Here is a 54,924-nt window from a genome sequence, read left to right on the forward strand (position 1 = left end):
TAGGTATAGCTCAGGCTGTCCATCAAACTACCTCCAGAACCATTCCGCTGAAGCGTCAGGATATTGCCATTGCCGTCATAAGTGTAATCCTCTTTGTATTTATCGCTGCCATTACCGTTCCAGCTGGTTGTACTATTGCTTAAATCATGCTGGCGCATCCTGGTCAGCCTGTTCAACTGATCGTAAGCATAGGTATATCCCTTAGGTTCATCATTGCTGATCCCTTTTATGGCCACCGTACTATTGCTGATGTTACCATTGAACAAGGCGTTACCTGCTTCGCCTCCCGGCTGCCATTGCATATTATAGGCCAAACCACCACCGATAGGCTGGTAATCATTGGGATAATAACCCAGACTGTAGGCCATCGCATCTCTGGCAATGCCATTGGTGCCGTCTCCACCTTGATCATTGCCAGGCTGAAGCGTATTACCATTCACACCTTTTAACCAGCCCTGTAAAGTATAGGCATAATCCAGGCCTTGCACTTTATGCCCCTCACGTCCTAAATCAACCCTGGCCAATGGTCCATGAAGATAATAGCGATAACTTGCATCCTCTTTACCGGTAACCAGATTCAGCTTGCTGCCAATGCCATAAGACACCATATTCGCCTCAACCCCACTCCAGGCTTCGGTTAACCGGTTTTCATCGTCATATTTGTAAGCGTAATAAAATTGATCATGTTTATCGGCTTGGCCGGCCTCTGAGGGCTGATAAGCTACAAAGTTCACCTTACCACTGGCCAGGTCATATTCGTAATTGATCTTTTTTATACCCAGACCGTTGACTTGCTGGTACAATGTTTTCACATTACCCGAAAGGTCATAATCGTAATAACTTGCATTGATATTATTATTCCCTGCATTTTCTCTGTAAATACTTGCTGCTACACGCTTACGCAAATTAGTCTGCCCCAAGTCAAGGGGAACTCCTCCAATTCCACCTTCCGGTGCATTATCATAAATGGTCTGGGTAAGCTGACTATTACTTCCCGACGACAGGAAGTTTAAATAGCTACTTTGCTGAAGAAAAGCAGGAAGATCCTGTTGTGAAAGGTTGCCGTTTAATTTCTCTCCTACTTCGGTAATGCGTCCCAACGGATCATATTTGGTATAACTATGTTTGCTTAAAGGAGCTTGCCGGGCATTTTGCGAAATCACCAGACGGCTTTGTAAATCATACCAGAACCGGCTTATCCCGGCATCAGGACTTTCCTGTTTAATAACCTGATTGGTGCTATTGTAAGCATAAGTGGTGGTTAAGGTATGTGCCGGGTATAAAGCGTTAAATTGTGTTTCACGGGTGCTATTAGGCGCAATAGCTGTTGGTCCACCCAATTCGGTAGGAACAGCAAAACGATGCCATGCAGTATAGGGACCAAAAGCACTTAAACATCCACTTTCTGCATTACTCTTAATCTCTTCAGCCGTCATCAGTCGCCCGTTATATAACCTTAAATGTTTCAGGCTACTGATATTTTCCGGCAGGGACAAACTTGGAATACTACTGATTGTCCAGGTACAGCCGGCAGATGGTGCCCCTGATACCGCAGGGTGGAGCTTACCATTAATCCACAATTGTAATGCTCCTGAAGCCAGTTTGTCACCTTGTACCACGATATGGGTCCAGGGAAGCAAAGGTTGAAGCGCAGCGATATTCGCAGTTACATGGTTAGAAAGTGTAATGCTAATAGAACCCGCATCTGCCTGTTGCAAGCTGTAGACATCAATATTAAGCAAATTGCCATTGATACAAGCCTGGAACATATATTTCTTATCAGATGTAGTAGCAATCATTTGCCTGAACAAAGTATTATTCTGGTACAACCACATTTCTACAGCCGCATTTCCATCATAAGCAAGCGCATCAGAAAGGCTTTGTAATGCGAGTGGTTTGTTCGCTTCAGTATCCGGTCCGTTATAATTGCAATTATCAGGGACGAAACGTCTGGCATTACTAACCATCATTGTTTCAGTCTCATTTAACACGTTTACTCCCTCTGGTGGTACGGTGCGTATTAAATTGCCTGCCTGATCATAATAATATAAGGTATAATGATAAACCTGCTGCGCCATCAGCATTTTTACATTTGCTTTAGCCGAAGCACAGAGGTTGACATAGGCATTGGTGAATTTATTTCGCTCGTCAAGAATATAAGCCTCATACTCACGCATCCCATTTCCTATTGCAGTTTCAATCAAACTTCTTTCACAATCATAAACAGGCATTGCAACTTCCGTATAAGGAAGTTCATTACACAATTGATTATTACTACCATCACCAAATGCCTTGTATTTATCAAATGTTAAAGAGAATCCCCATTTGTGGTTCATGTAGTTTGAAACAATAGTTTCGTAGTTCGCGGACTCAGGAGTTAAAGAATTATTAAATTCTGCCAGCAAGGCACTCATTGCAGTATTGTATTCGCCTTTGGTAATACAAGCTTTTGAATTACTTTCTAAAAACTGGGGTAAAATAATATCTTTTTCCAGAATAAACCGGCAATTATTACAGGCTTTTAACAAAGCATCAAATTCCGCATGACTTAGCTTCATTGTAGTCCCAAATAGATTTTGAAGATGGGTATAAAACTGTGGGTCACTTAAACCAGCCGGCCTCAGACTAGCAAGTTTATCACAGATGTCTTTGCTGGTATTGGTAATTGTCCGCTCCACAGGTTGATGTCCTGAATTGTATGGATAAGGAGCGTCAATAAGCCAGGGATTTAACAAAGGCGTAAATGCTCCCAATAAATTCTTGATTACATCCGCGAATGTACGGCTTGGAACATTACTTACTCGGATGTATCCTGATGGCAAGCTACTTGCACCCATCGGATGTGCCGTATCACCCGCCAGTATACAAAGGTCAATTAAATGAGCTTTTAGTAAGTTCCGTGTACTTTCTGGAACTTCACTTGCATCTAACCCTGGTTTTAAGCGTTCCATCCAAACATCCGCACCACTTTCGCAGGATGTTTTCACTAAATCGTACAACTGTTCTTTAAGGTCACTCTGAAATTGTTCTGGAGATTGTGAGGATACGTCCGCTCTATTGGGAGCTCCAAAATGTGACCGTTTTGTGAGCAACAATGGAGAACAAGAAACTGGCTCCGGATCATTAGCACAAGGGTTTGTACCGCAGGCAAAAAACAAATCATAATAGTATGGATAAGTAGAAGTGGGACCAGTTAAATAAGCTGTTGTTGTATTAACGGAAGCGGGAATAGTAACCGTCCCTAAATATTGAGCATTAAGGGCGTCAGGATTTCTGTAAATATCCACTTGAACATCATGATTTGGACATGTGACACCATTTTTATAACTAACACTTATAGAAATACCATCATTTTCCCAACCTGGCAATGTGACAACTTCAAAATCCGAGGCAGGACAAGGATTGTAAATGGATGATACCGAATTATTCACCTGTCGATTAGCAACTTTAACTTCTACATATTTTGATACCCAAACATTCTTAAATCTTTTTGAAACATTAGCACGCTCCTGAACAACAAAATACGGTTTGAACTCATAAGCAGTAAAATTAACCTTCGATAAAACTGGACCACTCCCACCACCGAAGGCAGTTGAATCACCTTTTATGATGCTATAGACATTTTTACTGCTCACATCAGTGATTAAAATCTCATTAATTTTTTTATCTGAGTCAGTAAAATTATTGGTCTTTAATTTATCTGTACTTTTGTTTTCTACTGATCCTGCAGATTTCGCAGCAGTCCTGCCCCAACCATTATCACCCACACATACAAATACCCACACATTATTATAGGTGGCTATCAAATTTCCCGAAAGGTGATATATCTTTAAGCACTGATAGAATTCAGCATAACAGTTATTCCCGCTTGGATTAAACGGAGGCATATTATTGTAATCATATCCTTCAATAACAGTATACTCAGTTCTGTAAGCGTAAGACCCTGAATTTGCTACATAGAAATTATAACCTTCATAATCGACGCCGTAAATATGCGTCTCATAAAAACAAGGGACTTCTGTAGTTTCTGTACAGATAAACATCCATACATTGTAAAAATTCTTTGGTGTACCATTTGCAAGATAAACGGTTATGCAAGGATAAAAACCTTGGCTGCTATAGCCATTATTACAAACCCCTGCCGGAGGATTTGGAGGATCTCCAGCCATACCGCTAACAAACCAGTAAGTGTTTTTAATGTTATTCTCCAGATTGCTGAATACATTATCGGCGAGCTGAAGTCCGGATGCTCCCAGTTGAAATTGAACACCACATGGATTCACACCATTTCCCCCATTAGGCGGTAAACTTATTGTTGTTCCTACCGGGCAAGATGCGGTACAGCCTGGACTGCTGCTCCTTGCCTGTTCGAAGTACTTCTGTTTCAATTCCAGATACATATCCCTGTACATTTGCCATTCACGGTCAACAACCCGGCAATCCATTTTTTTTGCACAGTTTTCCCATCTTGCTGAAGGTGCTCCGAATTGATTTGTGGTAGCCGTAGAATCTGCACAGTATAACTGATAATCTACATACTGACTTAATCCTTTAATACTTGCAGTCGGCACCTTAGTATTCAGTTTTAAAACAGTCTGACTGTAGTTGAGCAAGTCAGCTAACATCGCAGGCTTGTATGCCTCACCCGCTGCTCCGACTTTGAAAAAGGGATCGTAAGGGAGTAACCAATCACTATTTGTATCACTATAGGATATACCCACTGCAGTAAAGCCCTCAATTTTTGCATTAGTAGAAGTCTCGCTTACTTTTTCATCCCAGCTTCCAGAAACGGTATTCGCATAACAGAACAGTAACTTACAATATTCAGGATGTTGATCAAGAAACAGTTCGGCCCATTCCGGTCTCCAGTATTTAACCAGTTGGGCTAGCTTAAAACCATTTCTATATGGAGAGATAACACTCCCGTCCTCCAATGTGATTAAGTCTTTCTGATAAAGAGGATCAGTCTCATCCAAATCATTAAACACGCCATTCTTAAAGCGCTTAAACAGAACATTTAAGTCTGTCTCCAGCGGATTCCCCTCATTATCAAACAAGGCATACTGCCCCCCAGGCGAAACATCTGCCAACATTGGGATTCTGTAGCGATCGCAAACACTCGACATGGTGTCGCAGCCATCCTGAAGTGCATATACCGTAGCAGACAACCGAGTATACAACTGATCAATAAATAAAGAATAGGTATTAGTGTCCAGTACACCCATTTCTTTTAATTTTCCATTGAACATACTAGTGAACGCGACTTGAGTCCCTAATCTTTCTTTCGCAGTTTTACAATCCGCCAGACAATCTTCAAATCTGGCTTTTTCCAGTGCATTTAAAATAAACTCAGATTCCTTTTTAAGTTGACCTGTTGCCTGCCCTTCACTTACAAACTCATCTGTAAAATGCTTAATGACCTCTTTGCTCAACTGGAGTTCAAAGGTGATATAGTATTCGCCGATTTTATCAAAGTTGACACTAAGACTATCCTCATGCAAACTTGTTTTTTCAGGTGCGGCAACTATTGATCCGATGGTATCGAACTTCGTTCCCTTTATATCTCCGCAGTCATCCTTTACGGTAATTTTAAGCTCATAATAGCAATTGCTACAGGGCTGAAATAAGCCACCAGGATATCTGCTGATTAATTGCTCCACATTGTATTTCAATGTGCCTGCTCCGATTACAGAGGACAGATAAGTAGTATTCGCCGTTAGTTTTAGTGCAGAACTATTAAAAACGAACTTTCCGGAAGTGATCAGTGGCAGCGTATCACGCTTTACAACGGGCAAGGAAGGTAATGCTTCCAGATTGGCAGGTGTGCTTCCCGTTAGCGCTGTGGCGATTGTTTTTCCTGAAGCATTCACATAACTGATGCTGACCTGTTTGTTCGGATCAACAACCATGTTTTTAAGGTAGTGGCTCGCATCTCCCACGTCATTACCAAAAATTCTGTCGAGTTCCCACTGCTCTGGTTTACCATAAAAATATTTGGTGGTACGGCTATCCTGTACACCTGGTTGAAATGCCGGCCCCACCCCTCCCTGTAATTGAATCCTTCCTGTATTATCTGCCGTGTATTGTGTTACAGATAATGGAAATCCCCCGGCATCGGGGATGTATTTATTATAAGGTCGGGTAGGATCATCTTTAAAAGCATTGGCGTTGTCGGCAGAATAATACAGCGATGAACCTGAACTCTTTTTTAAAGCTTCGGGTAAAGTCTCACAAAATGCCGTATTCAGGTTTAAAAAATTGTATTGTTTTCCTGCTGAATTTTGATTAAAATTTTGAAAATAGTGCAAAGTTTTAGCGAGAGACTCCTGTGCAGGAGCAGGCAAAACACTTGCTGCAACCCTGCCATATTGATCATAAATGTTTTCCTGAACGATAGCTACTTTTTCGGCATTATTCAACGTAACTGTTTGCCTCCCCCTCAGTGTACCGTCAAAATAGGTTACTACCTCTTTTTTCTTACCATCCTCTGCGTAACTCGCCGCATATTGCCAGTTCATTTTAGATTCGTGCCAGCTGGAAATATCCCATGCTGTATACTGACTTGAATTGTCTTTCTGGTAAGACCAGCTGCCCTCCAATCTTATCCCATCTGTAGCATAGGAAACCTGCCTCACCCTAACCAGGATCACATCGGCATTTGATACTAAGGAAATTGTGTATAAAGGAACGGTAGTGGTTACCCTGGTGGAATTATTTTTAAAGAACTGAGCAACTGCTAATGGATCCCCGTTGAAAGTACCATCTACAACACCGTTTAAAACATAAGAATTTTGCTCATTTTTATCCAGCATCACCCATTCAATATCATACTCCTCGCCAGAATATAGTGGTGTCCAGCTCAGTTCTAACTGCGCGTTGTTATTTATTGGTCCCCCTCCGCTTAATCTTTGCGCAGCCCTACCCGGAGCAGAATCATTTTGCAATATGCCATTAACCGATATCGGCATTTGCGGCATAAACTTATATTTCCTGTTAACTACAATCGTACTTGTCAGTTGAAATATTTCGGGTATTTCTGTTCCAAATTCAGGGCTCTGCACATCAACAACATAAACCTTCACATAGTATCCATTTGTAAAGCGATAGTTGTCCATACTCTTATAGACTTTTCCTGATCCCTTTTCATAATTGACATGTAGTTTTACAGAATCTATTAAGGTTGGCTGAGCCTGATCAGGGCTGGAAAAATAAGCTACCCGGAGTGTAATATGAAGGTTAAAACTTTTAGAGATCTCCTGTTCTGAGAGGATACTTAAAGACAATGTATTATTTACCGAGATATTGGTAATCTCAGACCAGATGAAGTTGGGGTTTTTAAACTTCTCATCCTTTACAAAAAGAGAATCGTTCTTTTTAATTGCCCCCTTAATGAAATTCTCATAAGGTTCTTCGGCAGCAAAAGAATTCAATCCCCAAAGGACAAGCAAACAAGTAATAGTAAAAACGTTTCTGAGGCGTGTTATCATCAGTGTATTTTTTAGATCGCAATTAATTCATAACCTTCATAAGCCGGTGCCGGAATCCATGAGGCATTTTTCTTTCTTACAATTTTTTCAGGTCCGTAGGTATTGTGATCAACCTTATTGTGACATTTTACAATATCGATGGTAACGGTTTTATCCTGCGCTTTGTCTTCAGGTGCATACACATTACTTAACCTCACACTAATTTGCTGCGGAGCAAGACTTTCAGGATTAAATGTGACACTGTACAGCTTACAGGTAATGTGGTTATCATTTACAACATTGATGGTTTCTAACTGATCTCCTCTTTTTTTATCAATCAGCTGATAGCCCTCACTTTTTAAATTCCTGATCAATGTACTAAGGTCAGGCAAGCCGGCATTGCCCATCACTTCCTTTTCTTTTCCCACCATTATTTTCTTTAAAATATGATCGACAAATACATAAGTACCATTTCCATTAATGGTTTCAGTTTCGCCAAAACGACAGTAAAAATCCTGTCCTTTTTTACTGAGCTCATACTTCTGATTTACAACAGTTTCCAAACTATCAGCACCATTAACAGAATTAACTATCCCCGAAATAAAAAACTCATCCGCCTTAGCATCCAGCTTTGCACAAACTTTAGCAAATTTTTCAAGGACCACAGGGTCATAATCTTCGATCACATCTACGGATTTTTCTGTGACAACAGCATCTGGTCTGGGAAATGATTTTGGTTTAATATACCTGCCCCAAGCGAAAAAGCTTATACCAGCAATGAGCAGAATGAGGACTGGTATTTTTAAATATTGACTATATTTTTTTCTGTTCATGATTTTATATTTTTTTCCTATAAGAAGAGCGGCTCTCCTTGATCGTGATTATACCTCTTTCAGTTTCTTTTTTAACCCTTGTTAATGATCCCTTGTCATCATATTCGTAAAATGTGGCAAAAGCATTCTCGTCCAATTCTGCCATTAACTTAAAGGTCTTACTACTGTAAGCATAAGACTTCAACTGTGCTTCATAAGGATGAATCCGGATGTCATCTATACGGATACCATAAAAATTCGGGAACAAACTCAGACTGAGACTACCTTTATTACCTGACAAAACAATCGGTCCTTCAATTAATTTCCAACCCTCCACAATTGCTTTACAGGTAAGTTGTATACTTTGAGCAGCCTGGTTCTCTTCCTTTTTACTTAGCGTAATGTTTACACTTCTGTCCGTCGCCTGATCATCTTTTATCCATGCACTAAATAAATATTGTTTACCCGGCCGGGGCTCAAAACCTTTAGGAGACAGACCGCTTGTGGCAATAAGACTATATTCGCCATCTGCGCTTCTTTCTAAATAAGTATTGCTCTTCTTATACTCACCATCGTGAGTAACGGTGGACAAGGTTACTCCGCCAACAGGTAATTCGGCGCTATAATCTCCCGTATGCGAAAAATTAGCATTGCTATTGTCACCCAATTTCATATCCCCACTCATAAAATCGTGATAAACACTTTGTCCAGGATTAAATGCCAACGACCAGCTATCTTCGAATGAATTCACATAGATTTCCCTGTTCATCGCATTTGAAGCTACAGCAGCGGGAAGCTCACCACTAAAACAGAATGTTGCGGCACTGTAACGCTGAAGCGCATCTTTGTTTTCCAGTTCCTGCCCATACTTATCGTAAAGTGTAATGGTATTAGCCGTTATCCAATTACCTGTATTAGCACTTTGTATTAAAGCAGCCTTTAATAAATTGTAGTTCCAATAAGGTATGAATGCATTAATGTAACCTGCATCAGATAAATTAACACCTCTTTTTCCGGCATCAAAAATCCCATCATAGGTCCTGTTGGATTGAAAAACTTTTTGTTCATACGGACGCCAGTTCCCCTTAAGCCCATGTACAAATGGATTGTAATAACTTTCGTAGGTAAAACGCCAGGTTTTAACCCCATCGATGGTACGAAAGCTTTGTAGATTACCCATATTCGGGTAACCCAATAATGAAGAAGTTTGGAAAATGGGATTCAGACTAGCTATACTTGTGGCACCTTGTAATTGTGATAAAGTATTGTTGTAAATCTCAATGGCTATACTACCGGGATTAAAGCCAGGATCGGCATCGTTCCCTGCGTTATATCCTTCCAGCTCAATGCTATGCGTACCTTTTTCCAAATAAACAGGGTAGAGTTGCCAGTACCAGAACGAGTTATAAATATTTGGAATAACAATCTGCCCATTATCAATTGTTATTTTAAGCCTGTCATCCCCAGCAAAGCCAACATAATAATTCCCACTGTTTTCAACATAAAATGAAGTTAAAATTCCGACCGGTTCATTCAGAGTTGGGGCAGGCAACCAAATGCCCACAACATCCATCCGTCTACTTAAGAAGGCATTCTGAAAATCCGTAAAAGTATCACAACCAGGCTGTGGATCTTCGAAATCACAGGGACTAAGATATCTGCATCCATTGGCACCATGAGATGAATGTATGGAAGACTTGAGATAATTGAAGTTTCTGGATGTATTTTCAAATCGCTTGCTTACCTGCCCATTACCATCTACAGGCCATTCATCACTATACAGCGTTGCAGAAGCATTGATTGCTTTTAGGCCGGATGATAAGTTGGTGGTGACAACCGGTTGGAGCTTATCATCCCAAATCGGGTTGTTTAAGCTGACAATACTTCCTGCACTTGCACTGAGCTGGTTTCTAAATGATGATCTGATGACCTTGAAGGTATTTTGTGGGGGCAGGCTTTTAATGAGCTTACCCTGTACATTGATCAATGCGTGATCTCCAGTTCCTCTTGCACTACTGATTACCCAGTATTTCTTTTGGTTTATGACATCTATTAATTCATCTCCTTCTTTGAGTACGGCATTAAAAGGTGCTGCAATTTCATGATAACCATTCAAACTGATATCCGAAAGCAACATACCTAAATTCTGATAACCTCCCCCCATTTTCTGGTAGGCCCAATAAGCTGGGATATTGGTTGTATAATAACTCTTATCAAATTCATTTTGGGTTCTGGTTACTATTGCTTCACCGGTTACACCATCATAAGCTACATTCTCGACCTCTATGGACGAACCGTTTTCCGTTTTTACAACCTTATTCACAATCCCATGATTTTCTATGACCTTAACCGCACAGGCAGATCGGAAGAGTTTGTATTCATTGTTATCATTTACCGGCCAATGTGGGATGGGCAGCGGAAATGCAAATATCCCCGGGATCAGATCAACCCCGATATTTATCGTTTTTCCTGAATTTTTAGATTCTTGCTCCCTGAAGTCAGTAAATAGTTCAATATCCCGGCCTATGTAAACACCTTTTTTCAGATCACCATTCTTATCAATAACATTTACCTTATTATCCAGCTTAGGTACTGCTGCATTAGGATTTACACCAGCATAATGGTAAACTGTTGAAGAGATTTCTGCCTCTCCTTTATTTAATATCCTGACAGCTTTGGCTTTACCGTGCATATCATTTAACTCGATGCTATAGCCCTGGGAAAGTGTCATTTCTGACATACTGTTCGTTTTTACCAGGGAATAAGTCTTCTCCCCTGGGGGATTATACCTTTGGATTGGTATGATCTTAACTTTTACAGGAAAATCCCTTGCTGTATAATATTCATTTACAATTAAACCCGTATTTGGGGTCCCTGGCTCTATATCTCCATTCGCATTCAAATCTTTAACAACAACTCTACTATATCCTACACCCGGGGCCGGGAAGAATGACTCTCCAAAAGGTTCCTCTAGTTCAAAATAATCCGTAATTGCCCCCTTTATTTTCTGCACATAAGGTATCGGCTGTTTGAGGGGATTTTCATCATTACCGACAGGTGGTTCATAACAGGCAACCCCACTACTGATCTTTTTCCCCTGTTCATTGGTCGTATATTCGTAAGACTGGCCATATACACCACGCGGGGCATCTGTTTCCCCGGTAAAAGTTTGCCAGTTGTCTTCAATTTTAATTTTCTGAACCCGTACGCCACCACCAATTTTATATCCGTTAGTTTTACTGATCCGTACAAAACTCTTGGGAAGATCGATATTCATCGCATAGTTTTTACGATTGGCTTTAACATAAAAGTTTTCTTTTAATTCCGTTAAATTTTTCGCAGCATTTGCGACAGCGGTTACCGCGGCTTTAACCGAGGAGGTCCCGTCTCCCACCCGATTCATAAACCCTGGATAAGCATATCTCGGATACTCGTTCTTCATCTTTTGCCAGGCAGAAAAACGAATCGGATTTTCGGTAACCCCGGACTCCTTTATCAGTTCAAAAAATATTGTTGCAGAAGAACCGGAAACATCAACTCCTTTTACTTTACAATAGGTTGAAATAAAATCATTATTTAAACCTTTGCTCAACTGATTGTTTGTTCCAATTGCAACGTTGAACTTCGTATACATATAACTGGAGCCGCTTAGATAAGTATCTTTAAACCAGTTCAACCGTTTTAAATCAGTATCAACGGATGCCGGAGGGAGTTCGTCTAAATGAATGCCGATTCCCTTTGCCTCCTTTAATGAGCTAGCACCAGCCCCACCCACCATTCCTTCAACGGGAACCATTACCGCAGCTTTTTTATTTTGCACATAAGCATAATCATCTGCTTCGTAGGTTACATCGATAACCCCGCCTGTTGGCAATTCTATTTTAGTTAAATGGTATAGCGCTGCGTTTGCGTCAGCTACTGATTTATTCTGAGTAGTGTAAGGGAACTCTTCATTACTCAATAAACCTTGATTAGCAGCCTGGTTTTTATAAGAGCCCCAACGATCGGTAGCCATAGTCGCATACCTCACACTGTTACTGTCGTAGGTAAATTCGTAGGGATGTTCCTTCCCCTTCGGAGAACTGCCATACTCAAACCATACCTTTTTTAAGGTTAATTTCCCATTGTTTGAGCCATTCACATTTAAAGATCCATCAGGAGCCCCTATAGAGTTTGGTGTCCCCTGGCACAATTCATACGAATAAGCGAACTTAACAACCTTAATTGGTTTACTCAGATCCGATTTTGAATACAAACGTATCTCTTTTAGTCGTTTCTGCTGGATCCCTAGATCGCGATCATTATTCCAACCCAAAACCCCAAGTCCGTCCAATCTATCTTCCGTAATAAAATAGGCGACCTGATTTTTTGACTCAATCGAACGGACATAATAGATCTCTTTTTCACCATAAATAATACTCGCTTTATCATCATCCGGATCTGCGAGCAGACCTCTGTTGAGGGTTGCCGTTTTATGAAACGTATTTCCTGATTCACCACGGGTAGCATATGGTGTGCGCCATCTGTAAGTCTCAATTTTTGAATATTTGAACTTCATCCCTGTACCAAGGTCATCATCAGTAATCCCATTTCTTGTTTTATCTACATAATCTGGCGACAGTACCGCTGTTAGTAAATAGCTTGAAGCATAAGCGCTCTGGTCCTCTTTATGATAATAATGATCTATACCCTTTTTATAATCATTTGTGCCAACTCCAGGGTCGAGATTAACCAGATTATCTTTCAAAACGGTATAATCCCGATTGTTCCCCCCAATAGCAAAAGAATATTCCTGCTGCTTCTTATTATATACAGGAATACCGTATACCATACGTTCACCTCCCTGCCCATTTACGGTGATTTCGGAAATGTGGTGCGCCTTTCTTATACCAGCATTTCGTCGGGTCGATACAGGAGGTTCATAAGCCAATATGGAGGGGTTAAAAGTCGCAGAGTCAATAAAATTATAGGTTTGGATTAAACTATCTAAAGCACCAGCATTTGCTTCTCTGGCTGTTAAATAAGATATCGAAGTACTCCTTATTTCTCTTTGTTTTTTGACAATCTGACTGTCGACAGCCACAACATTACTGGTTAAATAATTAGTAAGAAATGACGAATTCGCTGTCTTGGGACTAATCTTCACAGCAATTGCCATGGTATCTTTTAATTTCTTATTAAGGATTTGATCTTCGATATTCTTTTCATCCGATTTTCTGAAGAATACATGATCATATGTTGGATTTTTTTTAGCTTGTGATTGAAAATCACCATTCTTTAAATACCTATTATCAGCTGTCCATTTTCTTGTTGTATTGGCCGTTACCTGTTCAAATACAGTTACTCCTCCGTGTGCATAAACCCCTAATCCAATATCGTATCCCAAAGACGACATATTGGAAACATCTTTCACTTCATTATCTGCAAATGCCCCCGTTCCTCCCCGATACAAGCGGAACTGTCCTGAACCGGTCTGACTATTGTAAGTAAAGATATCCGGTGTATGTATGGGAAGGGCCAAGTTAGGTATCTCATTTACAATTGGATTTTCCTTTTCCCTGATAAAATCCTGAACCGCTTCGCTTTTATCCTTTCCCTGTTCTGCATAAAGAAAACCATATTGTTTATTGATATTGTCTCTGCTAATTACTCTCCGCTCACTTCTGTAGCCAGTAGCTCCACCTCCACCAAAAACTATCCAGGCTGACGAACCAATATCAAAACTAAATGATCCATATTCCGAGTAATATGGAATCTGAACTTTAGGTGCAATGGGCTCTGTATTATAAGATACTATAGGACGAGACATACGATAATTAGATAAACTTGCACCAAGGGTTAAACTCTTTAAACCAGACCGGCTATTGTAACCTAAAGAAGAACTTAAACTGGCTTTTCCTATCCCTTTGGATTTGGTTTCTTCAAGAATAGACATGGATATATTTGGAGAAACATCTACCCCACTAGCGGTATTAGATAATACACCGACTCCCATACTGGCAGTTAACATTCCACTATTTGCAAACGAATAAGAAACCCCTACGTTTGCACCAAGTTCAGCTCCTATACCAGTATAATTGTCACTAAAAATCCCAAAACTAAAGGAACCTCCCAGCTTGGCCTTACCTTTTAACTCTACTTTTGCTGTCAACTTACCACCAACCGTAATTTTGGGTTTGGTATAATGTGTGGTTACTATTGTATCACCGGAAAAATCATCTGGCACGCCTCTTAACTGTCTGCTAATTGCACCAACATTTAAATTCCAACCCAGTCCTACCCAACTAGCTTCATCATCCATACCAACTCCAGATTGATAGTTCAGATTAAGTGGGTAGCCATCGACATCCATTAAAGGGATATTGTATTTAAAATCCCCGGAAAAAAGATCTACCATATCTGATACACCAGCCGGCTGAAAAGACTGCGACTCCGGCTGTCCCGGACCAGAAGTTAATGCAAAGGCACTTAGGGGTTGCAATAAATTAATCATGAAAACCCCGAGTAACAGGAACGCTATACGCTTTGTTGCTTTTTTATTTGATGTATAGTTCATGTTATTTGAAAATCAATTGGTAGGTGGTATTATTGATATATTTACTCTCATATTGTAGCTTATTTGTTTCTTGAGCAGCTGCATCGTCAGAGAACACAATCAGATATTCGAAACAGTTTTTAATGCCATTAGCAATCGGGATAACTGTTTCTGGGAATTGCTTTTCTTTACCCTTCATTTTATAAAAACAGCTATCCATGTTATAGGACATCTGCTCAGTAATTTTTCTATCAATCGTTTCGCCACTTTTTAACTCCGGAAAAATCCTCACCTTATATTCCTGATCATGCCCATCTGAAGAGGATTCTTTACAACTGGCCTGAATCAATAAATCCTTATCCTTGATTTCTGTGATAGAAATACCTTTCGAACAAGAGATAAAAAAAATAACAATCATCAATATTTGTAAATACCTCATTATATATCCTTAAAAATAAACCTTAAACTTTTTGACATTCCATTTGGCAGCGATGCTTTAAGGATATAAGAGTATCCATCCTTAAAGGAGAAATTGTTAGACAAATCAATATTGATCTTGTTCTTCCCTTTTTTAAGTTTAACCTTTGGCAAGCTCCTTGTTTTTTGCTTGGGGTCGGTAATGCAGGTAATGGTATACTTTAAAGGCTGTTCATCGTAAGAGTTAACCAAAGCAAATTTTACGACCCCATGCGCGATATAAAAATTCCCTTTAAAAAGATCATCAATGTCACGGTAACCATTGTCATCTTCAGCGGGCTCCTCTTCCTCCTTGCAATCCAATTTAAATTCCCAAACTTCCGAACGGTTGATAATCGTTTGACCTTTATAAGCGGTAACTTGCCAGGCATATCGTTTTCCCTCGATCAAATCTTTTGATGAAGGTGGATACAATAACATTGGAGTCATGATGCCCTTCTGTTTTACTATGGGCAGATTATAATTTAAGGCTTCAACTGGACTTTGTCTGTCCTTTATCTCTACCATTAGTAACTCATACATCGTACCTATTATGTTTGGCATAGATGGCTGCCAGGTAAGGAGCGGTTGTCTATTACATATTTTATCTTCATTAAAAGGCTCAATCAAGTCTAGCGGCGCTGGCGGCAATACCTCCTGCTCAAAAATCTGCTCCACAATAACCTCCTCAATAGCAACTGCAGAAACCACCGCATAATTATATTCGTAATTGCCCTGAGGGAAATACCCATTCCTTTGAATAAACCCAGCCATATCCCCATTCCCCATCTGAACATTTGCAGATCGAACCGCTGCAGGGGGAATGCCATTGTTTCCGGGAACTATAGTAAAAGGCGGCGTCATTATTCTTAAAATCTTACCACCCTTCTCTTCAGTTACGGTAACCAACAACCTTACATTTCTTTTTTCTGCAGCATTCATAATGCTAGCATTCATTAATCCATCCAGACTTCGGCCATAAACCTCAGGTATAAAATGAACACTCACCTGGGCCGATACCGAGCAGGAAAATGCAATAAAGACAATGAATATTAAAACTTTGTTTAGCATCTTATTTATTTAAAAAATATCTTAAAGACAGTTCTCCTCTTGCTGTCGAAAACAAGTCCGGATACAAAGGATTGATCAAATTTTTCCGCAGGTCAACAAATGCACTCACATCAAAATTCTTAAGCATCGACAGTTGTACATTCTGTCTTACTCCAAGCTGTCTTGCAATACCTTGATTATCGAGATAGGTGACCCCTGAAGAGACGCTAAGGCTCTTTAAAAGCGTATACTGACAGGCAACATCGGCATTTAACATGTCGCCCAAAATGCGAGCTCCCTTGAGTTCCTTATTATAAAACGCATTTCCTGATAATGATATAGATTTCAACATCAGATTTTGCGAGTATACGATAGTCATGAAACCAGTATGGGTAAGCAATGTGGGATTTAACATATCTTGCTTGCCTATGGATAAACGGCTAAAACCATAATGGCCACCGATCTTATAATTGCCATTCATATCAACCTGTACTTTTTTCGAAGAGTAAACTGCATGACTTGCTCCATCGACTTTATTTACTCCGTTTTCGGCATACTTCAAGTTAAAATTATAGTTCTTTGATAATTTCACCCTACTGTCTAACTGCAAATTGTAGTTTCTCCAATGTGCTCCGGAAACAGCACTCATTGGCGTATTTTTTATATCCGTACGTGCATTTAGTACAATCCTATTCTTTAACAGGCTTTTCTTCATATTGCCACCAAAACGCATTCCCATATTCCCATAACCTTGTTGCCCTGGGTTTTGATAGCCCAAACCCGAATAACTAAAGAAAGTATTTCCAGAAAGACCAAGCTTCTTCAGTTGAATACCATGTTTTACACCAATAGAAATAGATTCCATAAAATCGTCCCTAAAATAGTTGCCCATTTTTAGGTCATTATTCAGTACCAATTTATCTGATTCATTAACCGAAAGGTTTTTATACTGCGTACTGGATTTAGACAGTTCTACCGTAAATTTTCCCATGCTGTGCATGTTCAAATCCTGACTAACCATAAATGCGAGGTTAGTTTTAGGCAAAGTATTGAGTTGACTAAAACCACTTGCTGGTTGCTTATCAAACGCACCTACCCAGGAGAGTTTTCCACTTCCAAAAGAGAAATTTGTGGTTGGTATACTTACATAAGTTAAGAGTTTGGGGAAATCGTACAACGAATTCGTGAAATTCGCGTCCTTAGGCATTCCAACATCTTTATTGATACCAAGGCCCAGGTTTACTGGTCCACGGCCAGTTTTAACTGCAAAATTAACACCATTGATCATCATGTCTTTATTCATGATACCCGGCATCCGCTGTCCAAAATTACCTACGTCCAAAGCCTTAATTTTGGAGTAGAATTTACCTATCTGACTGTACCTCCCCTCCTGGTTCATCTCATTTTCAAAAATGGCTTCCAGATCCTTTAAGCTCCCCTGATTTGCAGTGAATTTTTGAAGAAGCAATAATCTTTGCTGATCCAATCCGCTTTCCTCCATTTTTTGTTTAAGGGAAACAATCACATCCGTAATTTCTGCTTTCTTCAATTCAACCTGTTCCTCAACCGCTTTCTTTTTACTCGCTACAGTACTATCAGCTTTATATTTTATCGAATCCTTTTGAGCGATTAAGTCAGGCGCATTATTAGAGATACTATCCGCCTTTTTTTGTGCAAATCGCTTCTGATCTGAAAGCAGGTCATTTACCTTCGCTTTAATCTGATCCTCATTTAAGTTGAGTAATGCAATAAGTTGCTCCTTGTTATTCAATAAGCTATTTAAACGCTGATACCTGGAGGGATCAATAAGAGTAGATGGATTCAATTTACTGGTGATACCCTTTTTTAAGTAAGCGCCAACATCCATACCGGAAAGCTCTATTTTTTTAAACCGAGAGGCTTTTTCTATATCGTTTCTATAGAGCTGCGAAAATTGCGATTTATCTAAATTAACCTTAAAAAGAGCGTCCCTTAAGCCATCTATTCCTTGTAAATCACTCGAATTATTGGATAGATCAATTGCTAATGGAAATTTAAAGAGCTGTATCTGCCCAAATACACTAATATTGTTTAAAATAGGTTCCTTTTTTAAGGATCCGCCTATACCATTTACCAAAGTAGCATTTTCAATACTGAGCTTATTGAATCGAACGGCTCTCCCCTTTTTAATAGAATCCCTAACCGCTAATGCTTTATCTTTAAGCGCCTTAGACTTCTCATTAAATTTATTCTGTATTGCTGTCGTCTTTTGATCAATGGCCGACTTAAAAACCTTACCGTTCTTTAAAGAATCGCGTCCCGAATTTATCTGCTGTTTAAACCCATTGAGCTCTTTTTTTCCTAAAGAATCAGCAGATTTTAATAATGGCTTAACCTGGGCTATAGAAAAGCTATATGAAAGGATTAAACACAAAAAGAAATACCATCTCATTGGGCGCAGGGCTTAGGGTATTTGTAGCAAAATACATTAGCCCGGGCTATCAAAAACTGTTGATCAGGTATTCGATTAAAATTATAAAAACAGATATTCCGCGTCGCAGAAAGAGACTTTCCTTTAAATAGGAAATAGAGAGCCGATGTTAATTCCATATTGAGCAGCATAAAACTGCTTCTTCAAACACACACGATTCGACCACATCAATACCATTTCGAGAAGCGTTAGCAGGTATACTATTAATTAATTTACGCTGAAGATAATATTTAAAAAGAATGAAAACAAAATATATTTTACCATTACCATTTCTCTTGCGCAAATTAAACCACGAAGCAAGTTGTATTTCAAATAGTTAAGTATCATAAAATAAATTATTCTTGTTCTTTGAATATAATTTCTCTGCAATTATTTGGTTACAAAACCGATCATAACCTAAACATTACATTCCCATGTTTTAATCTAAATACTGGATTAATACTTTTGTTTAACAATTTTGTCAAACTCATTTTAATGACCAATAGAGATACAGGTACTGAGCAGTTAATTAAAAACACCGCGAAGCACCTATTTTTTGCCGAAGGCAAGTTTCACGCTACTACACAAGAGATTGCAGATGCCGCCGGTGTAAATCGTACGCTTGTAAACTACTATTTCCGATCAAGAGATGCCTTATTCGACCAGGTATTTAATGAAGCTCAGGATGCCTTTTTAAAAATGATCGATGAGGTAATGGACGCTCCTGTCCCGTTCAAGCAAAAGATAGAGAACCTTATTTCGGTATTCCTAAAAGAGGCTATGCATTTCCCCTACCGGGAACTGTTTATCATTACACAAATGAACAGACACGATGTAATCAATGCAAAAAAATCAAGAGCTCAAAAGGCAAATGCTTTTTTAGAAGAGATACAACGAGAAATGGAGAAGGGAACTATAAAAAAAATGAACCCTAGACATTTCACCATCAATCTTTTTTCTTTAATGGCTTACCCAATGGTCACTGCTCCCCTAAATAAAATTCTATTTGGCCTGAATGACGAAGAGTATACCGCCCTTATGGAAGAACGCAAACAATTAATTTTTGAACTAATATTCCCCTAAATACTACAATATATAAATATGAAAACTAGAATCCACTCTCTTTACCTACTTCCTGCATTGTTGATTATCGCTTCATGTGGAAATGGCGATCAAAAAATGGCCGGGCCTCCCGCCCCTCAGGTACAATCATATCCTGTTGTAGCTTTAACTGCTCAATCTACTTCATTAGAAACAGACTATCCTGCAACATTAGAAGGAATTCAGAATGTAGATATCAGACCAAAAGTTGACGGCTTTATCGAAAAAATATTCGTCGATGAAGGTGCTACCGTTAAGAAAGGTCAGCCGCTTTTTAACATCAATGCTCCACAATACGAGCAACAAGTTAGAACTGCATCTGCGGCAATAAGCAGCGCCGAAGCCGATGTAAACGCAGCACAACTACAAGTGAATAAAACAAAACCACTGGTAGAGAAAGACATCATCAGTAAGTACGACCTTGATGCAGCCATGCTAACACTGCAAAGCAGAAAAGCAGCATTGGCACAAGCTAAAGCCGAACTGGCGAATGCAAAAGTAAACCTAGGTTATACCCACATTACGAGCCCTGTTGATGGAGTGATAGGAAGCATTCCTTTTAAAACTGGAAGTTTGGTGAGCAGCAGCAGTGCCAGCCCGCTAACAACAGTTTCAAACATCTCTAAAGTATATGCTTACTTCTCTTTAAATGAGAAACAGCTTTTAGACTTTTCTCGTCAATACAAAGGCACAAGCCTGGAAGCAAAGCTGAAAAACATCCCAGCAGTTTCATTAGTACTAGCCGATGGAACAACCTATGCTGAAAATGGTAAAGTACAATCTATAAACGGATTGATCAACACAGGAACGGGTTCTGCAAGTCTAAGAGCTACATTTCCAAACCCAATAAACCTTTTAAGAAGCGGTGCAAGTGCATCTGTACGCATTCCACAACATTTGGAAAACGTAATCCTGATCCCTCAGAAATCCACGATTGATTTACAAGGTAAAAAATTCGTGTATGTGCTTGGTGAAAAAGGCCTGATTAAAAATACAGAAATTGAAGTGATGGAATTAACCAAAGGTAATTTCTACGTAGTGACTAAAGGATTAAAAGCAGGTGATAAAATCGTAATGGAAGGCTTCCAATCCCTAAAAGACGGTTCAGAAATTAAACCTGAAGAGAAAAATGCAGATTCAGTTTATGCTGACCTTAACAATAAATAATCTGGTTTTTATAACCTGCTGAATAGAATATATGTTTAAGAAATTTATAGAAAGACCAGTTTTATCAACGGTAATATCCATTATCATTGTAATACTTGGGGTTTTGGGCTTAATCACCCTGCCCGTATCTCAATATCCAGAAATTGCGCCACCAACAGTGCAGGTATCAGCCTCTTATCAGGGTGCCAACGCCGATGTGGTATTGAATAGCGTGGTGGTCCCACTTGAAGAACAAATTAACGGTGTGGAGGACATGACTTACATGACCTCATCTGCAAGTAATGATGGTACAGCCACCATTACCATAAACTTTAAATTAGGTACAAACCCCGATCTGGCAGCGGTAAACGTGCAGAACAGGGTAGCCAGAGCAAGTAGCTTACTACCTGCAGAAGTAATCCGCGCAGGTGTAACGACAGCAAAAAAACAAGCCAGTAACGTATTGATCTTTGCTATTTATAGCGACAGTGCCTCTTACGACCAGAAATTTTTGCAAAACTATGCCAACATCAACCTTATTCCACAAATTAAACGCGTTAACGGAGTTGGTGATGCTAGTGCATTTGGATTGATGGATTACACCATGAGAATCTGGCTGAAACCAGATGTAATGGCAACTTACGGATTGGTTCCTAATGACGTAAGTATAGCACTTGCTGAACAGAATATTGAAGCTGCTCCGGGTCAGTTTGGCGAGCAAGGCGAGCAGTCGTTCCAATATGTGTTAAAATACTCAGGGCGTTTAAAAAATGAAATTGAGTTTAGCAATATCATTATTAAAACGGCAAATAATGGTCAGCTTTTACGATTAAAAGACATCGCCAGAATTGAATTGGGTGCACAAAGTTACGCCAGTTCTGTACGCTTCAATGGGAAACCTGCACTAGGTATAGCTATTAACCAAACAGCTGGTTCAAATGCAAAAGAAGTAATCGAAAATTCAATAAAGATCCTGGATCAAGCTTCGCTCACCTTCCCTAAAGGGGTACATTATACCTCGTTGGTAAACGTGAACGATTTCCTTGATGCATCCATAGAAAAGGTAATTCACACCTTAATCGAGGCATTTATCCTGGTTTTCATCGTAGTATTTATTTTCCTTCAGGATTTCCGTTCTACCTTAATCCCGGCCATCAGTGTACCGGTAGCCATTCTAGGTACTTTCTTCTTCCTTAGTTTATTTGGCTTTACGATTAACCTACTTACTCTTTTTGCGTTAGTACTGGCTATTGGTATTGTGGTGGATGATGCCATTGTAGTCGTCGAGGCCGTCCATGCCAAGCTCGATCATGGATATACCTCGGCAAAAAAAGCGACTATTGATGCCATGGAAGACATTACAGGTGCCATTATTTCAATTACCTTGGTTATGGCAGCAGTATTTATTCCGGTAAGTTTTATCCAAGGTTCATCAGGTGTATTCTATAAGCAATTTGGTTTAACCTTGGCCATTGCCATTATCCTTTCAGCAATTAACGCCTTAACCTTAAGTCCGGCTCTCTGTGCTTTATTATTAAAACCTCATGCCGATGATCACGGCAAAAAGAAGAACTTCATGCAGCGTTTTTATGCAGCATTTAACGCTTCTTTTGATGCCATGACCACCAGATACAAACGTTCAGTAAGCTTTTTAGCAAGAAGGAAATGGATAGCGGGCGCCGGAATTGCCTTGTTTGCTGTTGTACTGGTTTGGACAATGAATACGACTCCAAAAGGTTTTGTACCTAATGAAGATTTGGGTACTGTGATGTCTGACATTTCACTACCTCCAGCTACCTCATTAGAGCAAACTGCTATCGTGATTAAACAAATTGACAGCATTGCGCATACCATCCCAGAGATTCAATTCTCATTAACCGTAGTTGGCCGAAGCATGATCAGTGGATCAGGTAGTTCGTACGGTATGGTAATTGGGAAACTAGTACCATGGAATGAGCGTAAACGCGATGTAAAAGCTATTATCGGCGAACTATTTGCCAAAACGGCTAGTATTAAAGGTGCCAGAGTAATTTTCTTTGCCCCCCCTACGATCCAGGGATTTGGTACCAGTGGTGGTTTCGAATTCCAATTGCAGGATAAAACAGGTGGCGACATCAACAAATTCAATACGATTGGAAACGAATTCCTGTCAGCTTTAAGCAAAAGACCTGAGATTCAATACGCATCAACTTCATTTAACCCTAATTTCCCTCAATACCAGATTGATGTAAATGTTGCTACAGTAAAACAAGCCGGATTAAGCGTTAGTGATGTATTGGGTGTATTGCAAGGTTATTACGGTGGTGTTTACGCATCCAACTTTAACAAGTACGGAAAACAATACCGCGTAATGTACCAGGCTGATGCAGCTTATCGTGCCAATCAGGAAACACTCAACAACATTTACGTTAGAAATTCGAGTGGGCAAATGGCCCCTATCAGCAATTTCATTACCTTGAAAAAGGTATATGGACCACAGGCGATATCACGTTTCAACTTGTTTACTTCTATTTCCGTAACTGGAAGTCCAAATGCAGGATTCAGTTCAGGTGATGCCCTAAAGGCGGTGCAGGAAGAAGCGGCTATCCATTTACCTCCTGGATATGGATACGAGTTTTCAGGTCTATCACGTGAAGAGATGTCGAGCGGTAGTCAGACCATATACATCTTCTTGCTTTGTGTAATATTCGTTTACTTCCTGCTGTGTGCACAATACGAAAGTTATATTCTACCATTAGCAGTATTAATTTCACTACCAATCGGTTTAGCAGGCGTGTTTATATTCGATAAAATATTTGGGGTAGACAACAACATCTATACCCAGATCACGCTGATCATGCTGGTCGGTTTGCTCGCAAAAAATGCCATTTTGATTGTAGAATTTGCGGTAGACAGACGAAGAAAAGGAATGACCATTGTAGGTGCTGCCATTAGTGGTGCTACGGCTCGTTTACGTCCAATCCTTATGACCTCTTTCGCCTTTATCCTGGGACTATTGCCACTAATGCTATCAACCGGAGTAGGTGCATCAGGAAACAAATCAATTGGTACAGGAGCTGTAGGTGGGATGCTTATTGGAACTATATTTGGGATATTTGTAATCCCTACCTTATTTATTGTGTTCCAAAGCATACAAGAAAAAGTAAGCAAAAAATCGCCTTATGATGAAGGATATGGTCCAATACAAGAAACTATCCCATTTCCTGACGTAGATAGCCGCGAACATTAATTTAAAGAACATGAACACCAGATATCATAAATATTATTTCATCATCGGCTTTTCCGTACTGACCTTATCGGCCTGTGTAACGAAGAAGTACGAACGCCCGGCCCTAATCAGCAATGATTTATACCGCGGCAATACCAGTACAGACAGCACTACAATTGCGGATCTGCAATGGAAAACGCTATTTGTAGATGCAGGATTGCAATCCCTGATTGAAGAAGGTATAGGCGGAAACCTTGACCTGAAACAGGCCATTGAAAGAATTAAAATAGCTGAAGCTACGCTACTGCAAAGTAGAGCAGCCTTATTGCCAAGTTTAACGGCCGATGTTTCGGTAACGGATGCTAAGCAATCAAGAGCAGCATTAAACTTTCCTCCAGGCATCAACATCAATACCGAAACTCAAACTTATAAAGCCCAGCTAAGCACAAGCTGGGAAGCTGACATTTGGGGTAAACTAAGCAGCGCAAAACGCTCGGCTTATGCTTCTTTATTGCAAAGCGATGCAGCAAAAAGAGCGGTACAGACTCAGCTTATTGCCAACATAGCCAATGGTTACTACAACTTACTGGCACTGGATAAGCAATTATCTATTACCGAGCAAACCGTCAAAATCAGAGAAAAGGATGTAGAAACCATGAAATCCTTAAAAGAGGGTGCAGTGGTAAATGGTGCAGCAGTAGTACAAAGTGAGGCTAATTTATATGCCGCACAAGTAACGCTTCCGGATTTAAAAAGAAGCATCAGAGAAACTGAAAATGCATTGAGCATCCTTTTAGGAAGAGGCCCAGGAAAGATAGACCGTTCTACACTTGATCAGCAAACTACCTATAGCAATTTACAAACTGGCGTATCAGCACAATTGTTGCAAAACAGACCTGATGTACAAGCCGCAGAATTTGCTTTCAGAGCAGCATTTGAGAATAAAAATGTAGCTAAAGCATATTTCTACCCTGCTTTAACCTTAACTGCAAATGCGGGTTTATCTAGCTTAAGCTTAAAAAACTTTTTCGACAACTCCCTATTCTACAATTTAATTGGTGGTATTACACAACCGATTTTTAATAAAGGTCAGAATAAGGCTCGTTTAAAAACAGCACAGGCGCAGCAACAAATCGCATTTTACAGTTTCCAACAAACCTTATTAACAGGTGGACAAGAGGTTTCTGATGCACTATTTGCTTATCAGACTGCAGCTCAAAAAGAAATAACAAGAGCAAAACAGGTTGCCTCTTTGACGAAAGCAGTTGATTTTACTAAAGAATTGTTACGCTACAGTTCGGCAACAAACTATACTGACGTATTGACATCTGAACAAAGTTTATTAGCAGCTCAGCTTAGTAGCATCAACGACAGACTTCAAAAATTACAGTCTGTGGTTAATTTATATAGAGCACTTGGTGGCGGTTGGAAATAACAGATTAACAAAATCTAAATAACCAGAAACAGAAAGGTATACGATGTATAAATCGTATGCCTTTTCTTTTATCAGTTCTTTTTACCTAGCTTCATCTTCTAATACGATTAAGCTTTATTTTATCCAATGAATATCCTGATAGTTGAAGACGAAAAAACACTGGGTTTAGAAATAGCCGAATTTCTGGGCAAAGAAGGTTACACCATTGAACATGCCTGGAAAAAATCATCTGCTGAAGAAAAAATCTTTGTAAATACCTACGATTTTATCCTGCTCGATCTTAGCTTACCCGGTGGTGATGGTTTTGAACTTTTACACCAGCTAAAGAAAATGCCAGGACGAGAAGATGCAGTCATTATACTTACTGCCCGTGGTGATGTGGACGACAGGATTAAAGGTCTGGAAGCAGGTGCCGACGATTACCTACCCAAGCCTTTCTCCTTAACGGAACTTCTTGCCAGAATGCATGCCATCATCCGTCGTAAGCATAAACTCGTAATGAACGAGGTAAACGTTCATGGTTTTACACTGGATATTAAAAATCATAAAGTGAGTTTTGATGGAGAGCGTATTAATTTAACCAACAAAGAATTTGAGATTTTTAATTACCTAATCCTAAGCAAAAACAGAGTTATATCAAGAGTTAACCTTACCGAACACGTTTGGGGAGATATACTAGAAGTAAACTCTGATTCGAACTTTGTGGATGTCCATGTAAAAAACCTTCGTAAAAAACTGGCTGCTCATGCCACAATAGATTGGTTTGAAACCGTGAGAAGCATTGGTTACCGGATTAATTTTTAAAAAATAATAGCTCAGTTTTATACAAGCAATGCCACTATGAAATTACAATTCAAACTTGCTTTATATAACACCCTAACCAAGATTGCCATTATTACCGTGTTGGGGATCCTGATATTAGTTTCTATCAACCATATCTCGATCAATCACATCCAAAATCGGCTGTTACAAAAAAAGATCCGACTCATTGCCAATCTTTCCAACGTAGAGATAAACGATCTACTATTGCAAAAAACATTTACAGACTACAACCTACTACGTGAGGAATACATCATTCTTAAGGAAATAAAAAAAACAGATCATCCCATAAAGCAGAAGTTTTTACGGGAGCTACGTAGTATTGAAGGGAACCAGGAAGAATTTCAAATCCTAATTACTGACTTTAACTACGAAGGGAAGAGCTATAGGCTCGAACTTGGCGAAACCATGTCCACCTTAGCCCAATTGGAGCATACCATTTCCATGTTCACCTTTGGAATCTTGATTGCGGCCGTTATCCTTACCCTAATTATTGATCTCAGCTTTATGCAATTCTTGCTAGGCCCTTTCTACCAGATTATTGATCAAAAGCTGAATAAAGTAAACGACCCCATTAATTTTAATTATCATCCTGTAAAAACCAGTACCGACGATTTTAAAATACTCGATCAGAGCATCAGTGTGCTGATGAATAAAATTGCGACACTTTTCTTGACCGAAAAAGAGTTTATCGCCAATGTATCTCATGAACTGCTTACCCCTATTTCCATCCTCAATACCAGGCTCGAAAACCTCTTAAATGATGAGCAGCTAAGCCCTGAAGGAGAAAATAAACTATTTGCCTGTTTAAAAACATTAAACCGCTTAAAAGCGATAATAAATAGCTTGTTACTAATTTCTAAAGTAGAGAACCACCAATACGGGAAAACTGATACGATCTCTGTAAAACATACTGTAGAAGAAGTCCATGAAGAACTGGAACATCGCCTGTTGATGATGAAACTTAAAATGCACATTAACCTTACAGAAGATTACAGCTTTACCGGAAATAAGTCACTGTTCCATACCTTGTTGATGAATTTAATCAACAATGCTATCAAATACAATAAGCCATCAGGCTCCGTTGATATCTATAGCGAATCTTCCGTAGAAGGTTATACCCTTGTGATTGCTGATACCGGCCTTGGGATGAATCCGAAACTCGTTCAAAATGCGTTCATCCGGTTTGAAAAACTACAATCAGAAAAAGAAGATAGCCACGGACTTGGCCTGGCCATCGTAAGAAGTATTGCTGCTTTTCACGAAATCAAAATCGATATCACCTCAGAAAAGGGCCAAGGGACGCAGGTGCGCATTGTTTTTCCCAACTAAATTGTTCTTCATCAAATCTTCATTTAGTGTATGCAACTTTGATATAACAAAAAACACTAAATAAATTATAACATGAAAAGAACAATTTTAGCGCTAGCATTAATTGCAACAACTTTCGGCGCATTCGCACAAAACACTACTCCAGCTGCCAAACCTGCAACTGCTACAACTGAAACAGCTAAACATAAGCACAAAAAAGCAGCTAAAAAAGCTGTTGCAACTACTGCCAAAGCTGATGCAAAACCAGTAGAAGTTAAAAAAGCTGGTAAATAGTAATTTCTTAAGTTTTTAGCGAAAGGCCACCTGTTCCATCACAGGTGGCCTTTCTTTTTTTCAATGTACACATCTTTCATTTTGGTTCTAGTTGCCTCGATTAATTCATTAAAACACATATTAACTAGAATAATTCTAAATAAATTTTGTTCGTAACAAAATAGATGCAATATTTGCTGCCGCATAGAATTAATCTAAATAACAATATGAATAAACTTCGACTATTAAATTTAATAACACTGCTCTCCCTATTTTCCATTACAGCGCTTGCCCAACAAAGCAATAGCATAAAAGGACGAGTATTAACAGCCGACGGAAAAGCCGCAGCGAATGTTAGTGTAGGATTGAAGGGAAAAGGGATTGCAGTAACTACAGATGACCAAGGAGAATATAGTTTCGTAAAAATAAAGGATGGCCATTACACCATTCGAGTTTCTGCGATAGGCTTAAAAAGTGCAGAAAAACAAGTAACTGTTTCTGGCAATCAGACAATTAATATAAACTTCAGTTTATCAGAAAGCGCAGACCAATTAAATGAGGTTGTAGTTTCGGGTAATAAAAAGAAATATAAAGTTGATGCCCCCTCTTCCTCATTAAGATTGGATGCACCATTATTAGAAGTGCCACAAAATATTCAAATCATTACTTCCGCTACACTTGCCGATCAGCAAATTACCAGCATGAGTGATGGGGTAATCAGAAATGTAAGTGGTGTAACCAGACTAGAGCATTGGGGCGATATCTATACCCGTGTAAATACGCGTGGTGCAAGGGCCGCAGCTTTTAGAAATGGGATAAATTTAACATCTGATTGGGGTCCACTTACAGAAGATATGAGTTTTGTAGACCATATCGAATTTGTGAAAGGTCCATCTGGTTTTATGATGTCTAATGGTGAACCAAGTGGCATTTACAATGTGGTAACTAAAAAACCTACCGGAAAAGATTTTAACGGAGAAGCCTCTTTTACATTGGGTAGTTATGATATGTACCGCAGCACTCTTGATTTGGATGGTAAATTAAACAAATCTGGAAAACTGTTGTACAGGTTAAACTTAATGGGACAAACTAAAAATTCACACCGTCCATACGAGTATAACGATCGTTATAGCATTGCCCCTGTAATTAGTTACCAAATTGATGATCAAACCTTATTAACTGCCGAGTACAATTATCAGCACGTCAAATTATCAGATCTTGGTTCAGCTTATGTTTTTGCACCAAATGGTTTTGCTACACTACCAAGAAATTTTACTATGTCTGAGCCTGGTTTAGAACCAAACATTGCAAAAGAGCATAGCTTATTTTTAAACATGCAACACCATTTTAATGCCAATTGGAAACTTACAGCACAGTTGGCTTACGTAGATTTTAATCAAAAATCAAGCGATATATGGCCATCATCCGTAGCCCCAAATGGCGACGTAATTCGTGACTTGTACGTCTTTGATGCCGCACTGAATTATAAATTTGGTCAGGTATTTTTAAATGGCCATGCCACTACAGGACCTATTGAGCATCGCATTTTAGTAGGCTTAGATGTAGGTGATAAAGAGCGTTTTTATGATTGGGGACAAACATTTCCACTTGACAATGCCACTAAACCATTTAATATTTACAACCCGGTATATGGCGCTCCTGTAAATGGAATACCTCAATTTGATCGTAGCAAAAGTTTGTATCAAAGAGGCGCAAATAATCGTGTAAATCAATCCTACACTGGCTTGTACGTACAAGATGAGCTTGGTTTTCTAGAAAACAAGATCCGTTTAACACTTGCAGGAAGATATACCTACGTAAAACAATCTGAATATAATTCAGATACAGAGGACAAAAAATTCACCCCACGAGTTGGTTTAAGTGTTTCTATTGATAATCAAACTTCTGTCTACGGCTTATACGACCAAACTTTTATCCCACAAACGGGCTCTATTAAAAGTGGCGAACAACCTAAACCAATTACAGGAAACAATATTGAATTTGGAATAAAAAAAGATTGGTTTGATGGCCGTTGGAACACCACCGTTGCTGCATACCGTATTCTTAAAAATAATGAATTATCACCAGATCCAACCAGTACACCTGCAGCCCCATTCTCTTTACAGTTGGGACAAAGCACTACAAAAGGTATTGAATTTGACTTACGTGGAGAAATTTTACCTGGATTAAACCTGGTAGCCAACTACGCGCTTACAGATTCGAGAGTAAGTAAAGAAACTGAGGTTTATGGAGAGATAGTTCCAGTTGGAACTAAAATAACTGGATACGCTAAACACAATGCCAATGCTTGGTTAAGCTATAAAATTCAAAAAGGAGAATTAAAAGGCGCCGGAGTATCTGGTGGTTTCAGTTACCTGGCCGACCGTAGCACATGGTCATGGGGTGGTTCCGGAACTCAGGAATTGCCTAGCTACTTTAAGCTAGATGGGGGTATTTTTTGGGAAAAAGATAAAATACGCTTAACGGCCAACGTGTTTAACATCCTTGACAAGTATCTGTATAGTGGAGCTTCTTATGGAGATTATTACTACTGGCAAAGTGATCCACCAAGAAATTATAGACTAAGCATTGCTTACAAATTCTAGTAACATCAATGTTGGGTAAAAAGAAATATAGGTTCAAATATTGGACCGGACAAGTACATTTATGGCTCGGATTAACATCCGGGCTATTTGTGTGTTTTTTAGGCATCACCGGATGTATACTGGCCTTTGAACGTGAAATTGAGAATATCACGCAGCCTTACCGTTTTGCCAAAGCAGAACAACGGGCTTTGATGGCGCCCTCTTTACTTAAAAAGATTGCAGATGAGGCATTACCAGGTAAACACGCTCATAGTGTTGGCTATCAACAAGGAAAAGCATCACAAGTTGTTTATTTCGCTGAAAATCCTTCATATTACTGGATTGTGTTTTTGAACCCTTATACCGGTAAGGTGCTAAAGGTTAAAAACATGGATGACGACTTTTTCAGGGTTATGATTATGGGCCATTATTACTTGTGGCTTCCACCAAATATAGGGCAACCTATTCTAGCTTCAGCTACTCTAATGTTTCTTGGCTTACTCATTTCTGGTCTGGTATTATGGTGGCCAAAAAACAAAGCAGCGAGTAAAAAGAGGTTTAGCATTAAATGGAGCGCAAAATGGAAACGGGTAAATTATGACTTACACAATGTACTGGGTTTTTACATGACCTGGATTCTTATTTTTATTGCCATAACAGGCCTGGTAATGGGTTTTCAATGGTTTGCAAAATCTGTTTACTGGATCTCTTCTGGTGGCAAACAAATGACCCCATTTGCAGAAAGTTATTCGGACACCACTTTAGTAAACTCAGCTATAGGTAAGAAACCCGCTATCGACATTTTGTGGGCACAAACTTTAAACAACTTACCTGGTTATACTGGCGGTGTTGAAGTACATGTTCCCGAAAATGCAAAGTCGGCCATAGAAGTAGCCATCAATCCAGATACGGATACCTATTGGAAAGCCAATTATCTGTATTACGATCAATATTCTTTAAAAGAGATGGAAGTTACGCACAGTTATGGTAAACTGGCAAATGCAAGCCTGGCAGATAAAATAACCAGGATGAATTATGATATCCATATTGGTGCAATTGCCGGTCTACCGGGAAAAATAGCAGCCTTTCTGGCCAGTTTAATTGCCGCAAGTTTACCTATAACAGGCTTTATGATTTGGCGTGGACGCAAAAGAAAAAAAGCAGCCCAGGGATAAGTCAGGATATACTTCAATTAAAAACTAAAAAGAAAGGTCAGCTGCTTCATAACAACTGACCTTTCTTTTTTGCCGTATTTTTTTCTAATTTGCATCTCCCCAATCGAAATAATAATGACACAAGTAGCTTTGTTATTGACCAATAGATACCGTTTGCTAAGTATAGCAGCGATATTAGATGTATTTGACACGGTAAACAGCCATTATGAAGCCAATGGCGAAGAACCGCTGTTTAAAGTGAATGTACTTTATGCCGAAAACAGCGACAATCAAATTCCTGTTTTTAACAAGCATAAACCACAGCCTTTAAAATCAGCAGGACCACATGACTTGGTGCTTATCCCAGCATTTTCCTCTTCCGATTTAGCTGCGGCCATCCAAGAGAACCTAGAATTCATTCCATGGTTATGCAAACAACACGAAGATGGAGTTGAAATCGCTTCGTTTTGTACAGGTGCCTTTTTACTTGGCGCAAGTGGTTTGTTAAATGGAAAAAGTGCAACTACACATATCCATGCCAGCACCTCTTTTGCGGCGAGTTACCCAGATGTTTTTTTAAGAGCAAATGAAATAATTACTTACGACCATGGAATATATACCAGTGGTGGTGCTACAAGTACCTTTCACTTATTGTTAAGACTAATTCATAACTATGGCAACAGAGAAATTGCGGTAAGAATGGCCAAAGTATTTGCTATAGATATGAACCGTGGACAACAAAGCTATTTTGGCACCTTCATTCCGTCCAAGGATCATGGTGATGATTTGGTTGCTCAAACACAACTTTGTATTGAAAACCTCTACAATAAAGCGGCTACCGTTGATGATATACTCCAGCAAATACCGGCAAGCAGGCGAAACATTGAACGCAGGTTTAAAATGGCAACTGGAAATACGATGATCGAGTATTTACAGAAAACGAGAATAGAAGTAGCCAAGAAATTACTGGAACAGACCAATCAAAGCATCCTCGAGATTATGTTAAACTCTGGCTACAACGACCTAAAGGCGTTTAGACAACTGTTCAAGAAAAGCTCGGGAATGACTCCGAAAGATTACCGCGACAAGTTTAAAGCGCGGGTTGCATAACTTTCCGAGGGACGTTTTGCACTCCCCTTTTTCCCTTCTATTAATGAATCCAAAATTTTGCCTATTTTTCTGCTATGCATAGCGAAAGCTGTGCAATCCCTTTACAATCTGTTCTAAATCAACAACATTTATATAAAATTTCTTTGTTGAAAAAAGAATAATTATTATCTTTGCCGTCCCACACGGGAAAAGGAGATAAAATTTTAATGGCTAAAAAACAAGTAGCAGAAAAAGAACTAGAGGCTAAAACAGCCGAATTACAAGGCGCAGACGCTCGTCTGGCTGAGAAAGAAACCATTGAGTCAGAAGCTGATTCAGTGTCGATCGAACAGATCAAATCATCATTAGCAACACCAGATCAAGATTTTGACTGGGATGCAGACGACAAAGCATTCGGAAATTACAGTGACGAAGACCGTAAAAAGTTTGAAGACATGTATACCGATACTTTCAATCAAATCAACCAAGGTGAAATCATCAGTGGTACTGTTGTTTCAATCAACAACAAAGACGTAGTATTAAACGTAGGATTTAAATCTGACGGTTTAGTATCAACTTCTGAGTTCCGTGATACACCTGATTTGAAAGTTGGCGACAAAGTTGACGTTTTCGTGGAAGCCCCTGAAGATGCTAACGGCCAGTTAATTTTATCTCGTAAAAGAGCTAAAACCCAAAGATCATGGGAGTCTATTAATGAGGCTCTTGACAATGACAGAATCATCAACGGATTTGTTAAAAGCCGTACTAAAGGTGGTCTTATCGTTGACATCATGGGTGTTGAAGCTTTCTTACCTGGTTCTCAAATTGACATCAAACCTATCCGCGATTACGATGTATACGTGGGTAAAACAATGGAATTCAAAGTTGTTAAGATTAACCACGAATTTAAAAACGTAGTTGTATCTCACAAAATCCTTATTGAGGATGACTTAGAAAGCCAAAAAGTTGAAATCGTATCTAAACTTGAAAAAGGTCAGGTATTAGAAGGAACAGTTAAAAACATCACTGACTTCGGTGTATTCATCGATTTAGGTGGCGTTGACGGTTTACTTCACATCACTGATATTTCTTGGGGCCGCATAGAGCATCCAAAAGAAGTATTGAGCTTAGATGAGAAAATCAATGTTGTTGTTCTTGACTTTGATGACGAGAAAAAACGTATTGCTTTAGGTTTAAAACAATTGACTCCACACCCTTGGGAATCTTTAGATACTAACTTAGCTGTTGGTTCTAAAGTTAAAGGTAAAATTGTTACTGTAGCTGATTACGGAGCTTTCTTAGAAATCATTCCAGGTGTTGAAGGTTTAATCCACGTTTCAGAAATGTCGTGGTCACAAAACTTACGTAGCCCACAAGAATTCTTGAAAGTTAGCGATGAGATCGAAGCTGAAGTTTTAACTTTAGACAGAGAAGATCGTAAAATGAGCTTAGGTATCAAACAATTAACTCAAGATCCTTGGCAAAATGTTGCTGAAAGATATCCTATCGGAAGCAAACATACTGCTGTAGTTAAAAACATGACTAACTTCGGTGTATTCGTAGAAATCGAAGAAGGCATCGATGGTTTAATCCATATCTCTGATCTTTCTTGGTCTAAAAAAGTTAACCACCCTAACGAATTCACTAAAGTTGGTGATACATTAGACGTAGTTGTATTAGAATTAGACGTTGAAAGCCGCAAATTGAGCTTAGGTCACAAACAATTAGAAGAAAACCCTTGGGATACTTTTGAAACTATCTTCACGTTAGATTCAATCCACCAAGGAACTGTTGTTAAAGTAACTGATAAAGGTGCTGTTATTGCTTTACCATATGGTGTAGAAGGTTTCGTACCAACTAAACACATGGCTAAAGAAGACGGTGGTACCATCAAAGCTGAAGAAACTAATGACTTCAAAATCATTGAGTTTAACAAAGATGCTAAGCGTATCGTTGTTTCTCACGCCCGTATCTGGGAAGAGGCTAAAGCTGAAGCTGTTGCAGAAGAGCGTAGTGCTAAGAAAAAAGAAGCTAAAGCTTCTAGCAGTGCAGTGAAAAAAGTTAAAGATTCAGTTGAAAAATCTACATTAGGTGATTTAGGCGTGCTTGCACAATTAAAACAACAAATGGAAGGTGAAGAAAACAAAGCCAAAAAAGGCGAGTAATCTTTAAAGCTTATATATTAAAAAGCATCCCCTAACCGGGATGCTTTTTTTTTGCACTGTATTTTTAGTATTTTGCAATCACACACAAATCCAATCCACTATGAAAAGAATTGCGATATTTTGCCTTTTACTTATGCTGGCAAATCGGCTATCTGCCCAGGAAGTGCAAATCATTCCTCAGCCTGCCTATTTAGAGATCAAAAAAAAACTGGTCCCATTTATTATAAACAAAAACACTAAGATTGTAGTTAAAGACAGCTCTTTATTAAAGTCGGCCAACAATTTAAACGAATATTTAAGCAAGTATTTTCAAATCAAACTTGGAATAACTAGTAAAGACAGCACGGCAAACAGAATCAACTTAGTACTGAATACAAGAGTTAGTGAATTCGATGACGCCTATATATTAAACTCCTCTAAAGAGAATATCTCAATCATAGGAACCTCTAGTCCGGGAGTCTTCTACGGCATACAAACCTTACTCCAACTTTTACCATACAATAAAACCTTTCCAATACACGTTGCTTCTGTCTCAATTGTCGATCATCCCCGCTTTGGTTACCGCGGTATGCACCTTGATGTAAGCAGACACTTCTTCGATGTGGCCTTCATTAAAAAATACATTGACTACCTCGCCTACCATAAACTAAACAACTTTCATTGGCACTTAACTGATGATCATGGCTGGAGAATAGAGATTAAAAAACATCCTAAGCTAACCAGTATCGGTGCATGGCGTAATGGCTCCATTATAGGTTTATATCCTGGAACAGGTAATGATGGCCTTAGATATGGTGGATTCTACACCCAGGAAGAGGTTAAGGAAGTGATCAAATATGCCGCAGACCGATACATCAATGTCGTCCCTGAGATTGAAATGCCGGCACATAGCATGGCAGTATTGGCCGCCTACCCTCAATTTGGCACCGAGCCTTCCAAAAAATATGAAGTGGCCCAGACCTGGGGAATTTTCAATAAGTTCAACAATGTGCTCCAGCCTACCGATCAGACCTTTAAATTTCTGGAAGATGTATTAACGGAAGTCATGAACCTGTTTCCATCCAAGTACATCCATATTGGTGGTGATGAAGGTTCAAAAATCTGGTGGAAACAATCCGCAGTATCACAGCAAATCATGAAGGCGAATGGTATAAAAGATGAAAGTGGCCTGCAAAGCTATTTCATCCACAGGATAGAAAAATTTGTAAACAGTAAAGGCAAAACCATAATTGGCTGGGATGAAATACTTGATGGTGGACTGGCCCCTAATGCGATTGTGATGAGCTGGCGCGGAGAAAAGGGTGGCATCGCTGCTGCAAAACAGAAACATAAAGTAATCATGACACCAGAGGACATGATGTATTTTAACCACAGTCAGTTTTTGAAAGACGATTCGCTTACTGCGTCCAAATATCTGCCGCTAAAAACGGTATATGATTACGAACCCGTACCCGTGGTATTAAATGCTGCCGAGGCTAAATACATCTGGGGTGGACAAGGTAATTTATGGTCTGAATACATTACTAACCCAGCCAAAGTGGAATATATGCTTTTCCCGAGACTGGATGCTTTAAGTGAGATTTTATGGAGCCCTAAGGAAAAAAAGAACTATACCGATTTTCAGATAAGGCTGAAAACCCAATTCAAAAGGTACGACCTGATGAAGATAAATTACAGTAAACGATATTTAGTAAATTAATAACTATATGCCCATAAATATGGAGTCTCCAATTTAAATACATAACCTATTTAAGCACAAGCTGCTACATTCGCATTTTACATTATTTTAATTTAAAAGCGTTTTTATGTATTTGAGGTTCCAAATTTTGGCTATATTTGCATAATCTTTAAGTCAATGCAAAAACGAACACTGCTAGACGGTCAAAAATTCCAGATCACAATTAAGCGACTTTGTCATCAATTAATTGAGAATCACAACGATTTTTCTAATACTGTTTTAATTGGCATACAGCCAAGAGGCAGCTATTTTGCCGATAGAGTTAAACACGAACTCTCGGAAGTCCTGAAAAAAAGCGTCATTCAGAAAGGTAATTTAGATATTACTTTCTTTAGGGATGATTTTAGACGGAAAGATGGAATCGTTTCAGCAAACAGCAATACCATAGATTTTATTATTGAAGGCAAGAACGTAATCTTAATTGATGATGTATTGTGGACAGGGCGGACTATCCGAGCTGCACTTGATGCATTATTAGCCTACGGAAGACCTGCGAAAGTAGAGTTGTTGGTGCTAATAGACAGACGCTTTTCAAGACACGTACCTATTGAGCCGGATTATATCGGGTTACAGGTAGATACGTTAGTCTCGCAACAAGTGCGGGTAAGTTGGAAAGAAACAGAAGGAGAAGACAAAGTTATCTTAATATCAGAAAGCAATAAATAATATGGCAGTAGAAAAATTATCAACCCGACATCTTTTAGGAATCAAAGATATTAACCGGAATGATATCGAATTAATCCTCGAAACTGCAGACCATTTTAAAGGGGTAATTAATAGGACCATCAAGAAGGTTCCTTCGTTAAGAGACATTACTATTGCCAATATATTTTTTGAAAACTCTACCCGTACCAAACTTTCTTTTGAACTGGCTGAAAAACGACTTTCGGCTGATGTAGTTAATTTTGCAGCTTCCTCTTCCTCAGTAAGTAAAGGTGAAACCCTAATTGATACCGTAAACAATATCCTGGCCATGAAAGTGGACATGGTGGTGATGAGACATCCTTATGCAGGTGCAGGTCAGTTTTTAAGCAAACACATCAAAGCCCAAATTATTAATGCGGGTGATGGTGCACACGAACATCCCACACAAGCTTTACTAGATGCTTTTTCTATCCGCCAGAGATTGGGTGATGTTGCAGGTAAAAAAGTAGTGATTGTTGGTGATATACTCCACTCAAGGGTAGCCATTTCTAATATCCTTTGCTTGCAAAAACTAGGTGCAGAAGTAATGGTGTGTGGCCCTACAACCTTAATCCCTAAACACATTGAAAGTTTAGGTGTAAAAGTAGAACACAACTTAATCAAAGCATTGAACTGGTGTGATGTAGCTAATATGCTACGCATACAGTTGGAGCGCCAAGATATCAAATACTTCCCTTCTTTAAGAGAATATGCCATGATGTACGGACTGAATAAACAGATCCTTGACAACCTGGATAAAGAAATCATTGTGATGCACCCGGGCCCGATCAACAGAGGTGTGGAGATTACCAGTGATGTAGCTGACAGTAAGCAATCTATCATCCTTGAACAGGTTGAAAATGGTGTAGCGGTACGCATGGCGGTACTCTATCTTTTAGCTGCTCAAAACGACTAAAAAACCTGCTCAACGCAAATTCAATTTCATAGATATCAGATATTTTTAAAGAGTCGATACGAACTTTCTTTAAAAATCGTTAAACCTGTGTTATCAACACATGTTAATTTCTTATGTTAATAAGACCCATTACTATATCTATATTAGTACCAACCATATTTGAAATCAGATGTCAAAAAAATACTTTTTTATTCCGCTACTCCTAGCAGGTGGCTTTACGGCCGGTTACGCGCAAACCAGTGTACTCGTAAACCTGAACAAGAATTACCAAAGTGGTTTGGAATTACTGGATAATGAGAAATATATAGCTGCAGCGCAACAATTTAGATTGGTAGAGCAACAGCGACAAAAGCCAGGAACCCAACCGGAAAGCAATGCAGAGTTATCATTGCTAAAAGAAAATGCTAAGTTTTATGCGGCCGTTTGTGCTTTAGAATTAGGTAACCGCGATGCCGAAGGTTTATTTCAAAACTTTATTAAAGATTATCCCCTAAATCCAAATACAAAACTTGCTTACTTTCATGTAGGTAAATCCTACTTCGCACAAAAAAACTACGAGAAAGCATTAGAATGGTTCGAAAAAACTGACCCTTCTACCCTTTCTGGTAAACAACGATTGGAATATCAGTTTAAACAAGGTTATGCTTATTTTGAACTGAAAGACATGGAAAAAGCAGAGCCTTTGTTTGAGGCGGTGAAAAAAGAAAAATCACCTTATCAGGAAAGTGCCACCTATTACTTTGCCTATATCAATTACCTGAATAAGGAATATAAAACAGCCTTAAGCAATTTTGAAAAACTAAAAGGCTCGCCTACTTATGAAGCAAGCTATCCGTATTATATCACCTCGATGTACTACCTGGATGAGCGTTACGATGATGTAATCAGCTATGCTATTCCTATTTTAAAAACCTCAAAGCAACAATACGAAGCAGAAATGCTGAGTCTGATTGCAGCTTCTTATTTTGCAAAATCTGATTATATAAATGCAGAGAAGTATTTCAAAGATTTTTATGCAAAAGACAAATCAAACAATAAGAATAACCTTTTCATCTATCAGTACGGTTATTCCTTATTCGAATTAAAAAGATACAGTGAATCGGTAACGATATTAGAGAAGCTGAATACCGATGACACTTACCTGCAAAGCGGGATGTATACGCTGGGCCGGTCCTTCTTACAGTTGAAGAATAAAGAAAAAGCGAGAAGTGCTTTCTTCAGAGCGTCCAGACTTGATTTTGACAAGGTGATACAGGAAGAAGCCTGGATTAACTATGCAAGGTTAAGTTATGAGCTTGAATTTAATCAACAGGCTCTGGAAGCCACTCAAAACTTCTTAAAGCAGTTTCCAACCTCTCGTAAATTAAACGAAGCTAAAACACTATTGGGAGAAATCCTGCTGACCAGTAAAAATTACCAGGCAGCGATAGATATTTTAGAACCTATTCAGAATAAATCGGAAGAAGCCAAAGAAGCTTATCAAAAAGTAACTTACTTCAGAGGACTTGAATTTTATAACGAAAGGGCATTTCCAAATGCATTATCCATGTTCCTTCGCTCAGAAAAATTCCCTCAGGATGAAGAGATTCTTGCTTTAAGCACTTATTGGAAAGCGGAAGCCAGTTATGAGTTGAGAAAGTTTGGTGAAGCGGTAAAACACTTTGAGACATTTTTAGACATGCCAGGCGCCAGCAAAACAGGCGTTTACAACTTCGCAAATTACGCACTTGCCTATTCGGCTTTTGAGGATGAACGTTATGGGAAAGCAGCGACTTACTTCGAGCGTTTTTTAAGAGGTAACGATAAGGATCAGAAAACAGTAAACGATGCGACCATCAGGCTCGCAGATTCATATTTTGTGAATAAAAGCTATGGTAATGCCTTAGTTAACTATAACAAGATTATAGGCAACAAATCTACAGGCGAAGATTATGCATTGTTTCAACGCGGAATGATTCAAGGTCTGGAAAATCAAAATGATGCAAAAATCAGCACGATGCAGAGCTTGCTTCAGCAATTCCCGACTTCAAACTATGCTGATGATGCAGGTTTTGAAATGGCCTATACTTATTTCAACAAAGGTGATCTGGACAAATCGAAATCAGATTTGATTAGCCTGATTAGTCAGTACCCGAACAGTAGTTATGTACCACGTGCATTGGTAACTATAGGTTTGGTACAGTATAACCAAAACCAAGACGATGCAGCGCTTGAATCGTTTAAAAAAGTAATCAGAGATTATGCAAGTACAGAAGAGGCTAAACAGGCTTTAGAATCGATTAAAAACATTTATGTAGATAAAGGAGATTCTCAGGGTTTCATCACCTATGCGGGTACTACCCCATTGGGCAACTATTCATCAGCTGAACAAGACAACATTTTGTTCCAAGGTGCAAACAACCTGTACTTAAAAGGTGATGCTAAAGGTGCTTTTGAAGCCATCAATGCATACTTCGACAAGTTCCCTAAAGCGATACACGATAAGGAAGCTAAATTTATAAGGGCCGAATCGTTGGTAAAATTAGGTCGCCCTAATGAGGCTATTCCTGATTATGAATATATCTTGAACGACTGGACCAGTGATTACACAGAACGCTCCCTGGTAAGTATTTCTAAATTATTCCTCGATCAGAAAAAATACAATGAAGCCATCGTATATCTGAAACGATTGGAAACAACGGCTGACTATAAAGTGCATTACACTTATGCTTTAAATAATCTGTTAAAAGCTTACAATGAGCTGAACATGCCTGATGATGTGTTGAAGTATGTACAGCTAATTAAAGATTCGGACAAAGCTTCTGAAGAAGAGAAAAACAGTTCGGACCTGTATGCCGGTAAGGCTTATTTGTTAAAAGCAGATACGACGCTTGCTGTAAAATCGTTTAACAACGTAGTGAGCAAAACAAAAACACTTGCTGCTGCTGAAGCTAAATATAACCTGGCGGCAGTACAGTATGCTAAACACGAGTATAAAACATCAACTAAAACATGTTTTGATTTGATCAATAATATGCCTTCTTATGATTATTGGGTGGCTAAGGCTTTTATACTGTTATCTGATAACTATGTAGCCTTAAAAGACAATTTACAGGCAAAAAGTACGCTATTGAGTATCATAGATAACTATGATGGCAAGGATGATATTGTGCCTACTGCCAAAGCGAAATTAGAAAAAATTAAATAAGACGAAGCGACATGAGATTGACCAAATTAATATATACAACACTATTTTTTATTGCAGCAGGTACCCTAAATACGGTGGCGCAAGACAAAAAAACGACGGAGAAGAAAACTGAAGAAAAGAAGACAGAAGAGAAGGCAGTAACAGAGGAAATAGAAGTGGTAAGACCTTACAAACCTGTTTTAGCAGAAGCTGTTAAATTAAGAAGAAGTCCGGATTTGAACGATGTTAAAACTTATAAAGCAAAATTCAATTACAGCTTAACTGGTAGAAAGCTTGAACTAAACTCTGATATCAATAAACTACAAGCACAACAATTGGCAGCAGAGAAAGAAACAGAGCTAATTAACAATTATGTTAAAGGTGCTTTTGGTAGCGCATCGACAACACTAGCCGAAGCTTATATCAATATCGGTAGAGATGAGGCTTTACAGGCTGGTGCATTTTTTAAACACTTTGGACAATCAGGAAGCTTAAACAAACAAAGTGCAAACCAGCAGCAGCTAAGTGCTTTTGGTAGAAGCATTGGCGATCTGGTAACTTTAAGTGGCCGACTAAACTTTCAAAGAAACGGCTTGTACTTTTATGGCATTGACAAAGCCAACCCTACTTTAAACCCTAATCCGGAACAACAGGCGTTGAGCTTTCTTGAAGCCGAAGGTGAGCTGGTCAATAAATTCACCAACGATCCTGATGCCTTGAGTTATGCAGCGAAACTGAACGGATATGTATGGAGTGATAAATTTGAGGCAAAAGAAAGTTCGATCGTATTAAATGGTTACCTGAACAAGCGCATCAGCAGTTTAAATTTGGGACTTGCCGCTTCCGCAGAATTTGGTAGCACAAAAGATGCGCTTACTAGTGTTGGTAATAACTTATTAAGGTTAAACCCATACATTAAGCTACAGACTAATGGTGTTAAAATTAATGCAGGAATTAATTTTGTACAGGAATTTGGAACGGTTTCTTCGACCAGGATATTCCCTGCAGTAACCGCTGATTTTACATTGATACCTGATTACTTAGAGATTTTTGGAGAAGTGAAAGGTGATGTAAATCGCAATTCATTGAAACAATTAACGGATGAGAACCCGTTTTTGAATAGCAATATATTTATCAAAAACACTATTGAAAAACTAAGTATCAGCGGCGGTATTAAAGGAACAGGCGGCCCTGGATTTGGCTATAAAGCTAGATTTTATCACAAACGCATTGAAGATATGCCGTTGTTTGTAAACAACTTTAGCAGCTTTAACAAGTTTGATGTGATTTACGATTTTGGCACCATGAAACTAACCGGTATTGAAGGTGAACTATCAGTACAGGTGAGTGACGCCTTAAAGTGGACGGGTAAACTGAATTTTGAGAATTACAAACCTGCAGCGGAAACGCAAAGCTGGTTTAAACCTCAATTGCGTTTAAGTTCTGATTTAATGTATGCCATTACCAAAAAAATATCTTTAAATGCGGCTGTTGCTCTTCAAGACGAAAGCAAAGCAAAAGTTTACACTGCCGCCCCTGCAAGTCCTTATCTCATTCCTGACTTAGCAAATGAAACTGTAGTTACTGTAAAAGGCTTTGTAGACCTTGGCGTAGGCGCAACTTATAAGATCAACAACAAGTTTTCGGCCTTTGGTAGAGTAAATAATTTGCTGAACACCAAGTACAGCAAATATTTACATTATGAGGCAATTGGCATGAATATCTTTGGTGGTGTATCTTATTCGTTTTAATGCATTTCAATTAATAATTGCTTGGTACGGAATTAAAATTTAATTTTACCAGAATGGATATATTATCATACCTGACAACGCTTATAAAAACCCACAAAGAGGTGGGAATTCCCGGATTGGGAACTATTTATAAAAGGAAATCTCCTGGGAGGTATGATATTGATACGCACACGTTTTTGCCACCGAGCTATTCGTTGAGCTTTACTTCTGACTTAAAGGAGCAAACACTGCTTACTGATTTGATCAGTAAGCAAAAGAATATATCGGTAGATGCTGCAACATATTTTGTTGAACAATTCGCTCAGAATATACTGGATGAGCTTTCCGGTCATCAGGAATCTGATTTTGGTGATCTAGGCACCTTTTCGACCACAACTGGCAGTTTAACTTTTATACCTAAACAGGAAAGTAATCTGGGCTTTGATTTTTACGGATTACCGACCTTAAAGGCCGAACTGAATACCGGAAATGAAGAAGCACCTGTGCCTTTGCAAGCGGCCGAATTACCTATTGAGGAGGAACAGCAGCAGGTACCTGAAGTGCAACTGGATCTGGAAAATAACAATGCCGATCTGAGTGATGGCAGCATTGTTGAGGAAGAACCTTTACCTACTGACGATGTCCTTATTTCTCATTTAGATAGTACAGAATTACCTGAAGAGCAGAAAGAAGCAGAGCAGGAACAAGACGATCAACCTGTGTACGAGGAAATAGCTGAAGTTGCAGCTATACCACAGTTTGAAGCTGTACCTGAGGTTGAACCTGTACCTGAAGTGCAGGAAGAAAAACCTGATTTCGTTATAGAAACTCCTGAAAACTTACCTGAAGTTGAAGCTAAGGAACCGGTTGTTATTGTTGAGAATACTGAACCAAAAGGACCTGGTCATTTTGAATTGGATTATTCTGATCCTGAAAAATTGGGAATGCCAGCGTACCTGAAAGTAATCATTGCGCTTGTTAGCATTATCGTGCTTACTGGAGTTATTTATTTGGCAAAGCCTGAGCTGTTTGATAGCATTCTTAAAAAACCTTCGGCCCTACCAGTTGTACAAACGGATACAATACCAACTATTATTGATAGCTCACAGCTAAAAATAGATTCTATTGCAAAAGTTGACAGTGCCAGAAAAAGCAATGAAAAGGCTACCCTTGCTGTCGATACTCCTAAAAAAGATACAGTGGTTGCAAAAGTTGCAGCTCCAGTTGTAGCACCAGTAGAAAAGCCAGTAGTCATTTCCTATGAAATTATTGCAGCATCACTATTAAATAAACAGGAAGCAGACAACTTCCTTGCCCAGATGAAAAAGAAAGGCATTCCAGCTAAAATTGCGAATATGCCAGGCAGAAGAGTAAAAATCAGTATAGGTTCATTTACCGATGAATCAACTGCAAAAAAAGAACTTGAAATCCTGAAGGAAACAACAAAACTCCCAGGAATTTACATTTACCCGGTTAGACACACAAACAATCCTAAATAATTATGATCGCATTAATTCAAAGTGCCACTGATACCATTCAACAACTTACCGATACCGCAAATGCCCTAAATCAGGCCGTTACACCACCTGCCCCTGAACTACATTTCATAGATCTATTGTTAAAAGGAGGCTGGGTAATGCTTCCACTCGCTTTTTTAGCATTTATGGGTCTTGTTATTTTTGTAGAAAGATACATTACCATCAGAAAAGCATCTAAAACAGAATCAAATCTGATGCTTCAGATTAAACAATATATACACGATGGCAGGTTAGATAATGCAATTGCCTTATGTAAAAACAACAATTCGCCTTTGGCCAGAATGTTGGAAAAAGGATTAAAACGTATTGGAAGACCGATTAAGGATATCGAAGCGGCCATTGAAAACAATGGTAAACTTGAAGTTTCTAAACTGGAGAAAAACATTGGTATTCTTGGTATCATTGCCGGTATTGCACCGATGCTTGGTTTCGTAGGAACAATTATTGGTGTAATCACGATTTTCCATGATGTTTCCATTAAAGGAGCGATTGAGATTGGAACCATATCAGGTGGTCTTTATACTAAAATGATTACTTCTGCAACTGGATTAATCATTGGTATCATTGCCTATGTATTGTACCATATCTTAAACATGATGGTTGAACGCATCATCTTAAGAATGGAAACTGATGCAATTGAATTTATTGATTTATTAGAGGAGCCAGGTAAATAATGAATCTACGCAAGAGAAATAAAGGGACTGTAGAGGTTCATACCTCTGCCCTGAACGACATCATGTTCTTTCTATTGCTGTTTTTTCTATTGGCCTCAGCCGTAGTTAATCCGCAAGTAGTAAAGCTATTATTACCGCGTTCTGAATCTGGACAGCAATCTTCGGCACAAAAAACCGTTACTGTATCTATAGATGAGAAGCTAAATTATTTTGTAGATAAACAAAAGGTTTCGCTGGATCAGATGCAACCGATGATAGAGACGCTTCAAAAGGCCTCACCGGATCTGACTATTGTACTTTATGTGGCCAGAGGTGTTTCTATAGAGAATACCATGCAGGTATTTGATGTGGCAAACAAATTGAAACTGAAAGTTGTACTTGCTGTAGAACCTAAGAAATAATGACCTATCCTAAAGAAGAAAATAATTACCCAAAGGCACTCGCGATATCAACCGGCATCATGGCGGTTCTGCTTGCTTTAAGCTTTTTTATCGCCATTGGTACCTTTAAGCCCGAAGTTGAAGCTGGTATGGGCGGTATGGTAGTCAATTACGGAACTTCTGTAGAAGGTATGGGAACGGATTATACAAGTATTGAGGAACCATCGGCTGATCCAAATGCAAACAAACAGGCACCTGATAAAGTCGTGCCTGAGGAGCCAACTCCTCAAACATCTACTGCACAAACCAGTGATAAGGATATTGTAACCCAAAGCACCGAAGATGCCGTAAGTATCAAGACAAAAACAACCAAAAGCACCTCTACTCCTGTTGCTACGACAACGGAAACTAAACCTGCCAAGCCAACCATCAACCAAAATGCTCTTTATAAAGGCAAAGCCAATAAAGGAACTGGCGGTGGTGATGGAACAGGCGCTACACCTGGTAACCAGGGAAGTGTTAACGGTGATCCATTAGCCAACAATTATGGTGAGGGTGGTTCTGGTTTTGGAGAAACTCCTATTGCCTTAAGGAAATTTACCAACCTGGTAACTCCGCAAGACGATGGACAAAAAACAGGGAAAATTGCCGTAAGGATAAGTATCAATAAAAGTGGAATAGTAATAGCTGCCACTCCTGGAGTTAAAGGAACAACCTTAAATGACAGAGAACTATGGCAAAAATGTAAAGATGCGGTAATGGGCGCACGCTTAACACAATCAGAATCTGCTCCGGATGTTCAAATTGGTGTAGTTGTTTTCAATTTTAAAGTGAAATAATTCGCTCGCTTTGGTAATTTTGCCCCCCTCAGGCTTTACAAATGAATTATAAGCAAACAATCGACTATTTATACAGCAAGCTGCCAATGTTTACACGCGTTGGCGCTGTTGCTTTTAGAAAAGATCTGCACAATACAATAGCTATGTGCGAAAATCTGGGCAATCCCCAGACCAAATTCAAAACCATCCACGTTGGTGGTACGAACGGCAAGGGATCAACATCTCATATGTTGGCAGCTATTTTTCAGAAGGCAGGTTATAAAACCGGCTTGTATACCTCTCCTCATCTTAAAGATTTTAGGGAACGCATCAGAATCAATGGAGAAATGATTCCCGAAAGCTTCGTTGCGGATTTTGTAAATCAACAACAGCCAATTATGGAGGAGATCAGCCCCTCCTTTTTTGAGGTCACGGTAGCCATGGCTTTTTCCTTTTTTGCGACAGAAAAAGTAGACATCGCTATCATAGAAGTTGGATTGGGTGGTCGGTTAGACTCCACAAACATCATTACGCCCGAGTTATCTGTCATTACCAATATCAGTCTTGATCATACCAATATATTGGGCGATACATTGCCCGAAATTGCGCTTGAAAAAGCAGGTATCATTAAACCCGGCATCCCCGTAGTTATTGGAGAAAAACAGCCCGAAATAGAGCAGGTATTTATTAAAAAAGCCTCGGAGACTGGTAGTGACATCGTTTTTGCAGATCAGGAACTCCATCTGGCAAATACAACCAGAGAAAAAGAATACCTCAATACTACAGTTTATAAAGCTGCAGTTCCTATTTATAAAGATCTTGAGCTGGACCTTAATGGCCTTTACCAATTGAAAAATGTGCTTACAGTATTAGAGGCCGTAGCCATTTTAAAAGAAAAGGATTATCAAATAACAGAAGAGCACGTTTACCAGGCACTAAAACATGTTAAAGATTTAACAGGACTTCAGGGCAGATGGCAGAAATTAAGCGAACACCCGCTTGTCATTTGTGATACGGGACACAACAAAGCCGGTATTACTGAAGTGATGCAAAACATCAATACAACCGATCATGAGCAACTACATATAGTGATTGGAATGGTGAAGGATAAAGACATCACCGGTGTTTTAGCCTTACTTCCCGTAAATGCTATTTATTACTTCTGTCAACCACGGTTAGAAAGGGCATTACCTGCTGCAGATTTAGCTGCTGAAGCTAAAAAGTATGAGCTAAATGGTCAGGTTTTCGATACCATTAGTCTGGCAGTTGAGGCGGCAAAGAAGAATGCAGCGACGAACGATCTCATTTTCATAGGTGGAAGTACATTTGTAGTCACTGAAGTGCTATAGAATCTTTACATAACGTTAAAGAATACTTATCATCAAGTATTTATATTTATAGCCTCATCACAAAATTTTCACATCTTTAAATGAACCTTAAGGCGCTGCATAAAAGCAAGCTAACCAATAAACAATACACAATGAGAAAAATTTATTTATTATTTACCGCACTTATCCTGGTCAGCCAGATATCAACGGCTCAACAAAAGACCACTAAGACAAAAGTATCTTCTTCTGAGGGAGTAAAGAGACCGAAAATTGTTGTGGGCCTGATTGTAGATCAAATGAGATGGGATTACCTTTACAGGTATTACAGCAGATATTCAAATGGTGGTTTCAAAAGATTAATCAATGAAGGTTTCTCTGCCGAAAACACTTTAATCCCCTATACCCCTACCATTACGGCTTGCGGACACTCCAGTATTTACACCGGATCCACTCCAGCAATCAATGGAATTGTAGGTAATGACTGGTATGACCGTAAATTAAAAAGGGATATGTATTGTGCGGAAGACACCACCGTAACTACTGTTGGAAGCACTTCAAGGGCAGGCGTAATGTCACCCAAAAATATGTTGACCACCACCATTACCGATGAACTTCGTTTAGCGACCAATTTCAAAAGTAAAGTAATAGGTATTTCGCTTAAAGATCGCGGTTCGATCCTACCAGCTGGACATGCTGCCAATGCAGCTTACTGGTTTGACTCACAAAGTGGCAACTGGATTACCAGTAGTTACTACATGAAACAGCTGCCAACCTGGGTTCAGGATTACAACAAACAAAAGCCAGCAGATCAGTTTTTCGCAAAAAACTGGAACACGCTTTATCCTATTGAAAGCTATACACAGAGTACTGCTGATAATAAAATATATGAAAGGAAAACAAGAGGCGAAGAAACACCTACTTTCCCTCACCCATTAAAGCTTTACATAGGCAAAAACTACGAAATCATTAAAAGTACGCCTTATGGAAATACGATGACGCTTGATCTGGCTAAACTGGCTATTGCGTCAGAGCAAATGGGGCAAAACAATACAACAGACTTCTTAGCAGTAAGCTGTTCAGCCACAGATTATGTAGGTCACCAATATGGTCCTAACTCTATAGAAGCCGAAGATACCTACCTGAGACTCGATAAGGATCTGGAAGATTTCTTTAATTATCTGGATAGCAAATTTGGTAAAGGAAATTACTTGTTCTTCCTTTCTGCAGATCATGGAGCAGCACATGTTGCTGGTTTTATGACTGAAAATAAGTTACCCGGAGGAACCTTTAGTGAAGGTCCTGTTCTGAAAAAGATAAATACCTTGATAGCGGAAAACTTTAAAGTAAAAAATGCAATCGAATCCTCTGCAAACGGTCAGCTTTACTTTAACCACGAAGCCATAAAATCTGCAAAAGCAGACTTTGATGCCATAAAATCATTGGCGATAGATATACTGCGAACTCAAGATGAGGTTTTTGATGCGGTTGACTTAAGTAAACTTGCCGTAACCACCTTACCTGAACAGCTAAAAAAATCACTCACTTATGGTTACAATTATGGCAGAAGCGGCGACGTTTACTACGTGTTAAAATCAAACTATTTTAGCGGTAGTAGCACAGGTACAACACATGGTGCTTGGGCTCCATATGACGCACACATTCCTTGTGTATTTATGGGATGGAATGTAAAGCCAGGAAAAACCAATAAACAACACTACATGACGGACATTGCGGCGACTTTAGCTGCTATGTTACACATACAAATGCCTAGTGGCTGCATTGGCGAACCGATAACGGAGCTAACCCACCAATAAAAGAGGCGATTCTATTAGCATTAAAAGGCCGTTCTGGAACAAAAACCAGAACGGCCTTTTTGTTTATCAGCTTAGTGTATTTGATGGGCCTATTTCTACCCGCCTCCGCCCAGTTTTTGTTACCTTTGTCTACCGATTATAAAACCTATTATGGAGCAAATTGAAATCTATAAACCTAAACATAAAATCCGTTTTGTTACTGCTGCTGCTCTTTTTGATGGACACGACGCTACAATTAACATCATGCGCCGCATCCTACAATCCTCAGGCGCAGAAGTTATACACTTAGGCCATAACCGCTCGGTGGATGAGGTCGTAAATTGTGCAATACAGGAGGATGTTCAGGGTATTGCCATGACATCTTATCAAGGTGGTCATATAGAGTATTTCAAATATATGTACGACCTGTTGAAAGAGCGTGGTGCAACCCATATTAAAATATTTGGTGGCGGCGGTGGTGTAATACTACCTTCAGAAATAGAAGAACTTCAAGCCTATGGCATAACAAAAATATTCTCTCCAGATGATGGTCGTAAAATGGGACTCCAAGGCATGATCAATAGCATGTTGGAGCAAACGGATTACATCACTACAAAATCATTAAACGGAGAGCTTAAATCTATCCCTCAGAAAGATGTTAAGAGTATTGCTGCTGCCATTACAGTAGCCGAAAATGATCCTGAAGCTGCGCTAAAATTTGTAAATGAATTAAAAAAGCTAACCTTAAGTAATCAGGCGCCGGTATTGGGTATTACAGGAACAGGTGGCTCTGGAAAATCATCTCTTGTAGATGAGCTGGTGAGGAGATTCTTAGTAGAAGTAAAAGATAAAACGTTGGCAATTATATCTGTCGACCCATCTAAACGTAAAACAGGTGGTGCATTGTTGGGCGATAGGATTCGTATGAATGCCATCAATAACCCGCGTGTATATATGCGCTCGCTGGCCACCAGACAAGCCAATCTTGCCTTATCTAAAAATGTACAGGAAAGCATTGACATCTGCAAAGCCGCCGGATATGACCTTATCATTGTCGAAACCTCAGGAATTGGCCAATCTGATACCGAGATCACCGAACACTGCGATGTATCTTTATATGTAATGACGCCAGAGTTTGGGGCGGCTTCACAGTTGGAAAAAATCGACATGCTTGATTTTGCTGACCTGGTAGCTATAAATAAGTTTGACAAAAGAGGTGCTCTTGATGCCTTAAGAGATGTACGCAAACAATATAAACGCAATCATAACCTGTTTGATGCCAAGGATGAAACCATACCGGTATACGGCACCATGGCTTCTCAATTTAATGATCCAGGTATGAATAACCTGTTTACTTCATTAATGGATAAGATTGAAGAGAAAACAGGTGTTAAGTTTGATGCCCAGATGGAACTTACTGCTGAGCAATCAGAAAAAATATACATCATTCCACCAGACAGGATCAGATACTTAGCAGAAATTGCAGAATCCAGTCAAACCTATAATGAATGGGTTGAAAAACAAAGTACCATCGCCCGCAAACTGTACCAATTACAGGGAGTAATCCAACTATCACAAGAACAACATACAACAAAAGACATTCCTGCAAGCGAAAACCTTACAGAGACACTTCAGGATATATATAAACATTTGGAGGAGCAATTGGATGGAGAATGCAAGCGCCTACTCCGTCAATGGCCCGAAACGAAACTTAAATACAAGCAAGAGTTTTTTGTTTACAAAGTAAGAGATAAGGAAATTAAACAACCATTGTTCTATGAATCCTTATCAAAACTACAAATTCCAAAAGTATCATTACCTAGATATGAAGACTGGGGAGATATCCTCCGCTGGCTCTTAACAGAAAATGTACCGGGAGAATTTCCTTATGCAGCAGGTGTATTTCCATTAAAGCGCGAGGGAGAAGATCCAACACGTATGTTTGCCGGTGAAGGTGGTCCGGAACGAACCAATAAAAGGTTCCATTATGTTTCCTTAGGTCAACCTGCCCATCGTTTATCTACGGCCTTCGACTCCGTTACTCTGTACGGTGAGGATCCACACATCAGACCTGATATATATGGAAAAATTGGTAACTCAGGGGTAAGTATAGCCACTATTGATGATGCTAAAAAATTGTACTCAGGTTTCGATCTTTGTGCGCCTTCTACATCCGTATCCATGACCATCAATGGTCCTGCACCTATGTTACTCGGCTTTTTCATGAACGCAGCAATTGATCAGCAGTGCGAAAAATACATTGTAACACATGGATTAGAAAAAGAAGTTAACGAAAAGATCAAACAAATCTACAAAGCCAAAGGACAAGAAAGGCCAACTTATAGTGGCTCACTTCCTGAAGGAAACAATGGACTTGGCTTAATGCTTTTAGGTGTTACTGGTGATCAGGTTCTACCTGCCGATGTTTACGCGAAAATACGTGCACATGCCATTAGCACTGTCCGCGGTACCGTTCAGGCGGATATTCTAAAAGAAGATCAGGCCCAAAACACTTGCATCTTTTCTACAGAATTTGCCTTAAGGATGATGGGTGATATCCAGAGCTATTTTATTAGCGAAAAGGTACGTAATTTCTATTCTGTATCCATTTCAGGCTATCACATTGCAGAAGCCGGTGCAAACCCAATCTCACAACTGGCCTTTACGCTAAGTAATGGTTTTACATTTGTAGAGTATTATTTGAGCAGAGGAATGAATATTGACGATTTCGCACCTAACTTATCTTTCTTCTTCTCTAACGGTATTGATCCTGAGTATTCTGTTATTGGTCGTGTTGCACGCCGTATATGGGCTAAGGCAATTAAAAATAAGTACAAGGGAAATGACAGATCTCAAAAGCTAAAATATCACATTCAAACATCCGGGCGCTCCCTTCATGCTCAGGAAATAGACTTCAATGATATTCGTACCACACTGCAGGCTTTATATGCCATATATGACAACTGCAATTCGCTACATACCAATGCATATGACGAGGCCATTACCACCCCTACCGAAGAATCTGTTCGCAGGGCGATGGCCATTCAGCTGATTATAAACCGTGAACTCGGTCTTGCTAAAAATGAAAACCCTTTACAGGGAGCCTTTATAATCGAAGATCTTACGGATCTGGTAGAAGATGCCGTATTGCAAGAGTTTAAGCGTATCAACGACAGAGGAGGTGTATTGGGAGCGATGGAAACCATGTACCAACGTGGAAAAATCCAGGAAGAAAGCTTATACTATGAAACCTTAAAACACACCGGAGAATATCCTATTGTTGGAGTTAATACTTTCCTAAACAAGAATGGCTCGCCAACAATTGTCCCAGGAGAAGTTATTCGTGCAACAGAAGAAGAGAAGCAGTATCAAATAACTGCACTTCAATTGTTCCAGGACAGAAATGTAGACAACGCTGAACTTGCATTAAGAAATTTGCAAAAGTCAGCTGTTGCAGGAGACAATATATTTGAACAGCTCATGGAAGTATGTAAAATATGTTCATTAGGGCAAATATCGAATGCTTTATATGAAGTAGGTGGACAATATCGCAGAAACATGTAACCAGGCTGTAACCGATCGAAATGATTGCGTACGGCTATAAACGAAAGAAGGCTGAATAATTAATTATTCAGCCTTCTTTCGTTTATCTAACTTCAGCTAAGCATGTATCCAGCTAAACTTATAATCCATTGTTGGTGTTTTCATCCGTTCTGCAACACGCAACAAACGAGAAGGTAATGCCATAATATAATCTCTAGCTTTTTCACCTGCTTCATTTAAATCACGCATGCTATCTAATTTCCACTCTTCAATTAACTGTTGCATAATCTCAACATAGTCAATCGCAGTATAAACTCCTAAACGCTGAGCCGCATCTGTAAAATGACCAAAGGTTTGACCAATTTTCAGTCCCATTTCACGAAGGAAATGGGCTGGCATAACAATTTTCTGACGCATCATATCTTCAAAAGCAATCATTGCTTCATTAGGATCTACTTCAAAAATCTTACTCATAAAATCTTTGTAAGCTTTTGCATGACGAGCTTCATCAGAAGCAATAACGCCACACATTTTAGACAATAATGTATCTCCATCTTTTTTCGCTAATGAAGCTACCCTTCTGTGCGAAATATTGGTTGCCAATTCCTGGAAACTAGTATAAATAAAGTTTCTATAAGGATCATGACCAGTACCGATGTCAAAACCATCAGCAATCAGATATTGTGTCGAAATTTCCATCTGACGCATATCAACGCGACCAGAAAGGTAAAGATATTTGTTTAGCAAATCACCATGCCTATTCTCTTCTGCAGTCCAGTGCCTGTTCCATCTCATCCAACCTCCATCTTCTCTACGACTTACACCTTCTACCATGGCTAACCATGATTCATATGTAGGTAAAGCTTCTTCTGTAATAGTATCGCCTATCAAAACTGCTACCAGATCATAAGATAGATCGTTAGCATTTTCACGTAGCACTTTTATATCCTGGAAAAATGTATCGCTTGTAGAATCAGGCAAAAAATCAGATGGCTGCCAATTTGTATCAATCGGTTTTAAGTAGGTATCCATCATTTCAAGCATATACTTCTCAATGTGCACCATTACTTCCCCTCTTTTCTCTGCGAAAAAACTCATTAGTTTATATTTTAATTTTGTATCAAAGATAACCAAAAAATGGACAAAATAAGTGACGAAGATCACTTATTCACAATTTAGTTCTACATATTTATCATCAATAAGATAAAATTTGGCGTAGCACATAAAATGCGGTTTGGCCCAATTAAAAAATCCTACATATACTATCAAAAATCCCATAAACCTTTGACAGAAATAAGGGAAAATAAAAATGTTATAAACAAGAAAAGCCGATAGTCATGATGACTACCGGCTTTCTTTTAAGATTTGGCACCGACCTACTCTCCCACGTGTTACCGCAGTACCATCGGCTCTGGTGGGCTTAACTTCTCTGTTCGGAATGGGAAGAGGTGGACACCACCGATATAGGCACCTAAATATTTTTAAATATCTAGTATATATCGTTTCGCTTTTGTTGCTCAGCTTGCGCCTTGCTCGATTTGTTACTAAACAAATGACATATT

At 39.2% G+C, this 54,924-nt stretch carries 30 protein-coding genes and 1 rRNA gene; 23 read left to right on the forward strand and 8 right to left on the reverse strand.

Going from position 1 to position 54,924, the window contains the following annotated elements; genetic code table 11:
- The 6 genes from FBD94_RS25185 to FBD94_RS25210 form a co-directional block, all read right to left on the reverse strand.
- Positions 1-7,487: DUF6443 domain-containing protein (locus FBD94_RS25185; protein WP_136882280.1), on the reverse strand; the 7,487-nt coding region annotated here is incomplete at its 3' end.
- Positions 7,488-7,498: 11 nt separating this feature from the next.
- Positions 7,499-8,299 (reverse strand): hypothetical protein, encoded by an 801-nt coding sequence (locus tag FBD94_RS25190; protein WP_136882281.1) that lies wholly within the window; start codon positions 8,297-8,299, stop codon positions 7,499-7,501.
- Between the two features lie 4 nt (positions 8,300-8,303).
- Positions 8,304-14,771, reverse strand: coding sequence for a hypothetical protein (locus FBD94_RS25195; RefSeq protein WP_136882282.1), 6,468 nt, complete (start codon positions 14,769-14,771; stop codon positions 8,304-8,306).
- 64 nt (positions 14,772-14,835) lie between these two features.
- Positions 14,836-15,231 carry a hypothetical protein gene (locus FBD94_RS25200; protein ID WP_136882283.1) on the reverse strand — a complete coding sequence of 132 codons (396 nt, stop codon included), beginning with the start codon at positions 15,229-15,231 and terminating at the stop codon, positions 14,836-14,838.
- Between the two features lie 20 nt (positions 15,232-15,251).
- The gene (locus FBD94_RS25205) at positions 15,252-16,340 is read right to left on the reverse strand and encodes a DUF928 domain-containing protein (RefSeq protein WP_136882284.1); all 1,089 of its coding nucleotides are present in this window, start codon (positions 16,338-16,340) and stop codon (positions 15,252-15,254) included.
- Between the two features lies 1 nt (position 16,341).
- Positions 16,342-18,750 (reverse strand): hypothetical protein, encoded by a 2,409-nt coding sequence (locus FBD94_RS25210; protein ID WP_136882285.1) that lies wholly within the window; start codon positions 18,748-18,750, stop codon positions 16,342-16,344.
- Positions 18,751-19,263: 513 nt separating this feature from the next.
- On the opposite strand from FBD94_RS25210, the gene FBD94_RS25215 reads away from it, so the two are divergent.
- From FBD94_RS25215 to FBD94_RS25325, 23 genes are all read left to right on the forward strand, one after another.
- Positions 19,264-19,851 carry a TetR/AcrR family transcriptional regulator gene (locus tag FBD94_RS25215; protein ID WP_136882286.1) on the forward strand — a complete coding sequence of 196 codons (588 nt, stop codon included), beginning with the start codon at positions 19,264-19,266 and terminating at the stop codon, positions 19,849-19,851.
- Between the two features lie 18 nt (positions 19,852-19,869).
- Positions 19,870-21,036 (forward strand): efflux RND transporter periplasmic adaptor subunit, encoded by a 1,167-nt coding sequence (locus FBD94_RS25220; protein ID WP_136882287.1) that lies wholly within the window; start codon positions 19,870-19,872, stop codon positions 21,034-21,036.
- A 31-nt stretch (positions 21,037-21,067) separates the two neighbouring features.
- Positions 21,068-24,244: an efflux RND transporter permease subunit gene (locus tag FBD94_RS25225; RefSeq protein WP_136882288.1), complete on the forward strand. Its 3,177-nt coding sequence runs from the start codon at positions 21,068-21,070 to the stop codon at positions 24,242-24,244.
- A 10-nt stretch (positions 24,245-24,254) separates the two neighbouring features.
- Positions 24,255-25,658 (forward strand): efflux transporter outer membrane subunit, encoded by a 1,404-nt coding sequence (locus FBD94_RS25230; protein ID WP_136882289.1) that lies wholly within the window; start codon positions 24,255-24,257, stop codon positions 25,656-25,658.
- 126 nt (positions 25,659-25,784) lie between these two features.
- Entirely contained in the window at positions 25,785-26,462 is a 678-nt protein-coding gene (locus FBD94_RS25235) for a response regulator transcription factor (protein WP_131609075.1), read from the forward strand.
- A 36-nt stretch (positions 26,463-26,498) separates the two neighbouring features.
- Entirely contained in the window at positions 26,499-27,809 is a 1,311-nt protein-coding gene (locus FBD94_RS25240; RefSeq protein ID WP_136882290.1) for a sensor histidine kinase, read from the forward strand.
- A 72-nt stretch (positions 27,810-27,881) separates the two neighbouring features.
- Positions 27,882-28,082, forward strand: a complete 201-nt coding sequence (locus tag FBD94_RS25245; RefSeq protein WP_136882291.1) for a hypothetical protein — start codon at positions 27,882-27,884, stop codon at positions 28,080-28,082.
- A gap of 206 nt (positions 28,083-28,288) precedes the next feature.
- Positions 28,289-30,667 (forward strand): TonB-dependent siderophore receptor, encoded by a 2,379-nt coding sequence (locus FBD94_RS25250; protein WP_136882292.1) that lies wholly within the window; start codon positions 28,289-28,291, stop codon positions 30,665-30,667.
- 8 nt (positions 30,668-30,675) lie between these two features.
- On the forward strand, positions 30,676-31,821 hold the full coding sequence (locus FBD94_RS25255; RefSeq protein WP_136882293.1) for a PepSY-associated TM helix domain-containing protein: 1,146 nt from the start codon (positions 30,676-30,678) through the stop codon (positions 31,819-31,821).
- Between the two features lie 114 nt (positions 31,822-31,935).
- The gene (locus FBD94_RS25260; RefSeq protein ID WP_136882294.1) at positions 31,936-32,910 is read left to right on the forward strand and encodes a GlxA family transcriptional regulator; all 975 of its coding nucleotides are present in this window, start codon (positions 31,936-31,938) and stop codon (positions 32,908-32,910) included.
- 206 nt (positions 32,911-33,116) lie between these two features.
- Positions 33,117-35,054 (forward strand): 30S ribosomal protein S1, encoded by a 1,938-nt coding sequence (gene rpsA, locus FBD94_RS25265; protein WP_136882295.1) that lies wholly within the window; start codon positions 33,117-33,119, stop codon positions 35,052-35,054.
- Positions 35,055-35,154: 100 nt separating this feature from the next.
- Positions 35,155-36,753: a beta-N-acetylhexosaminidase gene (locus tag FBD94_RS25270; protein WP_136882296.1), complete on the forward strand. Its 1,599-nt coding sequence runs from the start codon at positions 35,155-35,157 to the stop codon at positions 36,751-36,753.
- A gap of 156 nt (positions 36,754-36,909) precedes the next feature.
- Positions 36,910-37,458 (forward strand): bifunctional pyr operon transcriptional regulator/uracil phosphoribosyltransferase PyrR, encoded by a 549-nt coding sequence (gene pyrR, locus FBD94_RS25275; protein ID WP_131609091.1) that lies wholly within the window; start codon positions 36,910-36,912, stop codon positions 37,456-37,458.
- Position 37,459: 1 nt separating this feature from the next.
- Positions 37,460-38,392 carry an aspartate carbamoyltransferase catalytic subunit gene (locus FBD94_RS25280; RefSeq protein ID WP_131609093.1) on the forward strand — a complete coding sequence of 311 codons (933 nt, stop codon included), beginning with the start codon at positions 37,460-37,462 and terminating at the stop codon, positions 38,390-38,392.
- A 169-nt stretch (positions 38,393-38,561) separates the two neighbouring features.
- Positions 38,562-41,579 (forward strand): tetratricopeptide repeat protein, encoded by a 3,018-nt coding sequence (locus tag FBD94_RS25285; RefSeq protein WP_136882297.1) that lies wholly within the window; start codon positions 38,562-38,564, stop codon positions 41,577-41,579.
- An 11-nt stretch (positions 41,580-41,590) separates the two neighbouring features.
- Positions 41,591-43,309 carry a porin family protein gene (locus FBD94_RS25290; protein WP_136882298.1) on the forward strand — a complete coding sequence of 573 codons (1,719 nt, stop codon included), beginning with the start codon at positions 41,591-41,593 and terminating at the stop codon, positions 43,307-43,309.
- Between the two features lie 53 nt (positions 43,310-43,362).
- Positions 43,363-44,787: an HU domain-containing protein gene (locus tag FBD94_RS25295; protein WP_136882299.1), complete on the forward strand. Its 1,425-nt coding sequence runs from the start codon at positions 43,363-43,365 to the stop codon at positions 44,785-44,787.
- Positions 44,788-44,789: 2 nt separating this feature from the next.
- Positions 44,790-45,500 (forward strand): MotA/TolQ/ExbB proton channel family protein, encoded by a 711-nt coding sequence (locus FBD94_RS25300; RefSeq protein ID WP_131609101.1) that lies wholly within the window; start codon positions 44,790-44,792, stop codon positions 45,498-45,500.
- Entirely contained in the window at positions 45,500-45,901 is a 402-nt protein-coding gene (locus FBD94_RS25305) for an ExbD/TolR family protein (protein ID WP_090785820.1), read from the forward strand. Before FBD94_RS25300 ends, FBD94_RS25305 begins: the two co-directional genes overlap by 1 nt.
- The gene (locus FBD94_RS25310; protein WP_136882300.1) at positions 45,901-46,719 is read left to right on the forward strand and encodes an energy transducer TonB; all 819 of its coding nucleotides are present in this window, start codon (positions 45,901-45,903) and stop codon (positions 46,717-46,719) included. Before FBD94_RS25305 ends, FBD94_RS25310 begins: the two co-directional genes overlap by 1 nt.
- Positions 46,720-46,760: 41 nt before the next feature.
- On the forward strand, positions 46,761-48,047 hold the full coding sequence (locus FBD94_RS25315; RefSeq protein WP_136882301.1) for a bifunctional folylpolyglutamate synthase/dihydrofolate synthase: 1,287 nt from the start codon (positions 46,761-46,763) through the stop codon (positions 48,045-48,047).
- Between the two features lie 131 nt (positions 48,048-48,178).
- On the forward strand, positions 48,179-49,840 hold the full coding sequence (gene pafA, locus FBD94_RS25320; RefSeq protein ID WP_136882302.1) for an alkaline phosphatase PafA: 1,662 nt from the start codon (positions 48,179-48,181) through the stop codon (positions 49,838-49,840).
- A 150-nt stretch (positions 49,841-49,990) separates the two neighbouring features.
- Positions 49,991-53,383 (forward strand): methylmalonyl-CoA mutase family protein, encoded by a 3,393-nt coding sequence (locus FBD94_RS25325; RefSeq protein ID WP_136882303.1) that lies wholly within the window; start codon positions 49,991-49,993, stop codon positions 53,381-53,383.
- Positions 53,384-53,479: 96 nt separating this feature from the next.
- Here the strand turns inward: FBD94_RS25325 and FBD94_RS25330 are convergent, their stop codons facing one another.
- On the reverse strand, positions 53,480-54,460 hold the full coding sequence (locus FBD94_RS25330) for an acyl-ACP desaturase (RefSeq protein ID WP_131609111.1): 981 nt from the start codon (positions 54,458-54,460) through the stop codon (positions 53,480-53,482).
- A 265-nt stretch (positions 54,461-54,725) separates the two neighbouring features.
- Positions 54,726-54,837: ribosomal RNA gene (gene rrf / locus FBD94_RS25335) — 5S ribosomal RNA — on the reverse strand.
- Positions 54,838-54,924 lie beyond the last annotated feature (87 nt).

Origin of the sequence: Pedobacter hiemivivus (assembly GCF_005144565.1) — a bacterium.
Taxonomy (GTDB): domain Bacteria; phylum Bacteroidota; class Bacteroidia; order Sphingobacteriales; family Sphingobacteriaceae; genus Pedobacter; species Pedobacter hiemivivus.

Coding starts and splice junctions, on each gene's coding strand:
- FBD94_RS25190 (WP_136882281.1), bottom strand. CDS start 8,299: ATGAACAGAAAAAAATATAGTCAATATTTAAAAATACCAGTCCTCATT.
- FBD94_RS25195 (WP_136882282.1), bottom strand. CDS start 14,771: ATGATTAATTTATTGCAACCCCTAAGTGCCTTTGCATTAACTTCTGGT.
- FBD94_RS25200 (WP_136882283.1), bottom strand. CDS start 15,231: ATGATTGTTATTTTTTTTATCTCTTGTTCGAAAGGTATTTCTATCACA.
- FBD94_RS25205 (WP_136882284.1), bottom strand. CDS start 16,340: ATGCTAAACAAAGTTTTAATATTCATTGTCTTTATTGCATTTTCCTGC.
- FBD94_RS25210 (WP_136882285.1), bottom strand. CDS start 18,750: ATGAGATGGTATTTCTTTTTGTGTTTAATCCTTTCATATAGCTTTTCT.
- FBD94_RS25215 (WP_136882286.1), top strand. CDS start 19,264: ATGACCAATAGAGATACAGGTACTGAGCAGTTAATTAAAAACACCGCG.
- FBD94_RS25220 (WP_136882287.1), top strand. CDS start 19,870: ATGAAAACTAGAATCCACTCTCTTTACCTACTTCCTGCATTGTTGATT.
- FBD94_RS25225 (WP_136882288.1), top strand. CDS start 21,068: ATGTTTAAGAAATTTATAGAAAGACCAGTTTTATCAACGGTAATATCC.
- FBD94_RS25230 (WP_136882289.1), top strand. CDS start 24,255: ATGAACACCAGATATCATAAATATTATTTCATCATCGGCTTTTCCGTA.
- FBD94_RS25235 (WP_131609075.1), top strand. CDS start 25,785: ATGAATATCCTGATAGTTGAAGACGAAAAAACACTGGGTTTAGAAATA.
- FBD94_RS25240 (WP_136882290.1), top strand. CDS start 26,499: ATGAAATTACAATTCAAACTTGCTTTATATAACACCCTAACCAAGATT.
- FBD94_RS25245 (WP_136882291.1), top strand. CDS start 27,882: ATGAAAAGAACAATTTTAGCGCTAGCATTAATTGCAACAACTTTCGGC.
- FBD94_RS25250 (WP_136882292.1), top strand. CDS start 28,289: ATGAATAAACTTCGACTATTAAATTTAATAACACTGCTCTCCCTATTT.
- FBD94_RS25255 (WP_136882293.1), top strand. CDS start 30,676: ATGTTGGGTAAAAAGAAATATAGGTTCAAATATTGGACCGGACAAGTA.
- FBD94_RS25260 (WP_136882294.1), top strand. CDS start 31,936: ATGACACAAGTAGCTTTGTTATTGACCAATAGATACCGTTTGCTAAGT.
- rpsA (WP_136882295.1), top strand. CDS start 33,117: ATGGCTAAAAAACAAGTAGCAGAAAAAGAACTAGAGGCTAAAACAGCC.
- FBD94_RS25270 (WP_136882296.1), top strand. CDS start 35,155: ATGAAAAGAATTGCGATATTTTGCCTTTTACTTATGCTGGCAAATCGG.
- pyrR (WP_131609091.1), top strand. CDS start 36,910: ATGCAAAAACGAACACTGCTAGACGGTCAAAAATTCCAGATCACAATT.
- FBD94_RS25280 (WP_131609093.1), top strand. CDS start 37,460: ATGGCAGTAGAAAAATTATCAACCCGACATCTTTTAGGAATCAAAGAT.
- FBD94_RS25285 (WP_136882297.1), top strand. CDS start 38,562: ATGTCAAAAAAATACTTTTTTATTCCGCTACTCCTAGCAGGTGGCTTT.
- FBD94_RS25290 (WP_136882298.1), top strand. CDS start 41,591: ATGAGATTGACCAAATTAATATATACAACACTATTTTTTATTGCAGCA.
- FBD94_RS25295 (WP_136882299.1), top strand. CDS start 43,363: ATGGATATATTATCATACCTGACAACGCTTATAAAAACCCACAAAGAG.
- FBD94_RS25300 (WP_131609101.1), top strand. CDS start 44,790: ATGATCGCATTAATTCAAAGTGCCACTGATACCATTCAACAACTTACC.
- FBD94_RS25305 (WP_090785820.1), top strand. CDS start 45,500: ATGAATCTACGCAAGAGAAATAAAGGGACTGTAGAGGTTCATACCTCT.
- FBD94_RS25310 (WP_136882300.1), top strand. CDS start 45,901: ATGACCTATCCTAAAGAAGAAAATAATTACCCAAAGGCACTCGCGATA.
- FBD94_RS25315 (WP_136882301.1), top strand. CDS start 46,761: ATGAATTATAAGCAAACAATCGACTATTTATACAGCAAGCTGCCAATG.
- pafA (WP_136882302.1), top strand. CDS start 48,179: ATGAGAAAAATTTATTTATTATTTACCGCACTTATCCTGGTCAGCCAG.
- FBD94_RS25325 (WP_136882303.1), top strand. CDS start 49,991: ATGGAGCAAATTGAAATCTATAAACCTAAACATAAAATCCGTTTTGTT.
- FBD94_RS25330 (WP_131609111.1), bottom strand. CDS start 54,460: ATGAGTTTTTTCGCAGAGAAAAGAGGGGAAGTAATGGTGCACATTGAG.